This is a genomic window from Hymenobacter sp. B1770 (assembly GCF_049896385.1).
GTDB lineage: Bacteria > Bacteroidota > Bacteroidia > Cytophagales > Hymenobacteraceae > Hymenobacter.
Window position 1 is genome coordinate 284,851 of sequence record NZ_JAFCUF010000006.1, and the last position, 57,671, is coordinate 342,521.

Genomic DNA, 57,671 nt, shown 5'->3' on the forward strand with positions numbered 1-57,671 from the left:
CGGCCCGGGCAACCCGGCAAGCTCACGGCCGAGTTCTGGATAACGCCCTTCGACTACGCCGGGACAGAGGGCCCCGCCCGCGCCGTAGAATCGGTGCTGACAGATGGCAAGAAAATTGGCCTCACCTGGGCCGTGATTGACTACGACGACGAACGCGACGAAAGCAAAAAAGGCTTCTGGAACTTGTCGAAAAACCACAAGATGTACGGCAATTCCAGTCTGGGCACCATCTTCACGCTCCTGCCCCTGGCCGAGCAGTACCGGCCGAAACTAGCGGCCCAATGGTCGTTCGTGGTAACAGACATGGCTCGGCGCCAAGTCGCGTTCACCGACGAAAGTCGTGGCCCCATCAAGCGCTGGCACTGGGATTTTGGCGACGGAACCACCTCCACCGAGCAAAGCCCAGTGCACCGCTACAAAGAAGCCGGCAAATACATCGTTGTGCTGGACGTGGAAGGCCCGGCCGGTAAGGCCCGCATGGCCAAGGTGTGGGACGTGGCGGTGAAGTGAGAGGTGGTCCCTAAAACAACATCCTAATCCGGCTTCACCATTGGCAACAAAGCTTCCATTTTCGGAATTATGCTTTTCAAGCCTGTTAATACATCTTGGTCAGTTTCGCATATTAACCAATCGTACTTTTTCGAAACGAGGTAATAATTAAGCGAATAGTGTTCGCGCAGCACCGATTGTATAGCGTGAATCTGACCTTGAAAAAGCCAGAATTTACTTGGGTCTCGGTCGATGTCGCAAGCGACAAACCAAACCAATTCCTGTGCATCAATTAACTGGTGCAAGCATTCATAGGCTTGACCGTGCTCGAAAAAGATGCTGTAACGCGGACTTTTAAGGCTTTCCCGCCACCAGTTGAAGTGGGTATTGGACGATGTTTTAATGACAAAGGCTGCCTGAATTTTGTGAAGCACTGCTGGCCATGCGTGAATGCCGACTGCGTCGAATGCTTCGGGAGGAAGTTGCAGTTGTCTGGCCAGTTTGAGGAGGTCATCTTTAAGTCCGGGCATGACTGAGCTGTTTGCAGTGGCAAAAAGCAAGGTAGTGATTCATCAATGCAACGCTCTGTTTACCTAAGCGTCTGCACTGAACTGTCGTTAATTCCATAGGGGTGCTGCTTGAGCAGCTGAATAGTTTCGGCCCCGGCCAGCAGCACCGGGCCGTAGCCGTGCGCAGCGTATAGGTTGATGGGGCGGTAGTAGTAGAAAGCCGGGTCGAAGCCCATGCCGGTGCCCACGCAGGTGCCTGCTACCTGACCCTGGGCGGTGACTTTGGTGCTCACCGCGTTCCAGGCCAGCAGGGCCATGGGGCCGTAGGCTTTGGCGTCGAGCCAGCCTTGGTTTACGGCGTGTGCAATGGCGTAGGCGTAGATGGCAGTGGCCGAGGTTTCGAGGTAGGAATCGTTGCGGTCGAGGAGCTGGTGCCAGAAGCCACTGCCCGACTGCCGGGCCGCCAGCCCGCGGGCGTGCGCGCGCAGCAGCTCCAGCACGGCCGGGCGGCCGGGGTGGTCGGCGGGCAGCACGTCGAGCAGCTCTACTTTAGTGAGCAGGGCCCAGCCGTTGGCTCGGGCCCAATGAAACTCGGGGTGCTCGGCCATGTCCTGCACCCAGCCGTGCATGTAAAGGCCTTTTTGCTGGTTGAACATGCGCGGGGCAAATTGGGTAATCTGCTTCACGGCCTCGTCGTAGTAGCGGCGCTCGCCGGTGAGCTTGCCCATCTGGGCTAGGGCCGGAACGCTCATGTACAAGTCGTCGAGCCAGAGCGTGTTGGGCTGCGGGCGGTTGCGGGCCAGGGTGCCGTCGGGCAGTCGAAACTCCTTGGTCATGATGTAAGTCATGAAGTTGTCAATCATGGGCCGGAGGTCGGCGCCCGCGCCGGCGCGCTGCGCTTTTATCATGGCTGCGCAGATGGCCCCGGCATCGTCGAGGGCCTTGGGGTTCAGTACCGAGCGCATGGGGGTAGGGGCCTCGGGATTGGCGCTTTGGTAGGCGCGGAAGTAAGGCACCAACTCGCTCAGAAATTTGAGGCGGCTGTTGGTGTAGGCCGCGAATTTGGGGTCGCCGGTAGTCTCACTGGCCCGCAGCATGCCGGCGTAGGTTACGCCCCACTCATAGCTGGTGAGGCGGAAGTCGCCGGGCCGGATGATGGCGTCGGGCACAAACTTGCGGCGGTTGGTGAGCGTGGCGTTGGTTTTTTTGTCGACCAGTTCGGCGGGTGTGGCCGCGTTCAGGTAATTATATACCCGGTCGAGCACCTGCTTCACTTCTTCAGTTTTCACTTGGCCGTAGGGCACGGGGTAGTCGGGCTTGAGCAGGTGCAGCGGGGTAGTGGTGTCGTTGGTTTTGGGCGAGGTGGTTTGGGCCAGCAAGGGTGCGGCACCCAGCAGAAGCGCCGGCAGCAGTAGTATTTTGCTGAAAGAGAAGAGAAAGTGCATAGAAGACAGGAAATGAGAGACAGGAAGTTGAGGCGGCATAACTGGCCGGTTGTCTTGTCTGGCAAGCTGGGGTAGCCTCCACCATACGAAGGGAAACTTACTAGTCTGCGGAGGCTAGTGATGCAGTGTGGGGAAGGTAGCAAGTCCTGCCAGGGCCACCTTCATGTACTTTCGGGTGCCGGCTGCGTTTGTGGTTGGATTGGGTAGGCCGACTGTTGGAATTAGCACCATGAACCCAGGCGCCGGCAAGGCTAGCTAAAGCCAAATGGAAGAATTATACCTAGGTATTTTGCTCCAAATCAGATGAATTCGAGGGAAGTGCATAGCGGCCAGCCAGCACTGTACGCTTTGGGGAACGATGCTCGAAAACGGGAAGGTGCTTCAGGCAGGAGGCTTGTTTTAATCTCGGCATTGCCTGGCTTACAGCTTAATAAGCGGCCGCCAATAGGCCAGAGCCAGCGGATGGCAAAATGTGCTCTCAATGAAGCTCAGGTGGTTTTTACAGGCGCTGGGGCACCAGAAATGGCCGGGCTGCTGGTGGGGTTTGGGTGTACGTACGAGGATTCTTTCGCTCGATTATCGGGACAAGCGCAAGCTCTGGGATGGGAGCCAGAATCGCCAAAGGCCTATTTGTCAGCCGGACCAATCCGCTTGACTTTACTAGCTTTTTCGTGGCCGGCAACGCCCGGACAGCGCGGGCTCCCTACGCGCGGTATAACCTTCTGGCACATAAAAAGTATAGAAGTATAGCCCATAAGTCAGCCAGTGCGCCTCTTCGGACGCTGCTGTCGGGCTTTTTCATCACCCAAACACCTTTTATATGAGACGTTCTCTTACTTCCCTGCTGGTTTTGCTGGGGCTCACACTAGCAGCGGTCCCGGAGGGACATGCCCAAAGTGCCGACCGCAAAACCGCCATCAGCCTTTCTGGTAGTGCCTACCAGTACAAAGGCAACTTCGGTTCAAATTTCTGGGACTGGAGCAGCAACAACTACGGCCCTGGGATTGGCGTGAATCGCTACCTGACTTCCGGCCTCGACCTGGGCCTGCACCTGGGCTACGTAGAGCTAAAAGGCAATCAGAACGCGGCCAACTTCTTTAACACCAATGTGGTGCACGGCAACCTGGCGCTAAAACTGAAGCTGAACAACGGTTGGGCCATCAAAGAAGACGCCGTGATTCAGCCCTATCTGCTGCTGGCGCCGGGCCTGACTTATCTTAGCCGCGAAGGGCAGATTCGGGGTCGGAATACTGACGAAAACACCACCCACTTTGACGCCTTTGGTGCCGCTGGTATCAACTTCCGCCTCAGCGACGGCATCGGTTTGTTCGTGCAAACCGGGCAGCACATTCCCCTCAACGCCAACATCGACGGCGAGCCAAACCGCGACGTCAACAGCTTCGACGACCGGTTTCTGCAGCACACCGTGGGGGTAAATATTGCCTTCGGCAAGCCCAAGGACACCGACGGTGACGGCGTGCCCGACCGCAAAGACAAGTGCCCGAACACGCCCACCGGTGTAGCTGTGGACCCCAACGGCTGCCCGCTTGACCGCGACGCCGACGGCGTGCCCGACTACCAGGACAAGTGCCCCGATGAGAAGGGCCTTGCTAACCTGGAAGGCTGCCCCGACCGTGACAGCGACGGCGTGCGCGATGGTGACGATAAGTGCCCCGACACCCCCGGCAAAGTAGAACTCGCGGGCTGCCCCGACGCCGACAACGACGGCGTAGCCGACCCCGACGACAAGTGCCCCGACACCCCCGCCGGCACGCAGGTAGATGCCACGGGCTGCCCATTGGTGCTCGACCAGGATAACGACGGCATTATCGATAGCTTGGACCGGTGCCCCGACACGCCGGCTGGTGCCCGCGTCGATGCCAACGGCTGCCCAAGGGTGGTTAACCCCAAGATTAAGGCTCTGGAAAAACCTGTTCGGTTTAGAACTAACAGCACCATCATCGAGCGCAGCTCGTACCCGGCCCTCAACAAAATGGTGCGGGTATTGAAGGATAGCACCGATTACAGCCTGCGTGTTACCGGCCACGCCGACAGCCGTGGTACCGACGAGTACAACCAGGGATTGTCGGAGCGCCGGGCAGAAGCGGTGAGGCAATACTTCACCAGCCGAGGTGTCGACGCCAACCGCATTATTACGGAAGGCAAGGGCGAATCGGAGCCGGCAGCTCCCAACACCTCGCCGGCCAACATGTCGCGCAACCGCCGGGTCGAGTTCAAGTTCGACTTCGTGCCTGCGCCCGCGCCCCAGCTCTAATCCGGAGCCGGTAGGTTAGCACAGAAAAAGGAGCCGATTGATTGGGTAAAGGAGTAACTCTCCTAGCTCAATCAATCGGCTCCTTTTTTTGTGGGCTGGCGAGGGAAGCTTTGGGTGGCTTGCTCGTGTCGGCACCTCAGCTGGTCTTAATTTCGGACCCGGCCGGGGGCGGCAACAGCGGCGCCTGCAAGGGGCGCCCTTTGCCAAAGAAAAGGGCGTAGAACCCCGTGATGCGCCGCTTTTCAACCAGGAAAAACAGCAGCGTGCAAAACACCGTGGTGCCCATGATAACGGCAAACGTCATGGTTTGGATGGCGGCGCCGTTGGGGATGCCCCGCTGCACGGGCAGGGTGGCCAGCACGGCTGCGCCCAGGCCTTTGGGTATCATAATGCTCATGATGGCCATGTCGAGCTGCGGCGTCTTGCGGCCGGCCGTGGCCAGCACCACCGGAATACGCACCAGAAACAGCACGGCCGCCATGCCCAAGCCCAAGGCGATGAGGTAGCCGTTGTCGAGCACGATGGACATGCCCACGTACACAAAGAAAAAGGTGCGCAGCAGAAAGACGATTTCCGCGAAAAAGTCTTTCTCCATGGCCGTGAGCTCGACGTGGCGGGCGGGAAAGTACTGGCGCAATCGGCGGGGCCGGAGCAGGGTAACGTTGGCGAGTGTGATGCTGAAAAATAGCACCGCAATGGGCCCGCTGAAGTTCAACATCTCGACTAGGCCGTAAACGATGAATACGAAAGCGGGCGTCGAAAACCGGGTTTTGAGCAGCATCGGCACATGGTTCAGCAGTATCGACCAGAGATAGCCGCCACCCACACCGGCCAGCAGCGCCACCACCAGCGACGAGATAATCTGGCTCAGGAGCGTGACGATGTTGAACGAAGCGCCGGTGTACACGCTAATCAGGGCAATGGGGATGGCCAGGGTAAAAATGTCGCTCAGCGCCGACTCCATGACCAGTGTGGTGGAGGTCTGCTCCAAGATGTGCACCTTGCGCACCAGCGTGGTAACTACCGCCGAGGACGTGCCGCCCAGAATGGTGCCCAAAATCAGGGCACTCAGCAGGTCGAGCCCGCCAAATAGCTGGGCCAGCATGGACACCACCAGCGTGGTAACCACAAAGTTGAGCGTGGTGAGCCCTATGGTTCCCCGCAAGGCCGAACGCAGCTGCTCAAACCGCACCTCCAGACCGCTCTCAAACAAGATGAACACCAGCACCAGGTTGGAGAACACGCGGCCGGCCCGCCCAAAGGTCGCGGGGTCGATGAGGTGGAAAATAGGTCCCAGCAGCATGCCCACCAGCAGCAGGCCCACCACATCGGGAATTTTGGTGCGGTCGAAGAGCTGAGCCAGGTAGTGACCCAGGAAAATCAGAAAGCCAATGAGGATAATTAATATGGGAGTAGTCATAGCAACTTGCGCCGAGAAAAGGAAGGAAGGAAGGCGCGAGCTCGCCAAATTAAGTCGGCCAACGGCAGCAACGCCCAGGCGCGAACCGTGGCGCGCAGTTGTTGGCGTTCGGCCTTAATGGAGCAGCAAGGCCTTTTCGGCGGCACAGGCTGGTCGTGCAAGCAGAGAACGGTGTAAGGGGTGGGGTGCATCTTTGCGGCAGCTCGTAGCGCTCAATTGCCGCCGCTTGCTACGGTATAATCATTTGTAAAGTAGGGTTGAATGCTGGATAAACGACCCAAAGACTCCAGCGTCTTTCCGCAAATTCAGCCCCCATAAAGCCTCTTATACCAGTTGTGTTTCGAATTCCGCGAACCGATAATGCTGCCACCACCATTCTGATTCGGTTGATGGTGGGGTTGGTCTTTTTCACCGAATTCCTACAAAAATTCATTTTGCCAGAGCTGCAGGGCGCTGGGCGCTTTGCTATAATTGGACTGCCCACTCCCAATTTTCTTGGCACTTGGGTGGGCAGTTTCGAAGCGGTGTGCGGGCTGCTTGTGCTGATGGGCCTGCTTACCCGCGTGGCTAGCATTCCTCTGCTTATTATCAAGCTCGTGGCCATTTTCACAACCAAGGCCGAGATTCTGGCCAACAAAGGCGTGTGGGACCTGCTGCACGAGAGCCGTACCGACTGGGCGATGCTGCTGGGTAGCCTGTTTTTGATTATCAAAGGCGGCGGGCGCTGGTCCGTCGACCGCCAACTGACGCCGCCTCAGTATGCCCGCCTCTGATGCCAACCGCCTCCGGGAAGTGGCCGGGGTGTTTTTCCGCCTCGGGTTGCTGGCCTTTGGCGGCCCGGCGGCTCACATCGCCATGATGGAGGACGAAGTAGTCCGCAAGCGCCAGTGGATGACCCCGGAGCATTTCCTGGACTTGGTGGGCGCCACCAACCTCATTCCGGGCCCCAATTCCACCGAGATGACCATGCACTGCGGCCACGAGCGGGCCGACATGCCCGGGCTGGTGGTGGCCGGGATGGCCTTCATTATTCTGGCTGTTACCATCACGGCGGGGTTTGCCTGGCTGTATCAGCGTCAAGGGCAGCTGCCGCAGGTGGCACCTTTCGTGTACGGCATTGCGCCGGCGGTTATTTCTATTATTCTGGGGGCGGCCTACACGTTGGGGCGCAAGGCCGTGAAGCCGCCGCTGCTGGCCGTGCTGGGTGTGGCTACGCTGGCCGCGGCGCTGCTGGGCCTGAACGCTATAGTGGTCCTGCTGGGAGCAGGGATGGTAGGAACACTGGTGCACGTGCTGCGCCAGCCGCCGGCTGCCGGCGATGCTGCCCGCGCGGTTCCGCTGCTGGCGCTACCGGCCGGGCAGCTAGCGAGTCGCCTCTCGGCCAGCGGCGGGCTTTTCTTCACCTTCCTGAAAATCGGCGCCACGCTCTATGGCAGCGGCTACGTGTTGTTTGCCTTCCTGGAGGGCGAGCTGGTGGCGCCCGGTTGGCTTAGCCGGCAGCAGCTACTCGATGCCATTGCGGTGGGGCAGTTCACACCCGGGCCGGTGCTGTCGTCGACCACCTTCGTGGGCTGGCAACTCGATGGGCTGCGCGGGGCGGCCTTGGCCACGGTGGGTATTTTCCTGCCCTCGTTCGTGTTTGTGCTCGCTCTGAACCCGTTGCTGCCGCGCCTGCGCCGGTCCTAGCTGTTCTCGGCTTTTCTGGACAGCGTGAACGTAGCTTCCGTGGCGCTTATCGCCGCGGTGCTAGTAGCCATGAGCCGAGAGGCGCTAATGGACTGGCGCACGCTACTGATTGCCGGGTTCAGCATTGCCGTCACATTTGGCTACAAAAAGCTGAACAGCGCTTTTATCGTGCTGGGCGGGGCGCTGTTGGGCTATTTGCTGACGTTGGTATAATGAAGCAATATCTGTGCTGGCAAATCCTGGTGTTAAGCTTATGAGAAGGCTATCGCTAAGGAGATTATTGCAATAGCATTTTCCATACCTGGCAATTGATTAAGTACTACAATAAAAGAGTCAATTACATTATCATGTTGAACAATGTCAAGCCTATAACTACATTCTGCAAATGTGGTTAAATATAATAATTAAGACAAAAATATGTTCTTTATAATTTTAAAGTTAAAATTATTATTGAAAAAGTTAGATTTTATCTTTTTATGTTATTACCTTAGGTTACTAAACAAAGCCAACGACCTTAATTAGTAAAGGTTCGAAGGCGGGTGACCTCGCGTACTACTTGCACAGGCCAGTAGGTGTATTGTGTTGTGGATAGGCCTGTTATGGCATCGGAAAAGCCGATTATCGATTATTGCTGTAGGCTAATTACCCTTAGCGCTTAAACGCTCAATAGGTTTCTGTAAATAGCCTCCCCACTCTACCATCATGGGTTTTCCATCGCCATTGGCAGTGGACGGGACGCTTTTTGCCCCGCGAATTCTAGTCTATATGTACCATAACCCCGCAAAGGAACTTGGTCTGCTGCTACTCTAGTAGCCACTTCTGACTCGAAGCAAATTCCAAAACTTTTCCGTCAAACGTCATGAATATAACCTTTAAGACACCCAATTTTACCTATGCAGAACTGTGTACACTGACCTCAAATTATTTTGCAAAGCGTGGCACTGCCAGTTGGCTTCACTGCTTGATTCTGCTATTGGCGGGATTGCTGTTATCTGGCAGTGCGTTAGCACAAACCCCAGCACCACTAAACTGCCCATCCGTAAATCGTTGCACTGCCAATGACTTAACAGTTCTTGACGCCTATGTTGAGGGAGCTGACGAGTGCACTTGTACTGATGGCCTAAGGAATGTATACCTGAGAATACGAAATAACAACAACTCGTTACGAACATCTGTCGCCCTTTTCGGAAACCTATCGGGCAGTGTAATAAATGGGACTGGGAGCGTACCAACAATATTGTGTGGGGGCCCAATACTACCAAAGGATCAGCAGCCTGCAGATGGTAGTGGTCAGGTTATTCTAGCAGGTCAGGTTAATGTAGTATGCGGCCAGGCACTGACGCTTACTGACGTTTTTATTGCATTTACAGATGCTTCAGGTACTACCACCGGTGATACCAAAAACAGCTGCAATACTATTATAGCTGACAATTGCAAAAGCATTGCTCCTAAATGCGGTACTGTAGGAACACTTACTATTAGAACTCCGCTATCAGCTGTCGTTTCCAGTGCCACCAGTGTCTGTCCCGGAGGAACGGGCTGTATCACGTTGACAGTGAGTGGTGGCACGAGCCCTTACTTCTATACCGTGGACGGTATAGCGGCCACACGCACCACAACTAGCACAGCAAATGCTCCAACTTTCTGTGGCCTTACGGAAGGTCCTCATACCATCGTAGTTACTGACTCGAAAGCTGGAACAGCTTGCACAAAAACGGTAACCGGCACTGTAGGTACCACCGCCGCACCTGCTGCACCGACCTTAAGCCCCACTCAGCCCACCTGTACAACCGCTACGGGCAGCATTACGGTGACAGCCCCTGTGAGCACTACGAATACTACTCCTCCCACATATACTTACAGCCTGGACGACGGCACTTTTGGCACTGCCACCACATTTAGTGGCCTTGCTGCCGGGTCGCGGCACTGTGTCCGAGTAAAGAACGCAGCCGGGTGTATTTCGAGCGAAACCTGCCTCACACTTAATGCCCAGCCGCCTACTCCGGCCGGACCCAATGTCCTGATTACGGAGTCTACGCTTTGCGGGACAGCAACTAGGCCCACTTTGACGATATGCAGTCCGGAAATTGGAACCAGTTATGCCATCTATGAAGCAAATGGGACAACTGCGCTTTATACCACTGCTGCCTATACCTCAGGCGGAGCGGCCTTGACATTCCCGATGAACGAAGGCAAGGGCTTCAGGGTCATTGCTACCAATTCAGCCGGTTGCGTATCTGACGCCACCACTTGCTCAAATAATCCTTCCCGTATAGTATCCTCAGCCAACTGCACTACAACTACTACTAGTGGCGTGGTTATGGGCGAATCGGCAGATAATGCCATGGTCTCCAAAGATATAAGTACCGAGGCTTACCCGAACCCGACCGGCCGGGATGCGACTATTAACTTCTCGGTGCCCAAGAGCGGGCGCGTAGTGGTGGAAGTGTATAACTCCATTGGCTCGCGGGTCGCTACCCTCTATGACGGCAAAGTTTCTGCTGGCGAACAGCGCTCAGTGGTTCTGAAAGGCAGTACGTTGCCCTCGGGAACCTATACCTACCGTGTGATTTCCAACGGTAAAACGAAAACGAGTCGCATCAGCCTAGTGAAATAGGCACCGACGACCCGATGCTAAAAAGACCCGTCCAAGTCGGACGGGTTTTTTTGTTGCGCTGAAGGCTCATTTGTCCGATTAGGGCTCATCCGCTTAATATGAACATCAACGTGTTGCTCGCACAGGTAAACCGATGGGCAATTGGCCAGTCGACCCATGAAGTGGCAGTAGCTGCCCACCGGCCAAGCTATTGCTGGCTATCCAGCGCAAATCGCTCGAAAGCGGCCGTGACCGAAGAAGGGCCTTGGGCAATGACACCCACGCGCACGCCGCGGTCCCAGGGCGGCAGAAACTTGCCGTCAATGGCGCCGTCATTGGCCAGCGGGTTGGTCCAGGTGGTGCCGTCGGCGCTCCACGAGAAGCGGTAGCTGTTGCCGCCGCTCACCTGCATGCGCAGCTGCACGGCTTTGCCGGCGGTGGCGGGCAGGGCGGTTTCGGCCAGCACGCGCTGCTTGCCGGCGCGCCGCTCCCAGAGGCGGAGCTTGCCGCCGCCCGTGGTTAGGGCCAGGGCGTTGTTGGGGTCGCCGTGGGCCGCGAGGCCAGCGGCCGTGCCTGCGGGCAAGCTGGAGGGCGTCAGCAGCGTGGTGCTGGCCGTGTAAGCCGCCGTGAGGGTGTGGCGCCCGAGCGCTGCGCCGCCCTTTGCAGGGTGGGCGGTGAGGCGGAGCTGGCCGTTGCTGAGGGCAAATTTGGGCTTGTCCTCGATGGGCCACTGCCAGTCGAGACCCAGCTTGTCGCCGGTAAACTCATCGGCAATGGGGCGGGTAGCGGCGGGGTTAGGCGTGGCGGGCACGCTGGCGTTGGCCGTAAACTCGGGCCAGTTATCGTCTTTCCACACAAACTCACTTAGCACACCTTGGCGGCCCACGTTCTCGAAGCTGCTAGTGGCGTAGGCGTGGTGCAGCAGAAACCAGCGGCCGTCGAAGCCCTGCGTGACGGTGCCGTGGCCGGGGCAGCGCCAAGTTTGGCTGGCCGTGATGATGGGGTTGCGCGGGTGTTTCTCCCAGGGGCCGAGCAGGCTTTTGGCGCGGGCTACTCCGGTGCCGTAGGTGCAGGACGGCCCGCAGCAGCCGTTGGCCGCATAAAAGGAGTAGAAGTAGTCGCCGTGGCGCACCATGCTCACGCCTTCTACCAGGTTTCCCTCCCAGGGCTCGGTGTTGCGGAACAGCTCGGTTTTGGTGCCGGTCAGGGCCGTGCGGCCTTCATTCAGTGGCTGGGCCCAGATGGGCGTGGGCTGGTTGATGCTGTTGCCGTCTTCTTTCCAGATGAGATACAGCTTCCCGTTTTCGTCGCGCATGGGGAAGCCGTCAATCGAGCCGGCGGCCTGGGCTACCAGCGGGCCGTGGTCGGTGTAGGGGCCTTCGGGGCGGTCGGCGCTGGCCACGCCCACGGCTAGGTTGCCCCCTTTTTTGTGGGCGGAGTAGAACACGTAGGTCTTGTTGCCCTCGTGGGTGATTTCCGGGGCCCAGAAGTAGTAGTCAGCCCAGGCCGGGAGCTTGTCCGGAAACACGTGGCCGACCAGCTGCCACTCAGTCAAATTATCGGATTTCAGCAGGGGAAACGCCGGGCCCCAGTTCGACGATGTGGCCGAGGCCCAGTAGGTGTCACCCACCTTCACCACAGAAGGGTCGGGGAAGTCGCCGGGCAGCACCGGGTTGGCAAAGGGAGCAGGGGCAGGGGCTGCCGTTGCCGCGGCAATCGGGGCCGTTGTAGAACCATCCTTGCTCCCAGTTTCACTTACCTGGGCATCCGTTGGGGTTCGTTGGCAGGCTACGGCCAGTAGTCCACCAACTATCAGAAAAGGCTTAAGCTTTGAAGCGGTGATATTCATACTTTCAAGTGAAAAGCAAGGTGCTACGCGTAGCAGATGAAAAATTAAGAGCCGAGCGCCCGTGGAAGGGCACTACTCTCCCCCGGGGCGGGGCAGGGCTGCCCCAATCGATACCGGCGTGCCAAAATCGGGCGTGCCATCGGCGCGGTAAGTGAACGGCTGCATGCGGGGGTTGCGGGCATCGCCGCAGCCCTGGTTGGGGCGGCTATTGGCGTGGTAAATCAGCCAGTCCTGCTGCCCATCCTTGGATTTGAAGAAGGCGTTGTGGCCTGGCCCGTAGGTGCCGGCCGTGGCATTGGTCACAAACACCGGCGTGGGGGTTTTGGTCCAGGCTGCGGCGTTCATGGGGTCGGCGGTGGCGGAAGCCGTGAGCATGCCCAGCGCGTAGTCATCGGAAGTACAGTGGCTGGCCGAATACACGAGGAAGGTTTTGCCGGCGTTCTTCAAAATCTGCGGGCCCTCATTCACGGGCAGCACGCCCTGCTGCTCCCATCTGAATTGGGGCCGCGACAGCTCTACCCGTGCGCCGGTGAGGGTCCAGGGGTTGCTCATGCGCGAGATGTAGAGGCGCTGCTCTTCGGTATTGGCAGCGGCGTGGCCCGACCACACCAGGTAGCGCTGGCCGTTCTGCTCCAGCACGGTTGGATCAATGGCCCAAAAATCCTCGTTGGGGTTGAAAACACGGCCCTTCTCTATCCAAGTGCCAGTGGTGGGGTCGGCGGCGCTGTTTTCCAGCACCCACATGCGCTGGCCGCCGCAGCAGTTGCCGGGGCCCGCCGTGAAATAGATGTACCACTTGCCATCCAGAAAATGGAGTTCCGGCGCCCAAATATCGCGCGAGTTAGCCCCGTTGCTGGGCGGCGTCCAAACCACCGTGGCTGGGGCACTGCTGAGCTCCGACATCTTGGCCGTTTTCCGCAGGGTCACGTTGTTGCCGGTGGTGGCCATGTAATAATAGAAGCCGTCTTTCTGGTACACCCACGGGTCGGGGCCCGACGAGAGCAGCGGATTGGTGTAGGTGGTGCTTACCACGGGGGGCGTCACCACCGTCGGCGTAAACGGAGCCGGTTCTTTTTTAGCGCACCCCAGCAGCCCAATCAGCAGCCAGCCAGTAAGTATAGAGCGAAGTTTGAACATGGGCGGAAGGTAAGGTAATGGCCAGGTAATTCAGGATATGCAAGGTTACGTATAACGATGCAACAGGGGGATTAAAGAACTAAACAAGGCCGAAGGCATTTATGGTTGGCACCATTCAAATCTCAAGAATTAAGAAGCTATAACTCATGTACGGGTACAAAAGGGGCCGGAACGAACTGCTGCTTTCCCACCATAAACGGCCGCTCCACCCGCAAGGAAATGAAGCGGCCGTTGGTATGGGGCGTGGGCCAGAAACTGCCTCCAGTCGTCGTTTTGCATGATACACAACAGGTCCACATCCGTGCGCGGCAGTGGCAACAGGCGCGATTTGTCTAGCACAAAGCTGTTGAAGTGTTCGTCCCTGGCCTTCAGTTGGTCGACGCCCGCCTAGAAACGGGTGGCTCTTGAGTTGTTTACTCGCCTGAGGGCCTGGCCAACGGCTGGCCGGGGGGTACTGGCTTGCCAAAAATTGGGATTCCATCGGCCGTCCAGGTGAAGGGCTGGGCCCGGGGCGAGCGGAACCGGCCGCAGCCCTGGCCCGGCTCGTCGTTGGCGTGGTACAATATCCAGTCTTCGGTTCCATCTGGCGACTTGAAGAATGAATTGTGGCCCGGTGCAAATACTTTGGCTGCCGGGTCCTGCTGAAACACCGGCACCGGCGACTTGGTCCAGGAGCCCGGTTGCAGCAGGTCGCTGTCGGCCGGAGCCGTGAGCATGCCCAGGGCGTAGAAGTCGGTCCAGCATCCACTGGCCGAGTAGATGAGCACGAGCTTGTTGCCACGGCGTAGTACCTGCGGGCCCTCGTTCACGTCGACGTGGGGCGGGTCGTTGGGCGAATTCAGGTCGCCGTGCCGCTCCCACGGAAACACGGGAGTCGATACCTTCAGGCTCGGGCCGTCCACGGTCCAGGGGTTTTTCATGCGCGTCAGGTAAATGCACTGGCGGCCGTTCACGTCGCCTTCCCAGCCCGACCACACCAGGTAAAACTGGCCATTGTTTTCGAACACCGAGCCGTCGATGGCCCACTTGTTGGCGACATCGCGGAGCTGGCCTTTGTCAGTCCAGGTGCCCTGCATGGGGTCGGGCGAAGCGTTTTCCAGCACCCACAGGCGGTGGGTTTGATTGATGCCGGCATCGGCGGCGTAGTAGAGGTACCACTTGCCGTTGAGAAAGTGCAGCTCTGGTGCCCATATGTCGCGCGAATTGGGGCCGGTAGCGGGCGGCGTCCACACCACTTTGCTCGGCGCAGTGCTGAGTTGGCTCAGCGACTTAGTTTTCCAGAGGGTGATGTTGCGGCCCGTGGTGTGCGTGTAGTAATAATAGCCCTTGTGGTAAATGCTCCACGGGTCGGCCCCGGAGGTGAGGAGTGGGTTGGTGAACGTTGGTTTTACGGCGGCGGGCGTCTGCGCCTGAGCGGGGCAGGCGAGGAGCAGGGCCGTGCAGAGGAAAAGGAGCAGGGGTTTCATAGGAATGAAGGTTTTAAATTTCTAGAACAGGACTTCACTTCCCGGCATGGATGTCATTGCGAGCGTAGCGAAGCAATCCGTCCTTTAAGTACCAGATACTCTAAAATGTGACAAGCCCTACCGGGTACGACCCCGGTGCTGCGGAATGTCGGGGCTTATCACATTAGTAGGTTAGTCGCTGAGAACAGGACGGATTGCTTCGCTGCGCTCGCAATGACAAATTGCGTGGCCGGGGGATGAGGCTCTGCTAGTCGAGCCCTGCCTGGTTTACTTCCCGTTCAGCTTCTTTATCAGCTCCGTCTCGTCCTGTCGGTACGGCGTGCCGTCTTTGCGAAATACCTCATGGAACCACTCCACGGGCTCGCTGCCGTCGGCAATGGGCACGTCCCACTGGTACTTGGTGTTGGTTTTGCCATCGACCAGGCCCCAGTTGATGGCGCCTACGTTTTGCTTTCTAAGCAGGGGCATGATGTTGGCGAAGCGGCTGTTGCGGGGGCGGGCCATGTACTCGGTGCAGATAAGAGGGCGGCCATGGGTTTCGAGCAACTCGATGATGCGCTGGTGCGCGGGTGCCTCGTCGTAGTTGTGGTAGGTCACGATGTCGGAGTTGAGCGCCTGGTACTTGTTCAGCGCCTCAAAGTCCCAGTTCCAGAGGCCGATGCTCAGGGGCTGGGTAGGGTTTACTTCGCGGGCCCAGGCAAACACGTTGCGCACCAGCGGCAGCGAGGTGTTGAACTTGTCGGAGTTGCCGGGCTCATTGAACAGGTCCCAGAACAGGATGCGCTGGTCGCGGCCGAAGCTGCGCAGCACGTCCTGCACATAGGGCTTGAGGGCGATGAACTTGCTGGAGTCGCGCGAGATGATGTCGCCGGGGTCCTGCATCCAGCCCGAATTGTGAATGCCGGTTTTGGGGGCGGGCTGGGGGCCGGGCTGGGGGTTTTTGTTCCAGCAGTCGTCGAAGAAAACCAAAATGGTTTTGATATGGTGCTTGTCGGCGATACCCAAGTAGGTGTCGAGGCGTTGTTTGAACCCTTTGGGGTCCTGCTGATAGGCGAGGCTGTGCAGAAACACCCGCATGGTGTTGAAGCCAATGGCTTCGGCCCAGCCCAGCTCGCGGTCGATGGTGGTGGGGTCGAAGGTATCGGCCTGCCACATTTCCAGCTGGTTGATGGCGGTGCTGGGAGCGAAGTTGGCCCCGCTCATCCAGGGGTGCATTTTGTACCAGGCGTTGGCTTTCTCCACGGACCAGCGCTGGCCTTGCACCGCGCTGGCCGCGCCTTTGGTTTTAATCTTGGTTTTCTGCGCATACGAGCCATTGGTGGCCAGTAGCATTAGCAGAAACAGAAGCAGTTTTTTCATGGAGCGGGTGGGATTGGAAAGTGCGGAAGTGGTGACCGGAGCTACCCGTGCCTGTGGTTGGCAAAACGCAATGCCTAGCCGAAAAGCTTGCGGCTACTACGCTTTAGGCTGGGAAGATAGTTGGATTGTTTATGACGAAGATTATCTGCTTTGGCCAAGTGGTCCCGCTGGGGAGGGGCCCCTACCTTGCAGCTGCATCTGGGGCGAGCAGCCCTATCTTACTTCCTTCAAGCGCCCATTCCCACCCACTAACGCGTTTCTGTTATGCCTTCCCGCCGCGATTTTATGCTCCAGGCCACCGCTGGTCTGAGCGCTCTGGCTCTGGCCAGCCAGGCGGCCGCCCGTGCCGCGGCCCGCACTTACACCAACCCCGTGTACGCCGGCCAGTTTCCCGACCCGTTTGTGCTGCGCCACCAGGGTCGCTACTATGCCTTTGGTACCACGGGCACGGGCCGCACCCGTGACGGCCGCATTTTCACGCTGCTCACCTCCAGCAACCTCGTGGACTGGAAGAACGCCGGGGGCGCCCTCGCGCCGCCCGCCGGTGCCGAGGGTGCTGACTTTTGGGCGCCCGAAGTGGTGTTCCACAAGGGAACCTTCTACATGTACTACTCCATGGGCGGCGGGGCCATTGGGGCCACCGTGGGGCACCGCCTGCACGTGGCCACCAGCAAAAAGCCGGAGGGGCCGTACCAGCAGGTGGCTCTGCTCGACGTGCCGGCCAGCAAGTTCACCATCGACGCCCACCCGTACCAAGACACCGACGGGCAGTGGTACATTTTCTACGCCCGCGACTTCATCGACACCGACAACGGCTACCGCCCCGGCACCGGCCTGGTGGTCGACCGCCTGCTCGACATGACCCGCCTGGCCGGCGAGAGCCGCACCGTGATGCGCGCCCGCCACGACTGGACCGTGTTTGAGAAAAACCGCACCATGCCGCTCTACGACAACAAAACTTTCCCGGAGTGGCACACCCTGGAGGGGCCGTTCATTCGGCGGCACGGCGGCAAGTACTACTGTTTCTACAGCGGTGCCAACTTCCTCACGCCCCGCTACGGCGTCGACTACTGCGTGGCTTCGTCCATTATGGGCCCGTATTCCGACGCCGGGGCCGAAAAAGGCCCGCGCGTGCTGGGCGCCGTGGCCGGCCATGTGCGTGGCCCCGGGCATCATTCCCATGTGCTCAGCCCCGACGGCAAAACCGAATACCTGGTGTACCATGCCTGGAACACGGCCATGACCGAGCGGCAGCTGTGTATCGATAAGCTGGCCTGGACTGCCCAGGGACCCCGCTGCGTGGGGCCCACCTACACGCCCCAGCCGCTACCCAGCTAGTAGGAGTAGGGTAAAATTTGTTTGGGCCTGAGACACTGAGGCCAAGGGCCGACAACGGTGGAGCGATATTTGTCGTTGCAAGCGCTATAAGTTGTGCTTACTTTGCTCATGCTTCGTCCCCTTTCCTTGCTGCTGGCCGTGGTGCTGGCCCTCACGGCCCGTCCGGCGGCGGCCTATGCTGTGCTCACCCACAAGGCGAACATCGATTCGACCTGGGAAAAGAGCTTGGTGCCAGCGCTGGAACGGCGCTACCCCGGCGCCAGCCCCGAGGAGCTGGAAGATGCCAAAGCCTACGCCTATGGTGGGGCCATCATCCAGGACATGGGCTACTATCCTTTCGGCAATGTGCTCTTTACCAACCTGACACACTACGTCCGCTCGGGCGACTTCGTGCGCAACCTCATCAGTCAGTCACGCGACCGCCTCGACTATGCCTTTGCCCTGGGCGCCCTGGCTCACTACGCCGCCGATGTCAGCGGGCACGCTGAGGGCACCAACCGCGCCATGGCCAGCGTGTACCCCGAGTTGGCTGCCAAGTTCGGACCTGTTATTACCTACGAGCAGGCGCCCAAGCAACATTCCCAGCTGGAGTTTGCTTTCGATGTGGTGCAGCTGGCCAGCGGCAAGTACCGCAGCCAGGACTACCACAAAAGCATCGGATTTAAAGTAAGCAAGTCGTCACTGGAACGTGCTTTTCGCCAAACTTACGGCCTGGAGCTGGGGCAGGTGATAGCCAACGTGGACCTAAGCATTGCCACCTTCCGCTTCGCAGTAAGCGAGCTGATTCCGACTGCGGCCCGTGCCGCTTGGCACCATAAGCGCAAGGACATCATGAAGATGAGCCCTGGTGCGCGACGCCGCGACTACCTCCGCCGCGAGAGTCCGCGCGAGTTTCGCAAGAAGTACGGCAACGACTACAAGCGGCCCGGCTTTGGCGCCCGCATCATCTCCTACTTCATCCGGGTGCTGCCCAAAATCGGCCCCCTCAAGCCCTTTGCCTTCAAGCTGCCCACGCCCGAAGCCCAGGCCCTGTTCAGATCCAGCTTCCGGACGGTGATGGATAAATATCGCGCCGACGTGGCCCGGCAGCCCGCTGACACAGCCGCCTCGCCGCTCTCCCTCGACAACACGGACTTCGACACCGGCCACCCCACCCGCGCTGGCGAGTACGCCCTAGCCGATGAAACTTATGGGGAGTGGCTGCGCCTGCTGGCCAAAAAGAAGTTTGAAAATGTTAACCCCAAAGCCCAGCAAAATATCCTAAATTTTTACAATACGCCGCCCAAAACTCCGGCTTCCGAAAAGGAGAAGGAAGGCGACAAACAGCGCGAAACCATGGAAGCGTTGGCGCAGCTTAAGGCGCTGCAGTAGCGCCGCCGAAAGGCAGCCCAACCGCAAAATACGGTGGCTACTCTACGGCCAGCAGCTGTGTCGTGCGTTGGGAGCCTGCCTGCATATGCACCACGCGGTAGAGGCCGGGGGCCAGCCCCTGCAAGCTCAACTCGCATCGGGCGCCGCCGGGGCCCGGAGCAAGGGCATAGTCCCGAACCACCCGGCCCAGAGCGTCGACGAGCGTGACCCGGCCTGGGGAAGCACCCTTGAAGGCTGGCACCACCACAGTGGCCGAGGCGTGGGCCGGGTTGGGGAATACCGTAGGGGCCGCCAGGAGGTTGGAAGAAGTAGTTGATAAGACGGTCTGGTCCGTAATACTAGCGAGGAAGGGCACGTAGCTGTTGTTAGGGTAAGTGAAGGCGGTGTTGCCAAAATGCGCAGGCGTTTCCACCCAGCCGCCCAAGTAGACAATACTGCCCGACAAGGCCATGGTGGAAGCTTCATCACGCCCGAATCCGCCCGCGCTCTGGGCCCAGTTGAAGCTGACGCTGGAGCCGGCATCCGTCATTTTTGCCACAAACGCGTCGCCGGAACTGTTGTTGCCGGCAAAGTTGCCCAGGGTATGGGGGCCGAACTGGCTGGTTTGACTAGAGATATTTCCTGCTAAATACAGGCTGGGTCCATCGGCAGCCAGTCCTACCACGGCTTCACTGTTGACGCCACCGGCTCGCTCGGCCCACGTGAAGCTGCCGGAAGCGCCAGCGTCGGTTAGCTTGGCAATAAAGATGTCTGAATTAGATATGGTGGGCGACGCATTGGTCAGCGTGGTAGCGCCAAAGTTGGCCGTAAGCCCATCAAAAACGCCGGCTATGTAGACGCTGGAGCCGCTTAGCGCCAGGGAACGAACGTAAAGCCCAGGCCCGAACCCTCCACTGGCTTGTTGCACCCACGTGAAACTGCCACTGGTCCCGGCATCAGTTAGCTTGGCCACAAACACATCTTCGGCGTAGTTCAGGCACGAAATCGTCAGGGAACCGAACGTGGCGGGTTTGCTGCTCAAGCGTCCGGTAAGGTACACATTGCTGCCCTGCACGGCCAGGGCCCGGCCGCCGTCACTGTGGGTGCCGCCAGCCTGCACCGCCCAGGTAAAATCAGCGCTTAGCCCCGCATCGGTCAGCTTGGCCACAAACACGTTTTCTCCTCCAAACGTGGCGCGGTTGGTCAGGACGGTGCTGCCAAAGACAGTGCTTGGCCCCTTAAAGAATCCCGTCAGGTATACGCTGCTTCCGCTCACGGCTATCGACCTGGCTATGTCCTCGCCAGCACTGCCCGCCTGCCGGGTCCAAGAAAAACTAGCTGTGCTGCCGGCATCGGTGAGCTTGGCGATGAAAATATCCGAAGTGAAACTGGTGGGAGCTGAGTGGGAAAGCAGCGTATTGCCAAAGCGGGCGCTATCTCCCTGGAAATAACCAGTCAGGTATACATTGGGGCCATTTACGGCTAGGGCCGTGATGGCTGCGTGGCCGCCGTGGGCACCTTGTTCGACCCAAATAAAGCTGCCGGTGGCCGGGCTCCACTTGGCGAGATAAAGAGCCGGCACACTTCCACTGGTGAGGGTGAAGGCCCCCAAATTAACGGTGCCATTAAACGACCCCGCCACATACACGTCGCCATTGGCCGCAGCGGCAGTGGCATATACCGAAGAGCTGTTAATGCCAGAGCTTCGCTCGCTTACGGCTATTGCCGTCTGCCAGGAGGGAGCCTGCGCCCTTGCCCCGATGCTGACCAATAGCGAGAGCGAAACCCAAACAAGTATGAAGGCCCGCGTGCCCCCAGAAAAGGTACCAAGCCAGTTGAATAAAGGTAGAAGCATGGAAGGTAGAAAATAGGTAAAAGCCACTATAGTCGAGAGTTAAAGGTAGAGCTGGACAGCTGAATTTATTTCGCTACTCTGCTTAAACCAGCCGGCACTCGCCGCATCTATGGTAATGAATGCTGGTCCTCCATTTTTTACTTCTTCAATTCATATTATGAAAACAAAAGCCTCTTATTTACTGACGCTTGCCTTGCTGGTGCTGCTGGCAACCTCTGCCGCTGCCAGCGGCCCCGGCCCGCGCCACCGCCGGCCTGTTAACCCCGAAATCACAGCTTACCACCGGGCCAACATCCAGCCTGTGCTCCGGCAGCAGCGCCAGAAGTTGGAAGCCCAGCTTGCACCCGCCGACCGTACTCATCTGGCCACCTACCGCACCCAGCTAAAGGCCCTGCGTGACCAACAACTGGCCCTGCGCCCGAGCACGCCGCCCGCCGACGGAACCCGTCCCCAGCTCACGGACGCCCAGCGCGAACAGCGCCAGCAGCTCCATTCTCAAGCCAAAGCCATTAGGCAGAGCGTGGCTCAGCTGGCGCAGAAATACGAAACCTCCATTCAGCAGCTGGCCAAGGAAGTGGAGTCCCAAAATGAGAAGTGGGCTACTGACCTGCAAGCTCTCGCCACCAAAAATGCCACCCCCCAGCAGCAGGAGCGCATGGCCACCCACCACAGCCGCATGCGGCACCATGGCGGTGCGCACCGGTTCTTCACACCCACCCGGTTTTTGCTCATGAACCCCAACGCGCCAGCCGCCACTGAGCGGAGTTTGGGCAGCACCAGCTTTTACCCTAACCCTGTTGCCGCCACCAGCCAACTAGCATACGATGTGAAAAAAGCCGGTCCCGTCACTGTCGAGTTGCTCGACGGCAAAGGCAACAAGCTGCGCAGCTTGTTGCCCACCACCGAACAGGAAAAAGGCGCCTACATTCAGCAGCTCGATTTGCGCGACTTGCCGGCCGGCACCTACTTCTATAATATCACCACCAAATCCGGGAGCGAAACCAAGCGGTTCATGAAAGAGTAATCGCCTGTGCTCAGGTCTTGGAGAACCTCACCCGGTGGGGGTGATGTTGCTTGGCGCGAGCAGCAAAGCCTTAACCACCCTGAACCAGTCCTCCACTTAAGCGTCGCAGCGTCGTTTCGGCCTGCTTGGCCTGGAAGCGGATGTCCAGCAGCCGCACCTCAGCATCGAGCTGGGTGCGCTGGGCTTCGCGCAGGGCTAGGGTAGTGAGCAGGCCAAGCCGGTAGCGCTCCAGAGCGATGGCCACGTTCTCGCGGGCCAGCAGAATGTTGGTTTCTTCGAGTTCCAACAGCTGCAGGCGGTTCTGGTATTGCGCGTAGGCCTGCTCGGCGGTAGCCTCCAGGTTCAGTTCGGTCTGGCTGAGCTGCAGCTGACTTTGCTCCTCGCCGATGCGGGCGTTTTGCTCGATGCGGCGGCGGTTGAAACCGTCGAAAATAGGGACTGATGCCACCAGGCCATAGTTGTAGCCAAAGGTGCGGCCGGTGTTGGTCACGAGCTGCGTGCCGAAGAAGGCCGCGCCGTTTATGTTGCGGTTCAGGCCGTAGCCCGACGTGAGGCCGATTTGCGGGAAGCGGGCGGCGCGCGCCAGCTTGCGGTCGTAGGTGGCGACTTCGGTGTTGGTGCGGGCTTGCTGCAGGCGCGGGTTGTTTTGCCGGATGGCCTGCGTGATGACTTCCCGGTCCAGGTTAGTGGTAACCACAATGGAATCGGCAGGGCTGAAATCGAGCCGCGGCGAGCGGCCCAGCAGGTTGTTGAGGTTAATCTTGGACGTGGTTAAGGCCTCTTGCTGCTGAATGAGAATAGAACGGTCGGCGTTGTAGTCGACGCGGGCGGTCAGCACTTCCACCTTGGCGCTCACGCCCACGTCCACACGGGCCTGGGTAAGGTCGATGCGGGCTTGCCCAATCTTCAGTGCCTCTTCGATGGAGGTGATTTTGCCCTTCTCGCGCACCACGGCGTAATACGCATCGGTGATGTTGGCCACGGTTTCTTCCACAATGGCGCGGGTAAGCTGCCGCTGGCTTTGGTCGAGGGCCTTGAGCCGGTCGTAGGCAATAAACATCCCGAAGCCGTCAAAAATCGTCCAGGTGCCAGTCACGTTACCGTTGAGCTGGTTCGACTGGGCATTCCTGGCCGTGCTGGGCTCGGGCCGGCTCGACGACTCTTGCCGCACGTTGTTGGTGTTGAAAACTCGGGTGAAGTTGCCGTTCACCGTGGGCAGCTGCCCGGCGTTTCCGCGAGTCACGTTGTTTTCACTCACCAACTCATCCGTGCGCGACAGCCGGATGTTAAAGTTGTTTTCCAACCCCAGCCGAATGGCCTGCGCCAACGTCAGCGGCGCAGCCGCTGCCACGCTGGCGGGCCTGGTAAGCTGTGGCTGGCGAGGCGTAGAAAGTTTTTGTTGTTGAGCGTAACCAGCCAACGGAAGCAGGAAAGCAAGAAAAAGAAGCTGCGAGGGTTTCATGTGGAAAATTCAGAACATCTAACTCCCTTCCTTTTTTAAGGAAGGGATGCCAAGCTGCTAGGCTCAGCTGGGGTGGTGGAGTCGTTGAACGATGGCAAAACGACATCCGCGTAACTCACGCGGCTATTGTTCGGGTGTCGTTCAACGAGCGCAACCAACCCCCGTCCGAGCCCATCACGCGAACATCTCCTCCTTGAAAATAGGAGGGGAGTTTAGCCCTAGGCTGTCACGGCGTCGGCTGCCTTGGGCTTATGCTTTTTGGCTGTGGCGAAATATGAGTACATCACCGGCACCACGTACAGGGTGAGAGCTGTGGCAAACAACAGCCCGCCCACCACACCAATACCCATGGCCCGGCGGCTAAGCGCGCCTGCTCCGGTAGCAATGGCGATGGGCAGAATGCCCAGAATGGCGCAAAGCGAAGTCATCAAAATGGGGCGGAAGCGGGCCGTGGCACCTTCCACCAGCCCGGTCATATAGTCGACCCCGCCTTTTTCTACACGCTGGTTAGCGAATTCCACAATGAGGATACCGTTCTTCGTGACTAGGCCAATGAGCATAATGATGCCGATTTGCGAGAACAGATTCAGCGTTTGGTTGAAATACCAGAGGCTAAGCAACGCTCCGGAAAGTGCCAGCGGCACCGTCACCATGATGACTATCGGGTCGCGGAAGCTTTCGAACTGCGCGGCCAGCACCAGGTAAATCAGCACCAGGGCCAGGCCGAAGGCAAAAACCAGCGACGAGGAGCTTTCCTCGAAGTCGCGCGAAGTGCCCGAAAGCTCGGTGGTGAACGTATCGTCGAGGTTTTGTTCGGCAATGGCACGCATGGCAGCAATGCCGTCGCCCAAGGTTTTGCCCGGCGCGAGCGAGGCCGAGAAGGTGGCCGAGTTGTAGCGGTTGAAGCGGTAGAGCTGGGGCGGCGTGCTGCTTTCCTCGAGGCGAATCACGTTGTCGAGCTGCACCAGCTCGCCAGCAGCATTTTTCACCGACAGCAGGCGCACGTCCAGGGGCTGGTTGCGGTCTTCGCGGGCCACTTGGCCAATAATCTGGTACTGTTTACTGCCCCGAATGAAGTAGCCGTAGCGCTGCCCGCTGAGGCCAGCCTGCAGCGTTTGCGAGATGCTTTGTACCGAAATGCCCAGGCTCTGGGCCTTCTCTCGGTCAATGTTGACGCGCAGCTCGGGCTTGTTGAACTTCAGGTTCACGTCCACGAACTGGAAGGTGGGGTCCTGGCGGGCCAGCTCCAGAAACTTGGGCACTACTTCGCGCAGCTTGTTAAAGTCCTGGGTTTGCACCACAAACTGCACCGGCAGGCCGCCGCCGCCGCCGCCAATGCTCTGGTCCTGCGACACCGACGTGCGGGCCGCTGGTAGGTTCTTCACGCCCGCGCTCAGGGCCGTGGCCACCTGGTCCTGCGTTATCTTCCGCTGGTCGGCCTCCTTCAGCAGCACTCGCGCAAAGCCCGAGTTGGAGCCGCCGCCAAAGCCCGGCGAGGTTACCGTGAACACACTGTTCAGGTTTTCAAGGCCTACGGAGTCAATTGCCATCTTGGTGAGCTGGCCGATGAAATTGTCCATGTACTCAAACGAGGCTCCTTCCGGGCCAGTGGCGTTCACGGTCACCCGGCTGCGGTCTTCCACCGGTGCCAGTTCTGAGGGAATGACCTTCATAAACACCCAAATGCCACCTCCCGTCACCACTATCATAACCCAGGCCAGCCAGCGATTGCGCAAAAACGTAAGCAGGCTGCTTCGGTAAGAAGCTATCATTTTCTCAAAAAAGGGCTCGGTTTTGCGGTAAAGCCAATTGTGCTTCTCTTGGCGCTTCAGCAGCTTGGCGCACATCATGGGTGTGAGCGTGAGCGACACAAACGCCGAAATCAGCACCGAGCCCGCCACCACAATGCCAAACTCGCGGAACAGGCGCCCCGTGATGCCGGTGAGGAACACCACCGGCAGAAACACCGCCGCCAGCACCACCGTGGTGCTCACCACGGCCATCAGAATTTCATCGGTGCCCTTGGTAGCGGCTTCTTTGGGGTCCTCGCCGTCCTCAATGCGCGAGTAAATGTTTTCCAGCACCACGATGGCATCGTCCACTACCAGGCCAATGGCCAGCACGATGGCCAGCAGCGTGAGCACATTGATAGAGAATTTCAGCAGGTACATCACGAAGAATATACCAATGAGCGATACCGGGATGGCCACCACCGGAATAAGCGTGGAGCGCCAGTCGCGCAAAAACAAAAAGATGATGACCACCACCAGCACAAAGGCCTCGATGATGGTGTGCTGCACTTCGTTGATGGAGTTGCGGATAAACACGGAACTGTCGATGCCCGTCTGCAGCTTCAGGTCGGGGGGAAGGTCCTTGCCAAAGACGCGCAGGCGCCGGTTAAACTCGTTGGCAATGTCAATCTGGTTGGAGCCCGGCTGCGGCACCACGGCCAGGGCCACGCCGGGCATGCCATTTACCCGAAGAATGGTCTGGTCGTTTTCCGGATACAGCTCGGCGTAGCCAATGTCGGATAGGCGCACGAGCGAGGCCGCGTCCTTGCGAATAATCAGGTTGTTGAAGTCTTCAACCGAGGACAGGCGACCCATGGTGCGCAACGTCAGCTGCGTGGCTTCGCCCTGCACCGAGCCGCTGGGCAACTCCACGTTTTCGCGGGTGAGGGCCTGCTGCACATCCACGGGCGAAACCCGCAGCGCTGAGAGTTTCACCGGGTCCAGCCACAAGCGCATTGAGTATTTCCGCTCGCCGTACACGCGGATTTCCGACACGCCGGGAATGGTTTGCAGGCGTTCCTTAAGAATGTTGTTGGCATAGTCCGTGAGCTCCAGCAGCGTGCGCTTGGTAGAGATGACGTAGGTGACGACAATAGGCTGCGAGTCGGCGTTGGCCTTGCTCACCACTGGCGGGTCAATGTCGCGCGGCAAGCGGCCTTGCGCGCCCGATACCTTGTCGCGCACATCGTTGGCCGCGGTTTCCAGGTTGGCGTCGAGGTCAAACTCCACCGTAATCTGGGTGCGGCCGTCGCGCGAGTTCGACGTCATGTTTTTGATGCCGGCAATGCCGTTCAGGGCTTCTTCCAGCGGCTCGGTCACCTGACCCTGCATCACGTCGGCCGAAGCGCCTACATAACTGGCTGATACCGTGATAATAGGCGGGTCCACGCTCGGGTACTCGCGCACACTGAGGTAGCGAAACCCGATGACGCCGAAAATGACGATGACCAAGCTCATCACAATGGCGAGCACCGGCCGGTTGATACTAGTGGAGGAAAGACTCATAGCACTTGGCTGATAGAACTAAAAACTCCCCTCCTTACCAAGGAGGGGATGTTCGAGCCAACGGCTCGGACGGGGGTGGTTGCTGTCGTTGAACGACTCCCGAACGATTCACATGAGAGTCGTTCAACGCCCACAACCACCCCAGCTAAGCTTGGCGGCTTAACGTCCCCTCCTTGGTAAGGAGGGGAGTTTGACGGTTTTACTTAATAACTCTAACTGCGTCGCCGGGCTTCACTTGCAGGATACCAGTCCTAATCACGGAGTCGCCCACAGCCAGGCCGTCGGTTATTTGAATGACTTTATCAGAGCGGATACCAATTTTCACTTTCTGCGGCACCATTTTGCCGTCCTTCACCGTGTACACGTTGTAGCCGCTGGCTTCTGGTATCACGGCTTCGGTGGGCACTTGGAGGGCGGTATTGATTTCGCCCAGTTTCAGGTTCACGCGCACAAAGGCGCCGGGGCGTAGCTCGTTGCTGGTATTGGCGTAGCGGGCGCGCACCGGCTGGGTGCGGCTCACGGGGTCAATCTGCGGGTCGATGGCGTAGACTTTGGCGTCGAAGGTCTTGTTGGTGGTTTCGTCGACCACGCTTACCACGTCGCCTACGCGCACGTTGGCGGCAAAGCGGCCCGGCACAGCAAAGTCAATCTTAACGGGGCGCACCTTCGAGAGCGTTGTGATTTCGGCGCCCGGGCTCACGAAAGTGCCTACGGTGGCGGTGGTTAGGCCCAGTACGCCGGAAAACGGCGCCCGCACGTAGGCCTTGGCCAGGGAGGCACGCAAGGCCTGCAGATCGGCCTGGGCGGTAAGCAGCTGGTTGTTGGCCTGCTCATATTCCTGGGCGCTGATGTACTCTTTGTCGAGCAAGGTGCGTTGGCGTCGCTCCTGGTCGCGGAAAAGCTTGATGTTGTATTCCTGTTTTTTAATGGCGGCCTGCGCTTCGAGGGAGTTGATGGTGAACAACAGCTGGCCCTTGCTCACCGACTGGCCTTCCTTAATGTTAAGACTGGTGATTTTGCCCGAAAGCTCGCTTTTGATGACCACCGATTCCTCGGCCAGCACCGAGCCGGTGGCGGCCACCTGGTCGGTGAGGGAGGTGGCTTGCACCACGTACACTTGGACGGGCTGGACGTCCCCGCCCTTGCCTCCCAGGCCGCCTTTGCCGCCTGGCCTGCCGCCTTTGGCACCAGCCCCTTTTTTATCGCCCCCGGCTGTGCTGGGGAAATACTTCATTTTTACAAACACCAGCCCGGCAATGACCACGGCCGCAAGCAGCCAGCCCAGCCAGCCGCGCCCCCTGGAAGGCGTCGTCTCGGGCATGGGCTCAGGGGTAGGAGGAGTAGCGGTGGGCCCGGGCGTAGTGGTGGTGTCCCAGGTAGGAGCAGGAGCCACGGTGGTATTTTCGAATGACATAAGTTGCAAGAACGCGCAAGCAATAGTGGTTGTTTGCGACTTTTATGGCGGCACGACCGGCGTCGGTTAAAAGAGGACTCGACTCGAACTGCTATAGTGCAAATTTCGACGTAAAGGTTGCGTCATCGGCTCTAAAATAGACGTAGCACAACTCCAGCCAGACCGAGAGTACCTTCGCCCCGATGAAGCCAACCGCCCAAAATTTGCCCGAGCCGCGCAATTTTTTTCAGGACGTGCACGAGGTCGCCCGCCTCATTCCGCCGGGCCGCGTGAGTACCTACGGCGCTATTGCCCACTACCTGGGCTCGCGACGCGGCGCGCGCACCGTGGGCTACGCCATGATGGCCGCCCACACCGCCGAGCAGTACGTGCCCGCTCACCGGGTAGTCAACCGTCTGGGGCAGCTCACTGGGCGCCTGCACTACGCCACGCCCTTCGCCATGCAGGAAGCCCTGGAAGCCGAAGGCATCCGCGTGGAAGAAGACCAGGTGGTGGATTTCGCCAAGCTGTTCTGGGACCCCAGCACCGAGCTGGTTTAGTTAGCCGGTTTCATTATAGAGTTTTAGTGCGAGCCCGGATTACGCGCAAGTCAAACACGCCTTTCTTTTCGTTGGCTTTTTCCAGCGCCGGCTTGGTAGCATCGGCAAAATTACGGGCCACTTCCACGTATGAAGAGCCGCCAAAAGCGGGAATGAATGACATGCAGCGCCCGGCTGCTGTTTGCAGGCAGAAGCTGGCTTCGCGAAGCTTATCGGTATAAGGGATGGCGACAAATTGATACTCGCCCAGCTCTGCCACCGCGGTGCCATTGAGCAACACGCGCACGGAGCCGGGCACGCTACTGGCGCGGCGGTAGACGTAGATGGTAGCCGTATCGGCCAGAGGCGTGGTGCCGGCATCGGCAAAGGGCGACACGCCGCCCGTCACCATGTTCAGAGTATAGTCGCCGGGCCGGCCGGAAGTGGCCGCCGCCGCAATTGCTCCGCCCAGCGGCCCGGCCAAATAGCCTGCCGTACCCACTGCGCCGGGGTCGGCGAGGTTGAAGCCCACGAAGCGAAATTCGTTGCCGGACCGCACCAGCGGCTGGTAGTGGCGGTTGTGTAAAATGTAGACCTGCTGGCCATCGGAAAAGCCCCAGGCTTTTCGCAGCGCATCCTTGCCATTGCTGCTCACAGCGGCCAGGGTGGGTACTACCTCCTGCGTGCCTTCCCAGCCCTTGGCCGTGCGGGGCGTGGTTTCCATCGTGAGGGCCGGCTCCGTAACGGGCTGGTTGTTGCGGAAAGCCAGAAAGGTGGGGTAGTACCCTTTGGGTCGAACCGAGTCGCTAAGAATAGCATAAGTAAGCGTCGGGGCTGGAGCGTGGCCCAGCTGTTCTAGCTCCGCTAGGGTCAGGGCGGACTGGGCCGGCAGTTTTTCCCATGCAATGGTTTGGCACTGCGCTAGGCAGCGCTGCAGGGCCTGGGCCAAGTTGCCGGGGTGCTGGGCTGTGGTTTCCATGCCCTTGCTTTCCACCTGCTCGGCGGCGCTCAGCACATAGTGGTAGCCATCGGGCAGGCGTGCGTACACGTCTAAAGCCAGCTCCACACGGGCCTTTTCCGAGAAAGCGCTAATTTCTTCCGTCAGCTTGAGCTCACGCAGCACCAGCGCCACGGGGTGGTCGGTGGAGCGTGCCGGCAGCTGGGCTTGCACCCAGCTGGTCAGGGCCTGGGCCACGCTGGGACGCAGGTCGGCTCTTTGCGGGATGTTGTTCAGGCCACGGTGCACCGTGCCAATGCCTGCACGACGCGGGCGGGCGTCAAACACTTGCTCCACTGTCACGGCTCGGCCCGGGACAGTTATAGGCGTTTTGTTTAATTCCAGGTAATATACTTGGGCTCGGGCAACGGTGGGAAGACCCAGCCAGCAGGCCAGTAGAAGAAGCAAGAAGAGCAGTGGAGCGTAGCATTTTTTCATAGAGCAAATTTCATATGTAGTTGGGTAAAGATTGCACAAGCCTCGTCACTAAGCAAGCAATATACTTGATGGCTCCAGAGTGTACTGGGGCCTTTTTTTGGTATGAAACAACTCTTTACTGTACTTTTTACGGTTCTGCTCACCTAGCCTGCCGTGGCTCAGAACACGTTTTCCATCCGCGGGCGAGTGCTCGACAAAGTGACCGGCGAAACCCTGCCCGGGGCGACGGTGCAGGTAACCGGCGGCGGGCAGAATACCGGCACCGATGCCGACGGTTCGTATAAAGTGGCCAACCTGTCGGCCGGCACCTACACGCTGCAGGCCAGCTTCGTGGGCTACAAGCCGTCGACCCAAACGGTAAAAATTGCCACTCAAAATGTGGTTGCTTCCTTTCCGCTGGCTTCCGACAACGCCAGCTTGGGCGAAGTGCAGGTGGTGGCCTCGCAGGCCCAGGAGCGCCAAACCCCCGGGGCCTTCTCGGCTGTGAGCGAGGTGAAGCTGCGTGAAACCCTCTCGAACCGCGACCTGCCGATGATTTTCAACGAGACGCCCGGCGTGTACGCCAACCAGGGCGGCGGCGGCACCGGCAACTCCCGCATCAACGTGCGCGGCTTCGACCAGCGCAACGGGCCCGTGTACCTCAACGGCGTGCACGTGGGCGATGCGGCCCAAAACCAGTTTCAGATTGACTTGCGCTATGAGCCGTTCAGCGGCGCTTACATCCGCTTGTCCTACCTGCTGTTCACCTAGTATTACGCGGCTTTCAACCCCGAAACCATCCGCGACGAGGCCAGCAGCACCGACTCCTACCGCCTACCCACGTCCCGCAACATCGACCTGCACATGGGCTACGATTTCAAGCCCGTTCTCAACAACCGAGTGCGCTTTGGGGTAAAGGGCTTGGTGCTGAACGTGCTGAATGAGTTCTACTTTACCGATGTTTCAACCCGCGCTTCTTCCAATACCGGCAGCCTGGACAACCTGCAGGCTTTCTTCAATCGCGGCCGCACCTTCACCGTAGGCCTCTCCGCTACAGCCTGTCATAAGCGAGCAAGTGGGTCAGCAGAATTTAGCTGGCTCATCAGGTACCAAAAAACCGAAGTCTGCGAGGGCTTCGGTTTTTTCATTTCGTCGTAGGCAACGCTCGGCTGCTGCCACCAGCTGAAAGTTGCGGCCGCGTGCTTGTTTGCTGCTAAGGCTTACCGGCGGCGGCGGCGGCGGCCAGCACGGCGCTGCGCATTTCTTCGGGCGAGGTGTTTTTTACGAGGTAGCTGTGGGCACCCTCGGCCAGCACGGTGCTCACCAGGGACGGGTCGTCGTGCATGGAAATGATGACCACGCGCACCCCGGGAAACTGGGTGCGCAGCAGGCGGGTGGTTTGCAGGCCGTCGAGGATGGGCATTTGCATGTCCATCAGCACCACGTTGGGGCGGCTGCCTTGGTCGAGCAGTTCGAGAAGTTCTTGGCCGTTGCTGGCCTCGCACACTACCTCTATGCCCGCGTAGCCACTAAGCAGGGCTCGGAGTCCCTTACGGAAGAGAATGTGGTCGTCGACGATGGCCAGGCGTACTGGCACGGCCCCGGCCGCGGGAGTGTTGTTGGAAATCATGTGTTTAAGGTAAAGGAGGGAGTGAGCGTGCCAGCTGGCAACAGCGTCACGGGCAAAATGGCCTCGACGCGGGTGCCCACGCCGGGCTCGGAATGGTAGTGTAGCTGGCCGCCAAGCACGGCCACGCGGCTTCGTAAGTTAATCAAGCCCATGCCCACTTGCTGGCCGTGGGGGCCCGGCGGGGGCAGTTCTTCCAAGGCTGCCAGGTCGAACCCCTGGCCATCGTCGGAATACGTGAGAGTGAGCAGGCCGGGCACGGCGTTCACTCGCAGCACAATGTGCGGGGCTTCGGCGTGCAGCAAACCGTTGGTCAGCAGCTCCTGGGCAATGCGGTACACCATGAGCTCGTGGGGCGGAATGAGCCGGCCCAGGAGGCCTTCCTGCTCCAGGCGCACGTCTGGGCCGTTGTCGACGGGCACGGCCTGCACCAGCGCCCGCAGCGCTTGGGTCAGGCCCAACTGCTGCAGAGTGGCGGGCTGCAAGTTGCGGGAAATGCGCCGCACCTCTGCCACGGCTTGGTCAATCAGGGCACTGGCTTCGGGAGCGGGCGGGCTGCCGGGAGCAAACAGGTGCAGCTTGGCCAACGCCAAGATGGTGCCCACGCCGTCGTGCAGTTCGGCCGCAATGCGTTGCCGCTCGTCTTCCTGCGCTACCAGCGCCGCGGCCAGCGCCTGCTGCTGGGCGGCTTCCTGCATCTGGGTCATCTCCTGCTGCTGCCGAAGCTGCATCCGTTGGTAGCGTACCACAAACCACACCAGCCCAAGCACGAGCAGGAGCAAGGTAGTAGTGAGTAGTAGCAGGGGTAGAAAGTCCGTCACAAAAAGGCTTCTGACAAGCAGGAAGCGCAAAAAAGAAGAAAAAACAGCGCCTCCTATTGGCACAGTTACGCCTGGGGCGTGTAGCGTAAACGCTACAGTTAGGAGGATTTTAAGAAGAGCAAAGTCGCACGCTGCAAAAGGCACTTGGTGTTGTGGGCTACAAGAAAAGCAAATGCAGCGGCATTTTTGAAAAAGTGCTTATTTATACATAGCTACGGCACTAGGAAATTAGTCAATCATTACAAGCAGAAGCGTAATTAACCAAGGCTTGCCGCGGCGACTCTTTACTAAATTGTGAGGGATAACAAGACTGTAAAAATGCCCACATGCATGTATAAGTAAGAAGCCCTTTAAATTCCAGTAAAAAATGTACAAAAATCAGTTTTTACTGGATTTATACATCAAATATACACAACTGTTGTCGAATAAAAAGGTGTTTTGAACCTATCTACCAAGGCCGTCCGGCCCCTCCAGCCAGGTTGTCGTGTTCATCCTCGTCATCTTCGCTCTCTTCTTCATCGTCTTCGCTTTCTTCCTCGTCATCTTCTGCCAATTCATCGGCTTCGTCTTCGTCGTCCAGCGTATCAAACACTCGGTCGAGAGAAGCTTCGGCGTGCCGCAGCTTGTGGCGGCACAGGCGAATCAGCTCGGCGGAGCGCTCGACGCGAGCGGTGAGGTCGTCCACGTCCACGGCATCGGTTTCGAGGGCGCGGAGAATGGTTTCCAACTCCTCAATGGCTTCGCGGTAAGTCATGTGTGTACTGTAGTGAATTAAAGATGTATTAATAGGGGAATGAGCGGCACCCAAGTACTCCACTGCCGGTTACTGACCCGTGATTAGCCGCTGGCGCAAGCTGGTTACGGCAACCTGCTCGCTAATGACTGCTAACCGGAGTTCTTGGCGGTGCAGCTGCCGCTCCAGGGCCAACTGCAGCTGAAAGCGTCGCCGCAGCAGCACCTCGCGCCGCCGGCGGTGATGGCGTATGAACCGGCCCAGCAGCGCCCGCCCGCGCTGGCGCAGGCCGCGCTGCTCCCGAGCTAGGGCACGCCTAGCCGCCCGCGGCAGCTGGTGCCGAAAACGAACGAGCCCCAGCCCCAGCTGCCGCAGCTGCTCGCGCGGACCCTGGGCTGCCTGGCGGGCGCGGGCGTGCAGGGCCTCGCGGGCATTGTCGAGCTGGCGGTGCGCGGCGTAACGGCTTTGCCCGCTCAGCTGGTCGAGGCGGGCGTGGCGCTGGCTGAGCTGGCGGCGGGCCAGCGCCACCACTTGCTCGCCGTAGCCCAGGAAGGCTGCCTCCAGCCGGGCCAGACGCTCGACCAGGAAAACGGCCACGGCCGTGGGGGTTTTGAGGGCGCGGTGGGCGGTGAGGTCTACAATGGCTTCGTCGCGCTCGTGGCCGATACCGGTGAGCACGGGCAGGGGAAAGGCGCCTATGGCCGCCGCTAAGCCGTATTCGTCGAAAGCCAGCAAGTCGGTGCGGCTGCCGCCGCCCCGAATGATGACCACGGCGTCGAACTGGCCACGCCGAACCCGCACGCCATCGAGCGCCGCCCGAATGCTGGCCGGGGCCTCGTCGCCCTGCATCATGGCCGGAAACAGGGTCAGGGCAAAGTCATAGGATGCCTCGTCTAGCTGCTGCACAAAATCCTGGAAGCCGGCCGCCGTGGGGGAGGAAATAACCGCCAGTCGCTGCGGGGCCAGGGGCAGCGAGAGCCGCTTCTGACGCTCCAGCAGGCCTTTTTCTTCCAGCAGGCGCAGGGTTTTTAATCGCAACAAGGCCAGCTCGCCCACCGTGTAGCTGGGGTCGATGGCCGTTACGTCGAGGCTCAGCCCGTACTGTTCATGAAACCGCACCTGCACCCGGAGCAACAGCTTCAGGCCGGGGCGCAGGGGCTGGCCGGTGTGGCGCTCGAAGGCCGGCGCCAGCTGCTGGTAGCGCTGGCTCCAGAGCGTGGCGCGGGCCTGAGCCTTCACAGGCGTGCCGCGGCTGTCGATGGTTTGTTCGGTGAGGGTGAGGTAGCAGTGCGCGCCGGCGAAGCGGGGCACGGTCAGCTCGGCCACTTCGGCAATTACCCAGTATGAGTCGGCCAACTGTTGCTGCAGGGCCTGCCGCACGCGGCCAAGCAGGTCGGCGAGCCCAAGTGGGGGAGGAGGCAGAATGGGCGGAAGCTCCGGGCGGCGGTTGTAAAGCGGCATCGGTGCAAGTTACGGGCGAGGGGGCGTAGCAGGGCAGGAAAGAACAGAAAACTCCCCTCCTTAGATGAGGAGGGGACGCTGGCGTGAAGCGACGGCTGGGGTGGTTGAAGTCGTTGAACGATGGCTGAACGACTCGCGGTAGAACCGTTTGGGTGTCGTGCAACGACTTCAACCACCCCCGTCCGGGCCGTTGGCTCGAACATCCCCTCCTCGTCTGAGGAGGGGAGTTTTCTATTCTTTCGGCCTGTCCTGCAACCCTGCCGAGCCCTACGTGTCTGTAACTTCACGGCATAATTTCCCAACCCAACACTCTTTTCATGTATTTAACTTCTATTGCGCGGCGGCTGAGCTTGGCTGTGCTTGGTCTGGGTAGCATGGCTACCACGGTGGCGGTGGCCCAAACCACCAAGCCGGCCGCGGCTTCCACCCAGAAAGGCGTCGGCATCAACGTGGCCAACATTGACCCGTCGGTGAAGCCCTGCGAGGACTTCTTTCATTATGCTTCGGGCAACTGGCTGAAGAACAATCCAATACCGGCCGCCGAATCGCGCTGGGGCTCGTTCAACGAGCTGGCCGACCGCAACAACGCAGCCCTGCGCGCCATCCTGAACGAGGCCGCCAAAAATGCTCCCAAGGCCCGCAAGGGTTCGAATGAGCAGAAAGTGGGCGACTTCTACGCCTCGGCCATGGACTCGGCCGCCATTGAGGCCGCAGGCCTTAAGTACCTGCAGCCGCACCTCAACCGCATTGCGGCCATTAAGGACCTCGGCGAGATGCAGCGCTTCCTGGCTGACCCCAAGGCCCACGCTGGCAGCGTGTGGTACAACTCGGGCGTGGGTCAGGATGAAAAAATCAGTACCCAGTACGCGGTGCAATTTTACCAGGGCGGCCTCTCGCTGCCCGACCGCGACTATTACCTGAAAGACGATGCCCGCTCCAAAGCCATTCGGGCGGCCTACGACACCTACCTGGTAAACGTCTTCAAGATGCTCGGCGACAACGAAGCCACAGCTAAAACCAACGCTGCCGCTGTGGCCCGCATCGAAACCCGCCTGGCCAAAGCCAGCAAGAGCCGCGTGGACCTGCGCGACCCCTACGCCAACTACAACAAGATGACGCTGGCCCAGGCCGACGCCGCCTACCCTAACCTGGCCCTGCCACTCACGCTAAAGGAAAACAACCTTAGCGCAGCCAAAGAGGTAATTGTGGGCCAGCCCGAGTTTATGAAGGAAGTGAGCGCCATGCTCAAGGAAGAGCCCATTGCTGACCAAAAGCAATACCTGCGCTTCCACCTCGTGACCAGCGTGACGCCGGCCCTGCCCAAGGCTTTTGTGGATGAGAGTTTCCGCTTTGCCCAAACTCTGACCGGTGCCAAAAAGCAGCAGCCCCGCTGGAAGCGCATGCTGGCCTCGACGGACCGCGCCCTCGGCGAAGCTTTTGGCCAACTGTACGTCGACAAAGCCTTCTCGCCCGCGGCCAAGGCCCGCGCCAAAGAGATGATTGAGAACCTGCGCGTGGCCTACGCCGACCGCATCAAGGCTACTGACTGGATGAGCGAAGCCACCAAGAAGGAAGCCCTGACCAAGCTCAATGCCTTCGTGGTGAAAATTGGCTACCCCGACAAGTGGAAGGACTACTCGAAGCTGAACATCAGCCGCGAATCGTACCTCAACAATCTGCTGGCCGCCCGCGAGTGGGCCAACCAGGATGAGATTAGCAAGTTCGGCAAGCCCATTGACCGCAACGAGTGGGGCATGACGCCGCCCACAGTAAATGCCTACTATAACCCGCCGATGAACGAAATCGTGTTTCCGGCCGGCATCCTGCAGCCGCCCTTCTACGACCCTAAGGCCGACGACGCGGTAAACTACGGCGGCATCGGCGCCGTGATTGGCCACGAAATGACCCACGGCTTCGACGACCAGGGCCGGCAGTACGACTCCAAGGGCAACCTGCGCGACTGGTGGACCAAGGAGGACGCCGACAAGTTCAATGCCAAGGCCGCGGTGGTGGGCAAGCAGTACGACGCTTTTTCCCCACTGGACTCGGTGCACGTGAACGGCAAGCTGACCATGGGTGAGAACCTGGCCGACCTCGGTGGCCTCACCATTGCCTACGCCGCCTTCAAAAAAACGCCCCAGGCCAAGGCCGGCAAAACCATCGACGGTTTTACACCCGAGCAGCGCTTTTTCCTGGGCTACGCCCAAATCTGGCGCAACAACTCCCGCCCCGAGGCCCTGCGCCAGCAAGTGCAAACCGACCCACATTCGCCCGCCGAGTTCCGTACCAACGGCCCGCTGATGAACATGCCCGAGTTCTTTGAGGCTTTTGGCTGCAAGGATGGCAACAAGATGATGCGCCCCACCGCCGACCGTTCCAAAATCTGGTAGGTTGAGAGCTAGGCCTGAAATCAACAAGGAAGAATGAAGGTTATAAGCACAATTGCTAAACCTTCATTCTTCCTTGTCTTTTCTTGAAATTTTCAAGCTGAACTGCTGGTTGTACCTTGCGGTTCGTTACGTTTCACTCATTCCTGTTTCATATGTATCAATTTTCTTTTGTTAGGCGCGCGGCTTTATCTGCAGCGCTGTTGGGACTGATAGCCGGTGCGGCTCAGGCCCAAACCAAGGTGAAAACCAAGACGAAAACCAATAACACGACCACTAAGAAAAAGGTGGAAGTACAGGGCTCCAAAGCCCAGAGCGGGGCCGGTATTTCGGTGGCCAACCTCGACCGTTCAGTGTCGCCGTGCGACGACTTCTTTCAGTATGCCTCGGGTAGCTGGTTGAAGAACAACCCCATTCCTGCTTCCGAAACGCGCTGGGGCGCTTTCAACGAGCTGGCCAACCGCAACCAAGCCGTGTCGCGGCGCATTCTGGAAAAAGCCGCCACCGACCGGAGCGCCAAGCCCGGCACCAACATGCAGAAAGTGGGCGACTTTTACGCCGCTTCCATGGACAGCATGGGCATCGAGAAAGCCGGCTTGAAGTACTTGCAGCCCCGCCTCGACCAAATCAACGCCATCCAGGACCTAGCCGGTATTCAGGCCTACCTAGCCAATCCCAAGATGACCTCGAAGGGCTGGTACGGCTTTGGCGTGGGCCAGGACAGCAAAAACAGCTCGCAGTATGCCGTGCAAATGCGGCAAGGCGGCCTCTCGCTGCCCGACCGCGATAACTACCTCAAAGACGATGCCCGCTCGAAGTCTCTGCGCAATGCGTACAAGACTTACCAAGTGAACGTGTTTAAGCTGTTGGGCGACGACCAGGCCACGGCCGAGAAAAACGCCGCCGCCGTTACCCGCATCGAAACCCGCCTGGCCAAAGCCAGCCGCGACCGGGTGGCCCTGCGCGACCGCGAAAGCAACTACAACAAGATGACCCTGGAGCAAGCCACGGCCCAGTTTCCCAACCTCAACCTGCCGATGCGCCTGAAGGAAGGCGGCCTGACCGGGGTGAAGGAAGTGATTGTCGGCCAGCCCGATTTCCTCAAAGAAGCAAGCGCCATGCTGAAGGAGGAGCCCATTGCTGACCAGAAGCAGTACCTGCGCTGGCACTTGGTGTCGTCCGTGACCTCGGCTCTGCCCAAAGCTTTTGGCGATGAAGCCTTCAAGTTCTCGCAGGTGCAAACCGGTGCCAAGCAGCAGCAGCCCCGCTGGAAGCGCGCCCTGCGCGCCACTGACGGTGCCTTGGGCGAAGCCTTCGGCCAACTGTACGTCGACGAAGCCTTTACGCCCGAAGCCAAGGCCCGTGCCAAGGTGATGGTGGAGAACCTGCGCGTGGCCTACGCCGAGCGTATTCAGGCCACTGAGTGGATGAGTGCTCCCACCAAAGCCGAAGCCCTGAAAAAGCTGAATGCCTTCGTGGTAAAGATTGGCTATCCCGATAAGTGGAAAGACTACTCCAAGCTGAACGTCAGCCGCGAAAGTGCTCTGAACAACCTGTTTGCCACGGCCGAGTGGTCGACGAAAGAAAACCTGAGCAAATTCGGCAAGCCGATTGACCGCACTGAGTGGGGCATGACGCCGCCCACGGTAAATGCCTACTACAGCCCCAGCATGAACGAAATCGTGTTCCCGGCCGGCATTCTGCAGCCCCCGTTCTTTGACCCCAAAGCGGATGACGCGGTGAACTACGGCGGTATCGGTGCCGTGATTGGCCACGAAATGACCCACGGTTTTGACGACCAGGGCCGCAAGGTGGACTCGGAAGGAAACCTGCGCGATTGGTGGGCCAAAGAAGACGGCGAAAAGTTTATGGCCAAAGCCGCGGTGGTGGGCAAGCAGTTTGATGCCTTCTCCCCACTGGACTCGGTGCACGTGAACGGCAACCTAACCATGGGCGAAAACCTGGCCGACCTCGGTGGCCTCACCATTGCCTACCAGGCCTTCATGAAGACGCCTCAGGCCAAGGCTGGCAAGAGCATCGATGGTTTCACGCCTCAGCAGCGCTTCTTCCTGGGCTACGCCCAAATCTGGCGTTCGAACCAGCGCCCAGAGGCCCTGCGTCAGCAAATTCAGACCGACCCGCACTCGCCCGGCCAGTACCGGACCAACGGCCCGTTGCAAAACATGCCCGAGTTCCATCAGGCCTTTGGCTGCAAGGATGGCGACAAGATGGTGCGCTCGGCTGCCGACCGTGCCAAAATTTGGTAAGCTATTTGCAAGGAGCTACTTGAATCAAGGGTGAGAAACTGTTCTCCCTCTTGATAGAAAAAGGCCCGTTCCCTTTGGGGGCGGGCCTTTTTATGTACAACAGCCTGCTTTGTTTAGATCTTGAAATACTCAAATGGTGGCTTTGCCTCCCAATTGCCTACCCTCGGGCTAAGGTGTTACAGCGTTAATGTAAGCCGAATGCGTGGACTCCATTTTAGGTCCGTGGGAGTGCTCTAGCTTACTCGGCCAGTATCAGCGGAAGCATTTGCAAGCGTTGCTGCACCTGCTGCAGGACAGCGGGGGGCACGGGTACCAGGGTGCCGTGCTGGGTTAGCAATTCGCCCAGGAGCGAGTGTAGGCTGTGCATGTCGGGGCGGAGGCGGTGGCACACGGCATCCCATTGTTCGGTGCCCAACTCGGGGGTGGCCAGGCACATGTGGCGCACGGCGATGGCGAGGCTGGTTACATCGGCCAGGGCCGTGAGTGCCTCTTGCTCGGTGGGGCTGAAGGGGCGGGGCTGCTGCCCAATGAGGCAAAGCACTCCAATGGTCTGGCCATCGGGCATGCGTAGCGGCGCTGCGGCGTAGAAGGCAGCCCCCAGGGCCATCGCCGAGCGAATGGCTGGCGCATCGGCGCCGGTTTGAGCCGCTACGGCTAGGTTTTCATAAGCCAGCGCGTTGGGGTGCAGAATGGCGGTTGAGCACAACGCGTTTACCCGGGGGAGGGGCTGCACGGGAGGCCGCCCGTATAAGGCAGGAAAGCGCACTTCCTGCTCGTCCACGAGGGCCAAAAAGGCCAGGGGCTGGTTAAAAATCGTGGCGCTCAGGGCCAGCAGTTCATTTAAGATGTCGTCGGGGGCGACGCACGTGAAATCGTAGTGGCGCAGGGTTGCCAGGCGTTCGGCCTCGTTGGGAGGAAGCAGGGAAGCAGGCGTAAGCATGGTAAGCAAGAAGGGCGGAGATGTTAAGGAATATGCAAAAGAAGCAGCTGCTGGCAAAGAAAGGTTCTACCCACCAGACAAATTCGGTTGGTGACGCACCCCCGCTGACCGCTAGCAGAACCGTGCTCTGGTCTGCTTTCTTGTTATCTGAAGTATAACAATTAAGGAATTTACACATTTTCAAACTCTCACAATTTGTGCGTCAGAGAGTTGCGGCAGCTTGCCAAGCCATTGGCTTGCGTGCGTGTCTAGTACCCGCAACCGACTGATGCATGAGCCCGTTTACGGCTTTGTTCTGCTTACTAGCGGGTCCCCGCCCGTCAGTGCTGCGAGCCACTATTGTTCCATTCCATGCACCCTCAGTCCGCTCTGCCTTCGTCGGCCCCTACTCCGGAAGAAACCGAGCTCGTGCAGCGCCTGCTGGCCCGCGATGAACGAGCTTTGGGTATACTGCACGCGCGCTATGCGGCTTCGCTCCTGGCTGTCATTCGTCGCTTGGTGCGCGACGAGGCCCTGGCCGAAGACCTATTGCAGGAAGGACTATGCAAAGTATGGACCGGCCTGGCCAGCTACGACGCTTCGCGAGGGCGCTTGTTTACGTGGATGGCCCGGGTTTGCAGCAACCACGCCATCGATGCCCTCCGCAGCCAGCACCACCGCTTCCAGAAGCGCACCACTCCCTTGGAGACAAGCGTTGCCCAGCATGCGGCCGACCCAGGCTCCTTTAACCCGGAACACCTTGGCGTGCGCACCCTGCTCGAAGACCTAAAGCCCCAGCAGCGCGAGGTAATGGACCTGGTGTACTTCGGCGGGTGGACCTATGCCCAAGCCGCCGAGCAGCTCGGCATTCCGGTAAATACGGCCAAGACCCGGGCACGCGCCGCGCTATTGGTGTTGGCGCGCCGCGCCCGCTGACGCCGCCGACAGCTATGGTCAAGCTGTAGCCTTCCTGGAGGCGTATCGCCGGCAGGTATCGGCCGGGGAGGGTGTGAGGTGAGTTGCCGCTGGATGGCAGCTCCAATTAGAGTGTGTAGCCAGCGGGGAAAGAGGCAGTCATGCATGACGGTTCAAAGGATAACGCAGCCACTTGGCCGCCCTCGGTCTACAGCCCCCAGGTCGCCTATCACATGCTTCTACAAATTGGCCGGCCTACCCGAGTCCGCCGGCTGGGCTACCAGAATCGCTCTGCCTTAGTTAGTTGCCTTAGGTAATCCAGCCGGCGGTCTACGGTAAGAGAGGTAGCGCACCCGATAATTTCTTTCAGCAGCGTAATAAGTAAATGCTTCTGATTAACTGCTGATAATCAGCAATATATTATGTGGATAACAAGTGGTTTCCCTTACAATATTAAAATAATTGAATTTATTAACTTTATCCGTTTTTTTGAAGGATGCGTATCGTAGCAATTGAATTCTTTTCCTATATAGCTGTCTTTCTTTCTGTGCTATGAAAAATGCCTTACAAAGCCTAGAAGCCTTCCGGGGCAACGACTATCACGGCCGGCTCGTGCAGAGCGTCGAGCCCTGGGAAATTGCCGTGCTGCGGGCCGGGCAAACGGTGGCCTCGGTGCCGCTAACCCCTACCGAGAGTGGCTACCTCACCCAAGCCATTACCGGCCTCGACCAGCGGCGGCCGCTGGTATTCTTTCGCTGCGCGCTGCGCCAGGGAGATTGGGCCCGCGGCGACAGCGCTCAGGCATAGCTGCTTCCCCGGTCAGCGCTTTGTCTAGCCCAGGAAGGCGTAAAAAACGGCGGGTGGGCCCTAGCGTAAAAAACGCGCCTGCGTGACCGTGGTGGCCAGCACCCGGGTGGCCGGTTCCGACGGGCAGCAAAGGGCTTCGAGCTGGTCCACGGTAAGTTCTCCCACAATGTAGCCGTGCAGGTAAGCCCGTACCTGGGGTTCCAGGGGGGTGTGACCGAGGCGGGCGGCGGCGATGCCCCAGGCCACGTGGTGGCGGCGCTGCCGCTCGGCCTGGAGTTCCGCTTCCGATTGCTCAGGTACCTCAGAATCGGAAGAAGTAGGAAGTGTATTGGGCATGATTCCGGGAAAAAAAATAACAATACCAGTGGGATGGACCCCTGCATACGCAGAGGCTTAAGGCGGGGTTGACTGTGGATTAACCTGCCCTAGTAAAACATACTGCTTGGTCGGGCCGGGCGCTGTATAGTGCGTTTGGGCCCGCCGTTAGAAATGCAGCAATGTCCTGTCAATGAGCAGGACAACGTGGTCTTTTTGCTCCGAACACGACTCCGTTGGCGCTGAAAGACAAGTAAGCGTTCCCCTCTTTGGGGCCTAAGTTAGCATAATATCACGAATTGATGGTGTTGCAGCGTCAGTCCAGCTAGCAGGCAGTGGTGTTTGATGATGACTTACTACCTGCGCTCAGGTGGCGTGATGCTTGCTTACGTTGTTTTGTTGGGAGCGCGGCGAATCACCTTGCAGGTATGGGGCTGAGTTAATGCCTCCGCTTCGTCGGCCGCCAGGCGGCCGTATCCAAGCGTAACTGAGGCCGGAAAAACGCCCAGGCCCGCCCGGCAAAAAGGGGCAGATATGGCCGGGGCTCAGCAGCCAGCTTGGTTAAATAGACAAACTGAAAAGTTCGCCCTTGCCCTTGAGGGAGGACCCGCGAATTACCAGCTCGCCCGTGATGACGAAGGTACGGGGCTGGAAATCCTCCTTCTGGCTTACTTGCTCAAGGAACAGCCGCGCAGCCTGCTGGCCAATGCGGTAGGGGTGCAGGTTGACGGTCGTCAGGCCTGGCTCTATCATCGATGCCATGAACTCATCGCCGAAGCCGACTACGGCAATGTCGTCGGGCACGCGCAGGCCTCTTTTCTTTAGGGCCACCAGCAGGTCAAAGGCATTGGTGTAATTAATGGCGAAGATGGCATCGGGCGGCTCAAGCAAAGCTAGCCACTTGTCGAGGGCGGCCACGGCTTCTTCGGTACGAAATTCGATGTGCACCTCGTATTCTTCCCGCAGCGGCAGATTGTAGCGCTTGAGGGCGTGCTGGTAGCCCGCCAATCGATTGCGGGAAATTAGCAAGGATTCTGGCCCGGCCAGGATGGCAATGCGGCGGGCTCCTTGCTGAATCAGGTGCTCGGTGACGTTGAACGCGCCGTTCCAGTCGTCAAGAATCACCTTGGCGCTGTCAACTTCGTCGCTCACCCGGTCGAAGTGCACCACGGGCACGCCCCGGCAGGCGGCGGGCTTCACGTGGTCGAAGTTCCGGGTTTCGCGGGAGTGGCAGATGAGCAGGCCATCGACGCGGCTGGCTACCAGGGCCTGCACGTTGCTCACTTCCGTTTCGTACGATTCCTTGGACTGGCAAATCATCACCCGGTAGCCCGCCTCGGATGCCACCGACTGAATGCCGCTGACCACCGTTGCAAAAAACGGCCGCTCGATGTCCGGAATGATGACGCCCAAGGTGTGTGTCTCGCGGCTTTTAAGGCTTTGGGCCAATAGGTTGGGGTGGTAGTCCATTTGGCGGGCTACGTCCAGAATGGCCTGGCGCGTCACGGGGCTGATGTCGGTGTGCCCGTTCAGGGCCCGCGACACTGTAGAGGAGGCCACGCCCACGGCCTTGGCCACGTCGCCGATAGTGGTTTGGGAGCGGCGGCGTTCGGTGAGCTGCCCGGCAGGTTTTTCCTCGGTGAAGTGATAATCGCAGGCCTTGCACAGGAAGCGCTGGCGGCCGCGCACGAAACCGGCCTTCAAAACCGAGTTACTTAGTTTGCATTTGACGCAGGTTATCATCTTGATTTGTACTTTTTTTGGAAAAAGACTCTCGCCGATACCGTTGCCCCCCTCCGCATTGTCTAGTTGTTCAAAGGTAATGCACAAATTTTTTTTTCGGGTGCCGTAACGTAAAGATATCTATCGGCAACGATTCCGGAATCGTTGCCGATAGTTTTTATGCGAAAACAAGTTGTGAAGGCCGTTTTTGGAGTATTGACATTGCGGTAACATGGCGTACTTTCGGTACGAAGTCCAGTAAATGTGTTTCCAGGAGCTTTTCAAGCATCTTACGCAACTAGACGGCAACTGGTATAGATAAATTGTATTCTGCCGAAGAGTTTATGCTACACACCATGCGTTGGTTCGGTCCGCACGACCCCGTTTCGCTTTTCGACATTCGCCAGGCCGGGTGCACGGGCGTGGTAACGGCCCTGCACCAACTGCCTGTGGGCACGGTGTGGCCCGTGAGCGAAATACAGGCGCGCCAGCAATTCATCGAAGCCGACAATGTCACGCACACACCCCTGCAATGGGTGGTGGTGGAAAGCCTGCCGGTGCACGAAGACATTAAAAAAGGTCGGCCCTCGCGCGAGCTTTATATAGAGAACTACAAAGCCTCGCTGCGCAACTTGGCCGCCTGCGGCATCCGCACGGTCTGCTACAACTTCATGCCCGTGCTGGATTGGTCGCGTACCAACCTGCACTACGAAATGCCGGACGGCTCGCTGGCCCTGCGCTTTGTGTGGCAGGACTTTGCTCTGTTCGACCTCTGTATTCTAAAGCGCCCCGGCGCTGCAAACGATTACGAAGGCGCCGTGGCGGACGCTGCCCGCGAGCAATTTGCCGCCATGAGCGCCGCGGAAGTGGCGGCTCTGACCAACACAGTATTACTAGGCTTGCCTGGTTCGGAAGAAGCGTTTGAGCTATCCGGCTTTCAGGATTTGCTGAACGAATACGCCGCCATCGATGCCGATACACTGCGCGAGAACCTGCACTACTTCATTCGCGAAGTGGCGCCTGTGGCCGAAGAGCTTGGCATTGGCCTTTGCATTCACCCCGACGACCCGCCCTATCCGCTGCTGGGCTTGCCCCGCGTGGTGAGCACAGCTGGCGACATTGCTCAATTGATGGCGGCCTGCGACGTCCCCGCTAATGGCCTCACGTTTTGCACGGGCTCCTTGGGCGTGCGGGTCGATAACGACCTGGCTGCCATTGCCCGTCAGTTTGCCCCCCGCATTCATTTTGTGCACCTGCGTGCCACCAAGCGCGAGGACAACCCGCGCAATTTCCACGAAGCCGACCACCTTGAAGGCGACGTAGACATGTACGCCGTGGTGCGTGAGTTGGTGCTGGAAGAGCAGCGCCGCGCCGCGCTTGGCAGCAGCGCCCTGCCTATGCGCCCCGACCACGGCCACCAGATGCTCGGCGACCTGAAGAAGAAAACTTATCCTGGCTACTCAGCCATTGGCCGCCTGCGTGGGCTGGCCGAGCTGCGAGGCCTGGAATACGGCATCCGGCGCGGGCTGGCTGCCGAAGCCCCGCAATACTCCTGATACCTCCGCCTCCCAAATCCCACCCTATGTTGCTCCGGTCTTTCTTGCTATTGTTGATGTTTGTTGCCGCCGCGCCCCGCAGCATGGCCGACGATGGCTATCGGCTATGGCTGAAGTACGACCTGATTACGGACGTGGCCCAGCGCAATGCCTACCGGCAAGCTGCTCAATACATTGCTGCTGATGGTAGCTCGGCAGTACTGAAAACCGCCGCCTCAGAGTTGCAGCGCGGCTTGCAAGGATTGCTGGGCCAGCCGGTGCCGGTGGTGGCGAAGGCCGGGGCCGGGGGTACCAGGCACGGCATTCTTCTTATTGTAAGCCCGACTGCAAACGTTCCCGGTGGTTCCGCCGCTAGCAACGATGGCTACCGCATTCTCACCCAAGGCCGCAACCTGGTGGTGACGGGGAGGAGTGGGTCCGGCGTACTCTATGGCGTATTTGCTCTGCTGCGCCAGCTGCAAACGCGGCAGCCCGTGGCGAACCTGGCCACGGCCAGTAGCCCGCGCATTCAGTACCGCATGCTCAACCACTGGGACAATCCCAACGGCACTGTGGAGCGCGGCTACGCCGGCTCCTCCATCTGGAAATGGTACGAGTTGCCCGAGCACCTCGACCCGCGCTACACCGACTATGCTCGCGCCAACGCCTCCATTGGCATCAATGGCGTGGCCATCAACAATGTGAATGCTAGTGCCCGCTACCTCACGCCCGAATACCTGCAGAAAGTAAAGGCCTTGGCGGGTGTATTCCGGCCTTATGGCATCCGGGTGTACCTGTCGGTGTTCTGGGCGGCGCCCAAGGTTATTGGGGGCCTGAAAACTTCTGACCCGCTTGACCCGCAGGTGAAGCAGTGGTGGGCGGCCCGCACTGCGGAGATTTACAAGACCATCCCCGACTTCGGCGGCTTCCTGGTGAAGGCCAACTCCGAGGGAGAACCTGGCCCGCAGGACTACGGCCGCAACCATGCCGATGGCGCCAACATGCTCGCCGAAGCCCTGGGCACCCACGACGGCATTGTGATGTGGCGTGCCTTCGTTTACAAGGCCAACAGCAACGGCGACCGGTTCCGGGAAGCCTACGAGGAATTTAAGCCGCTCGATGGCAAGTTCTCGCCCAAGGTGCTGGTGCAGGTGAAGAACGGCCCGATTGACTTTCAGGCCCGTGAGCCCTTCCACCCGCTGTTTGGGGCTATGCCCCAAACGCCGCTGGTGCTGGAAGTGCAGCTGACGCAGGAGTATCTGGGCTTTGCCACGCACCTGGTGTACCTGGCGCCCATGTTCAAAGAGTGCCTCGATTCGGATACCCAAACCAAGGGCCCCGGCTCTACGGTGGCCAAGGTGGTGGATGGCACGCTCGACCAGCACCGCATCAGCGGCATTGCCGGCGTGGCCAACATCGGTTCCGACCGCAATTGGACCGGCCACCCCATGGGCCAGGCCAACTGGTATGCTTTCGGCCGCCTGGCCTGGGACCACACGCTGACTTCGGCCGCCATTGCCACCGAATGGGCCAAGATGACCCTGACCAACCAGCCCGCCGCCGTGGCCACCATCGTGGATGTGATGACCAAGTCGCGCGACATCTATGTGCGCTACACCACGCCACTGGGCCTGCACCACATCATGGGTCAGAGCATTCACTACGGCCCCGAGCCTTGGCTGGCCCAAGCCGGCCGGCCCGACTGGACGTCGGTGTACTACCACAAAGCTGACTCAATAGGTTTGGGCTTCAACCGCACCGCCACCGGCTCCAACGCCCTGGCGCTGTACTCGCCCGGCGTGCAAAAGCTGTGGGGCGACCCCAAAACCTGCCCGCCCAACTACCTGCTCTGGTTCCACCACGTGGGTTGGAAGCAGCCGCTGCCCACCGGCCGCACCCTCTGGAACGAGCTGGTGACCCGCTACTACACCGGAGCCGACTCCGTCACCTGGATGCAGCAGCGCTGGGCCAGCGTGAAGCCTGCCGTGGACCCCGCCCTTTTCAACGACGTGACGGCCCGGCTCAAAATCCAGCGGCAGGAGGCCCTTTGGTGGCGCGATGCCTGCGTGCTCTACTTCCAGACCTACGCGCGGCAACCCATTCCGGCGCCCTTCACACCGCCCACCCGCACGCTGGCCGAAGTCAAAAGCTTGGTCGACCTCTATCAGCTCAAATAATTATTACCCGCCACTATTCTCGACATGAAAAACATGCCGCACCCTACTCACCTTAATTCCGGTGGCCAGTCTGGCCACGCCGCAACGACCGTTGCTCATCCACAGACGGCTTCTGTGTTTTCGCTCGAAGGCAAGCTGGCGCTGATAACCGGCGGCGGCACCGGCATTGGCCTGGAAATAGCTCGCTGCATGACGGAGGCTGGCGCTACCGTTGTCATCACGGGCCGGCGCGAAGAAGTACTGCGCGACGCTGTGCAAGGCCTCGGCGAGTCGGCGCAGTACATGGTGAACGACATTACCGAGTTGACTGGAATTGAAGACCTCGTGGCTCGGGTTGAAGCCACCCACGGCCCGCTGGATATTCTGGTGAACAACGCCGGCATCAATCTCAAAAAGCCCGCTTTGGAAGTGACCGATGAGGAATTCAGCCGCATTCTACACACCAACCTGCACTCGGTGTTTGCCCTCACACGGGCTTGCGCAGCGCGCATGGTGGCCCGCCGCCAGGGCGTCATTCTGATGATTTCCTCCATGGCCGCCTATTACGGCATCGACCGGGTAGTGGCCTACGCCGCCTCTAAGTCGGCGGTGGAGGGCATGGTGAAGGTGTTGGCCTCGGAGTTTTCGGGCCAGGGTGTGCGCGTGAACGCCATTGCGCCCGGCTTCATCGAAACCGAAATGAGCCGCAAGGCCATGAACTCCGACCCCGACCGCCGCGACCGCGCCATGCGGCGCACGCCCATGGGCAGCTTCGGCCAGCCCTCTGACATTGGCCACGCGGCCGTTTTCCTGGCTTCGCAGGGTGCCCGCTACATCACCGGCGTGTCGCTGCCCGTCGACGGCGGCAATTCCATAGGCTTCTAGTATCCCATCCATTTCTCACTCAACTCACACACCCATCACAACAACCCCACTGATTATCATGCGAGTACATTTATTAAAAATTGCGCTGTGCCGGGTTAGGCTGTGCACGCAGCTCATGGGGGCTGGCCTTCTGCTGGGGGGGCTGATGCCCTCTACCGCTTGGGCCCAGGCCAGCCGCACCGTCACAGGCAAGGTAACGTCGGATACCGGCGAGGCGCTGCCCGGCGTCACGGTGATTGTGAAGGGCACCACCGTGGGGGCCACCACCAACGCAGAAGGCGTGTATACCCTATCGGTGCCCGCAGGGCAAAATACGTTAGTAATCAGCTCTATTGGCTACGAGCGCAAAGAGGTTGCCGTGGGTACGTCGGGCACGGCGGACGTCCGCCTCGTCACGGAATCCCAGGCGCTGAACGAGGTGCAGGTAGTGGGCTACGGCGTGCAGAAGAAAAGCCAGGTAACCGGCGCCATCTCCTCGGTAGATGAGCGGGCCCTGCGCGACGTGCCGGTGGCCAACGTGGGCCAGGCCTTGCAGGGACGCGCGGCGGGCGTGAACATCTCCAGCGCCAGCAGCTCGCCGGGGCAAAACCCGGTTATCCGCATCCGGGGCAACCGCTCCTTTGCCGGCAGCAACGACCCGCTGCTGGTGGTGGATGGCGTGCCCTTCGACGGCAACCTCAACGACCTGAACCCCGACGACCTCTCGGGCGTGGAGGTGCTGAAAGACGCTTCCTCTACCGCCATCTACGGCGCCCGGGGAGCCAACGGCGTTATCCTCATTACCACCAAGCGCGGTAAAGTAGGCGCACCCAAGGCCAGCTACAACGGCTACTACGGCGTGAAAAAGGCCTACGGCCTCTTCGACCTGCAAGACGGCCAGGAGTACTACAACTTCCGTTTCGAGGCCTACCGGGCCAACGGCGCCGCTAACCCTAACACCGTTTCGGGCTTCCTTACCGCCGACGAGCGGGCCAACCTGGAGGCCGGCAGAACCACAGATTACCAGGATATGCTCTTTCAGAAAGGGCACATCCAGAACCACGGCATGGGCCTGAGCGGCGGCAGCGAGCAAACGCAGTACTCGGCCTCGCTGGGCTACTACGATGAGACCGGCATTGTCCCCGTGCAGCGCCTGCAGCGCTATTCCCTGCGTGCCACGCTGGACCAGAAAATTGGCAACCGGGTCAAGATTGGCCTGAACACGCTTAACAGCTTCACTGACCAGGACGACCCGGGCCTGAACATCATCAACGCCATCCTGACAGGCAGCCCGCTGGCCTCGCCCCGCGACGCCAACGGCATTCCTGTGCTGTTTCCCAACGAGGACACGGCCCTGGGCAACCCGCTGACGCTGTACACAGAAAATGCGCACCTCGACAAGCGCCGCCGTGTCCGCACCTTCAACAGCCTCTACGGGCAGGTGAACATCCTGCCAGGGCTGGACTACCGCCTAAACCTCGGCCTAGACGCGCGCTCGGAAAACAGCGAAAACTTCTTTGCGTCGAACACCTCTGCCCGCGGCGGGGGACAAAACGCGGCCTCCCGCTTCCAGAACCTGGCCTTCAACCTGCTGGCCGAGAACATTCTGACCTATAACCGCACGTTCGCGGAGAAGCACGACTTCAACTTCACGGGCCTCTACAGCGCCCAGACGTTCCGCATCGACGGCTTCGGCGCCGGCTCGCAAAACCTGCCCACCAACTACCAGTTGGCTTCCAACCTGGGCGCTGGCACGCCCACGGCGCCGTCGAGCTTCCAGAACGAGTGGGGCATTCTGTCCTACATGGGCCGCCTCAACTATTCCTTCGACAACCGCTACTCGGCTACCGTAACGGTGCGCGCCGACGGCTCGTCGCGCCTGGCGCCCGGCAACAAGTACAAAGCCTTCCCATCGGCCGCCGTGGCCTGGAACATAGCCAACGAATCCTTCCTCCGCGACCAGGCCTGGATGAGCAGCCTCAAGCTGCGCGCCAGCCTGGGCCGCGTGGGCAGCACCGCCGTTAACCCCTACCAGACGCTGGGCTCGCTGCAGTCGGCCCTGGGCAACGGCTACTACAACTTCGGCGCCAACGGCGCCGTCGGAGTGGTGCCGGCCAGTATTCCAAACCCGAACCTGGGCTGGGAGTATACCACCACCACCAACGTGGGTCTGGATTTCGGTTTCTTCAACAACCGCGTGAGCGGTGCCATTGAAGTGTACCAGCAGCGCACCAGCGACCTGCTGCTGCCCGACGCCCTGCCCACAGCCAGTGGCTACGGCTCCTTCACGCGCAACATCGGCCAGACCCAGAACCGCGGCATCGAAATCGGCCTGACCACCGTGAACCTGCGTTCGGACCGAGGCTTTGAGTGGAGCACCGACTGGAACTTCACCGTGAACCGCGAGAGGGTGCTCGACCTCGGCCTGGGCAATGATGAGAACGGCAACCCCCGCAGCGACATCAGCAACCAGCGCTTCATCGGCCAGCCGCTGTATGTGATTTACGACTATAAGAAAGTCGGCATCTGGCAGCTGGGCGAAGAAGCCGCCGCCGCCAAAGCCGGCAGCCGCGTGGGCCAGATTAAACTGGACGACGTGAACGGCAACGGCCTGGTAGACGCCGCCGACCGCCAAATCATCGGCAGCCGCCAGCCCAAGTTTGAGGCCGGCATGACCCAGCGTTTCCGCTTCGGCGGCTTCGACCTGTCGGCCGTGGCCCTCACCCGTGTGGGCGCCACCATTGTTGACCCGCTGCTGTTCGGCAACTCCTACTTCACCACCTTCGAAGGCCGCCGCAACCAGGTAAACCTCGATTACTGGACGCCCACCAACCCCACCAACGCCTTTCCGCAGCCCCGCCAGGGCAATGGCGACTTCCCGCCCTTCAGCCAGACGCTGGCTTACGTGAACGGCACGTTCATCAAGGTGCGCAGCATCGACCTGGGCTATAACCTGCCCGCCGCGTTGGCCAAGAAGGCCCTGGTAGGCAGCGCCCGCATCTACCTGCAGGTGCAGAACCCGCTCATCTGGTCGCCCAACAGCTTCTACAAGAAGAACAAAGCCATTGACCCCGACGCCCTGTCGTACTCGACGCGCTTCGGCGGCAGCGGCAGCCCCAGCGGCATCGCCTTTGCCGAGGGCGACCTCAACAGCGGCGTGAACACCAACCTGGCTGGCCGGGGCGTGAACTACCCCGCCACCCGGGCTTTCATTGTGGGCTTAAACCTGGGTTTCTAACATCACCTCAACTTTCCCGCGTAGCTCTACGCCCTGATTTTATATGAAAAAGTCCTTTATTACTGTCTCGGCTCTGGCCCTGCTGCTGGCCGCGACCAGCTGCAGCAAAGACTTCCTGAGCGAGAACCCCCGCTCCGTGTTGGTACCCTCGTTTCTGGGCACCCCCGAGGGTGTGCAGGCCGGCCTGACCGGCGTGTACTCGGGCCTGCGCAACGTTTCCATCAGCAACGAAGAAGCGGCTTACATGACCGTGACCGGCACCGATGAGTTTATGCGCGGCATTGCGGCCTCGCAGGGCTACGAAGACTACAGCGGCCTGCTTATTCCCACCAATTCGGCCGCCACCAATCAGTGGTCCATCATTTACCGCTACATCAACAATGCCAACGGCGTCATTCAGTACGCATCAACGGTGCAAGGGCTGCCCCCAGCTACTGTGGCCCAGATTGTGGCCCAGGCCAAGATTTTGCGCGCCCACTACTACTTCCTGTTGGTGCAGTACTACGGCGACGTGCCCCTGCAGCTAGCGTTTGTGGACGCCCCTACCAAAGACATTTCGCGGGCCCCGAAGGCCGCCGTGTACAACGCCATCATCGCCGACCTGACCGATGCCCTGGGCACCATTGCCGATAAGGCTGCCCAGCCTGGCCGCGTGACGCGCGCCACCGCCCTGCACATGCTCTCTAAGGTGCACCTGACCCGCGCCACCTCCACGGCCAAGCAGGCCGACGACTACGCCAAGGCGGCCCAGTTCGCCACGGAGCTCATCAACAACAAGGCCCGCTACGGAGTGGACCTGGAGGCCGACGCGGCCGACGTGTTTCGTGAGGGCAACGAGAGCGGCAAAGAAGTACTGATGAACGTGCAGTTCAACGCCGACCCCACGTTTACGGGCCTGGAGCCCTTCAACGGCACCGGCACCAACCAGAGCAGCTTCTTCTTCCGCACCCGCTACGAACTGCTGCCCAACGTGGCGCGCAGCATCGTGTACGGCCGGCCATTTGCGCGCTTCATCCCCACGCCTTATTTGGTGCGCAACTATATTCTGCCCACGGAATCTGGCCGCCAGGTAGGCAGCACTGACACGCGCTGGAACAAGTGGTTTACCAACATGTGGCTGGTGAACTCGCCTGGCACCAACGGCACCGGGGGCCGCACCGCCGTGGTGGGCGACACCGCCGCGCTCTACCTCAACCGCGAACTGCTGCCCGCTGAGCGCGCGCGCATCAACAGCCGCCCCGGTGGCGCCTACGTGGTGGGCACGCCCAGCAACTTCACCACCCAGTTCTCGCCGGTGCTGAACAAGTACGACGACCCCACCCGCACGGGTGTGAATAACCCCTCGGACCGGCCCCTGATTGTGTACCGCTTTGCCGAAACCTACCTCATTGCTGCTGAGGCCAACATGTACTTGGGCAACACGGCCGCGGCCGTGGGCTTCATCAACACCATCCGCCAGCGGGCCGGCGCCCCTGGCCGCAAAAACGAGATGAACATCACGGCCGCACAGCTCAACATCGACTTCATTCTCGATGAGCGCAGCCGCGAGCTGGGCGGCGAAGGCATGCGCTGGTTCGACCTGGTGCGCACGGGCAAGCTCATCGAGCGAGTGCAGGCCCACGTGCCGGCCTTTGTGGCTTCGAAAACGTCGCCCACCGGTGGCACCGACAACTACGGCTCGAATGCCGCGCGCAACATTGTGGCCGGGAGGACGCCCGAACAATTCTACCTGCGCCCCATTCCGCAGCAGGAAATTGACCGCACGGGTGGCAAAATCACCCAGAACCCCGGCTATCTGTAGGCCGGTAGCCTTCCCGATTAGCTCATAAATAAGCCCCGATTTCGCTCCGAAATCGGGGCTTATTTATGAGAGGCTACTGTATTTTGCTTTTTGCCGCTTTATCTGAATGAAAAACAGTGTATTAGCTTTTTTTTTGTTGCTGGCTGCGCCCGGGGTACATCAGGCCGCTGCCACCGTGCGCCTGCCCCGTCTTGTGAGCGACGGCATGGTGCTGCAGCGCGACGCCGACGTGAACGTGTGGGGCTGGGCCACGCCACAGGAAGCCGTGAAGCTGACTTTTCTGGGCAAGACCTACCGCACCACCGCCGGCGCCGATGGCCGGTGGAGCATCCGCCTGCCGCGCCTGAAATCGGGAGGGCCTTTTGAGATGAACATCGCGGCCAGCAATCAGCTGGTCATTAAAAATATTCTGGTGGGCGACGTGTGGCTGTGCTCGGGCCAGTCGAACATGGAAACGCCCCTGAGCCGCCTGCGCGATAAGTACCCCGATGTAATTGCCCAAGCCGACAACCCGCGCATCCGGCAGTTTGAGGTGCCTTTGACCTACAACTTCCAGGGGCCTCAGCAAGACGTGACCGGCGGCAAATGGATTGCTGCCGACCCGCAGACGGTATTGAAGTTTTCGGGCGTGGCCTACTTCTTTGCGAAGGAAATCAACGCCCGCTACCAGGTGCCGGTGGGCATCATCAAGGACGCCGTGGGCGGCTCGCCCGCCGAGGCTTGGCTGAGCGCCGACGCCCTGAAACAATTCCCAACCTACGAGCAGCAAAGAGCTAAGTACCGAGACAGCGCGCTGGTGGCTGGCATTCGGCAGCGCGAGGGCGCTGCCGTGGCCAACTGGTACCAAAGCCTATACCGCGCCGACCAGGGTGCAGGCCGGGGCCAAACAAAATGGTCGGCGCCCGACTACGATGCCCGCGGCTGGGCCACCATGCAGGTGCCCGGCTATTGGGCCACCGATACCCCGCTGGGCCCGGTGAATGGCGTGGTATGGTATCGGAAAGAAGTGGACGTGCCCGCAAGCCTGGTGGGCGTGCCCGCCCGCCTAGAGTTGGGCACTTTGGTCGATGCCGACTCGACCTACATCAACGGCCAGCTGGTGGGCAGCACCGGCTACCAGTACCCGCCCCGCAAGTACGAGGTAAAGGCGGGAGTGCTGAAGCCTGGCAAAAACGTGGTGGTGGTCCGCCTCATCAGCAACGGCGGGCGCGGCGGCTTTACGCCCGACAAGAAGTATGAGCTTACGGCGGCGGGGCAGACCCTGGACCTGCGCGGACCCTGGCAGTATAAGCTGGGTGCTGCCATGCCTCCTACGCCGGGAACCACTAGCTTTCAGTTCCAGCCCGGCGTGCTCTTCAACGGCATGATAGCGCCGGTGCTGCCCTACGCCATCAAGGGCGTGCTCTGGTACCAGGGCGAAAGCAACACTGGCCATCCACAGGATTACCAGGCCCTCATGACCAGCCTTATTGCCGACTGGCGCAAGCATTTTGGCCAGCCCAAACTGCCCTTCCTCTACGTGCAACTGGCCAACTTTATGGCTGCAAAGCCCGAGCCCGGTGAAAGCGGCTGGGCCGCCGTGCGCGACGCCCAGCGCCGCACCCTGGCCGTGCCCCACACCGGCATGGCCGTGAATACGGACGCGGGCGAGTGGAACGACATTCACCCCCTGGACAAGCAAACCCCCGGCCACCGCCTAGCTTTGGCCGCTCAAAAAGTGGCTTACGGTGAGAAAAACGTGGTGGCTTCCGGGCCGCTGTACCAAGGCATGCAAATTAATGGCAACAAGGTCACGCTGAGCTTCACGAGCGCCGGCAGCGGCCTCCTGGCCAAGGGCGGTGGCGAACTGAAGGGGTTTGCCGTTGCCGGTTTGGACAAGAAGTTTGTGTGGGCTCAGGCCAGGATTGAAGGCAACAGGGTGGTGGTCTGGAACGACCAGGTAGCTAACCCCGCAGTGGTGCGCTACGCCTGGGCCGATAATCCCGAAGGGGCCAACCTCTACAACAAAGAAGGCCTGCCGGCTTCTCCTTTCACCACCGAGCCCGAAGTGCCGCTGGCCACCCGCCGCCTTTAATTCGCGTTCTGCAGCAACGGGGCTACGATAATTATTCTTCCTCATGAAATACCTTCTCGGCTACGACATCGGTAGCTCTTCGATAAAAGCCTCCCTGCTGGACATCAATACCGGCAAGTGCGTGGCCGCTGCTATATCTCCTAAACAGGAGATGGAAATCACCGTGGCCCAGGCCGGCTGGGCCGAGCAGCGCCCCGAGCGCTGGTGGCAAGAGGTAGTGAATGCTACCGCCGAGCTCAAAACCGCCCATGGCTTCGACACCGACTTGGTGGCGGGCATCGGCATCACCTATCAGATGCACGGGCTGGTGCTGATTGACAAGGCCGGCAAGGTGCTGCGCCCTTCCATCATCTGGTGCGACAGCCGCGCCGTGGAGTACGGCAACCAAGCCTTTGAAGAGCTGGGCGAAGAGTATTGCCTGAGCAATTTCCTGAACTCTCCGGGCAACTTCACGGCTTCCAAATTGAAGTGGGTACGCGAAAATGAGCCCGATGTTTATGCTCAGATTCACAAAATTCAGTTGCCCGGTGATTACATCGCCTTCAAGCTGAGCGGGCAGCTGCAAACCACCGTTTCGGGCTTGTCGGAGGGTGTGTTCTGGAATTTTAAGAAGCAGGCCATTGCGCAGGAATTGCTGGATTACTACGGCATCAGTGCCGACTTACTGCCGGAGGTAGTGGACACGTTCTCGGTGCAGGGGCACCTGAGCGCCGAGGCCGCCGCAGAGCTGGGCCTCACAGCCGGCACCCCCATCAGCTACCGGGCCGGCGACCAGCCCAACAACGCCTTCTCGCTGAATGTGCTGAACCCCGGCGAGGTAGCGGCCACTGGCGGCACCAGCGGCGTGGTTTACGGCATCAACGAAACCAATACGCCCGACCCGCGCTCGCGGGTGAATTCCTTCGTGCACGTAAACAGCACGCCTGCGCAGCCCCGCAACGGCGTGCTCATGTGCCTGAACGGCACCGGCATTCTTAACAGCTGGCTGCGTAAAATCGTGGGCAAGCTGCCCTATGACCAAATGAACCAGCTGGCCGCCCAGGCGCCGGTAGGAGCGGAGGGCCTCGTGTTTCTGCCCTTCGGAAACGGCGTGGAGCGCATCCTTGAAAACCGGGCGGCCGACGCCGAGCTGCGGGGCCTCAATTTCAACATTCACAGCCAGGCCCACGTGCTGCGCGCCGCCCAGGAGGGCATCGTGTTCGCCCTGAATTACGGCATGGACATTATGCGGGCCAGCGGTGTGCAGGTGCGCAAGGTGCGCGCCGGCAACGCCAACATGTTCCTGAGTCCGGTGTTTCGCGAAGCTTTCGTGAACAGCGGTAACGTGGAGCTGGAGCTCTACAACACCGATGCCGCCCAGGGCGCGGCGCGCGGCGCGGGCATCGGCGCGGGTGTGTACGCCAGCCCGGCCGAAGCCTTTGGCGGCCTTGAACGCATTCTCACCGTGGAGCCCACCGACCAGCTCCGTGAACAATACCAAGCCGCTTACGGCCGCTGGCAAAACGCTTTATCTCATCTTATCCCCAACTCAATCACCACCCCTTCCTATGTCTAGCAACACGCTTTCCAAAACTGAATTCTTTACGGGCATCGATACCATTCGCTTCGAGGGCCGCGAGTCGGACAACCCGCTTTCCTTTAAATGGTACGACGAAAACCGCGTGGTTGGCGGCAAGACCATGAAGGAGCATTTGCGCTTCGCCGTCTCGTATTGGCACACCTTCACCGGCACCGGCGGCGACCCGTTCGGCCCCGGCACCAAGCAGTTTGCCTGGGACTCGCACCACGAAATCATTGGCCGCGCCAAGGACAAAATGGACGCCGCGTTTGAGTTTTTCACCAAGCTCGGCACGCCTTACTATTGCTTCCACGACATTGACATGGTGGAGGAAGGCGACTCGCTTTCAGAGTACGAGCGCAACCTGCAAACCATCGTCGAATACGCCAAGGAGCACCAGGTCGCCAGCGGCGTGAAGCTGCTCTGGGGCACGGCCAACGTGTTTTCGCACCCGCGCTACATGAACGGCGCCAGCACCAACCCCGATTTCCAGGTGGTGGCCCATGCCGCCACGCAGGTGAAAAACGCCATCGACGCGACCATCGCGCTGGGCGGCGAGGGCTACACCT

At 59.8% G+C, this 57,671-nt stretch carries 41 protein-coding genes and 1 pseudogene (2 of these 42 only partly in view); 23 read left to right on the forward strand and 19 right to left on the reverse strand.

Annotated features, from left to right (window positions below; all coding sequences use genetic code 11):
* Nucleotides 1-510: the final stretch of a PKD domain-containing protein gene (locus ACP7AJ_RS14195; RefSeq protein ID WP_426060866.1), read on the forward strand. Its footprint begins 546 nt before the window's first position; 510 of the gene's 1,056 nt are visible here — the last part of the coding sequence; its start codon lies beyond the left edge, outside the window; the stop codon is at nucleotides 508-510.
* 23 nt (nucleotides 511-533) lie between these two features.
* Here the strand turns inward: ACP7AJ_RS14195 and ACP7AJ_RS14200 are convergent, their stop codons facing one another.
* Both ACP7AJ_RS14200 and ACP7AJ_RS14205 read right to left on the reverse strand, forming a co-directional pair.
* On the reverse strand, nucleotides 534-1,019 hold the full coding sequence (locus ACP7AJ_RS14200; RefSeq protein WP_426060867.1) for a DUF6756 family protein: 486 nt from the start codon (nucleotides 1,017-1,019) through the stop codon (nucleotides 534-536).
* A gap of 59 nt (nucleotides 1,020-1,078) precedes the next feature.
* A complete protein-coding gene (locus ACP7AJ_RS14205) occupies nucleotides 1,079-2,443 on the reverse strand; it encodes a glycoside hydrolase family 88/105 protein (protein ID WP_426060868.1) in 1,365 nt (454 codons plus the stop codon).
* A gap of 820 nt (nucleotides 2,444-3,263) precedes the next feature.
* Here ACP7AJ_RS14205 and ACP7AJ_RS14210 point away from each other — a divergent pair.
* Nucleotides 3,264-4,718, forward strand: a complete 1,455-nt coding sequence (locus ACP7AJ_RS14210) for an OmpA family protein (RefSeq protein WP_426060869.1) — start codon at nucleotides 3,264-3,266, stop codon at nucleotides 4,716-4,718.
* Between the two features lie 136 nt (nucleotides 4,719-4,854).
* On the opposite strand, the gene ACP7AJ_RS14215 is transcribed toward ACP7AJ_RS14210, so the two are convergent.
* The gene (locus tag ACP7AJ_RS14215) at nucleotides 4,855-6,138 is read right to left on the reverse strand and encodes a cation:proton antiporter (protein ID WP_426060870.1); all 1,284 of its coding nucleotides are present in this window, start codon (nucleotides 6,136-6,138) and stop codon (nucleotides 4,855-4,857) included.
* Between the two features lie 335 nt (nucleotides 6,139-6,473).
* Here ACP7AJ_RS14215 and ACP7AJ_RS14220 point away from each other — a divergent pair, with 335 nt between their 5' ends.
* From ACP7AJ_RS14220 to ACP7AJ_RS14230, 3 genes and pseudogenes are all read left to right on the forward strand, one after another.
* Nucleotides 6,474-6,911, forward strand: coding sequence for a DoxX family protein (locus tag ACP7AJ_RS14220; RefSeq protein ID WP_426060871.1), 438 nt, complete (start codon nucleotides 6,474-6,476; stop codon nucleotides 6,909-6,911).
* A pseudogene (gene chrA / locus ACP7AJ_RS14225) lies at nucleotides 6,898-8,037 on the forward strand (chromate efflux transporter). The gene ACP7AJ_RS14220 and the pseudogene chrA overlap by 14 nt, the downstream one beginning before the upstream one ends.
* A 2,131-nt stretch (nucleotides 8,038-10,168) precedes the next feature.
* The gene (locus ACP7AJ_RS14230) at nucleotides 10,169-10,441 is read left to right on the forward strand and encodes a T9SS type A sorting domain-containing protein (protein ID WP_426060872.1); all 273 of its coding nucleotides are present in this window, start codon (nucleotides 10,169-10,171) and stop codon (nucleotides 10,439-10,441) included.
* 187 nt (nucleotides 10,442-10,628) lie between these two features.
* Here ACP7AJ_RS14230 and ACP7AJ_RS14235 read toward each other — a convergent pair whose 3' ends face one another.
* The 4 genes from ACP7AJ_RS14235 to ACP7AJ_RS14250 form a co-directional block, all read right to left on the reverse strand.
* Nucleotides 10,629-12,269, reverse strand: a complete 1,641-nt coding sequence (locus ACP7AJ_RS14235) for a family 43 glycosylhydrolase (RefSeq protein ID WP_426060873.1) — start codon at nucleotides 12,267-12,269, stop codon at nucleotides 10,629-10,631.
* 72 nt (nucleotides 12,270-12,341) lie between these two features.
* On the reverse strand, nucleotides 12,342-13,406 hold the full coding sequence (locus ACP7AJ_RS14240; protein WP_426060874.1) for a glycoside hydrolase family 43 protein: 1,065 nt from the start codon (nucleotides 13,404-13,406) through the stop codon (nucleotides 12,342-12,344).
* Nucleotides 13,407-13,819: 413 nt separating this feature from the next.
* Nucleotides 13,820-14,872 (reverse strand): glycoside hydrolase family 43 protein, encoded by a 1,053-nt coding sequence (locus ACP7AJ_RS14245; RefSeq protein ID WP_426060875.1) that lies wholly within the window; start codon nucleotides 14,870-14,872, stop codon nucleotides 13,820-13,822.
* Nucleotides 14,873-15,139: 267 nt separating this feature from the next.
* A complete protein-coding gene (locus tag ACP7AJ_RS14250; RefSeq protein WP_426060876.1) occupies nucleotides 15,140-16,231 on the reverse strand; it encodes a 1,4-beta-xylanase in 1,092 nt (363 codons plus the stop codon).
* A gap of 264 nt (nucleotides 16,232-16,495) precedes the next feature.
* Here ACP7AJ_RS14250 and ACP7AJ_RS14255 point away from each other — a divergent pair, with 264 nt between their 5' ends.
* Both ACP7AJ_RS14255 and ACP7AJ_RS14260 read left to right on the forward strand, forming a co-directional pair.
* Nucleotides 16,496-17,569, forward strand: coding sequence for a glycoside hydrolase family 43 protein (locus ACP7AJ_RS14255; RefSeq protein WP_426060877.1), 1,074 nt, complete (start codon nucleotides 16,496-16,498; stop codon nucleotides 17,567-17,569).
* A 108-nt stretch (nucleotides 17,570-17,677) separates the two neighbouring features.
* Nucleotides 17,678-18,940, forward strand: coding sequence for a zinc dependent phospholipase C family protein (locus ACP7AJ_RS14260; protein WP_426060878.1), 1,263 nt, complete (start codon nucleotides 17,678-17,680; stop codon nucleotides 18,938-18,940).
* 37 nt (nucleotides 18,941-18,977) lie between these two features.
* On the opposite strand, the gene ACP7AJ_RS14265 is transcribed toward ACP7AJ_RS14260, so the two are convergent.
* Nucleotides 18,978-20,774, reverse strand: coding sequence for a T9SS type A sorting domain-containing protein (locus tag ACP7AJ_RS14265; protein WP_426060879.1), 1,797 nt, complete (start codon nucleotides 20,772-20,774; stop codon nucleotides 18,978-18,980).
* Nucleotides 20,775-20,931: 157 nt separating this feature from the next.
* Here ACP7AJ_RS14265 and ACP7AJ_RS14270 point away from each other — a divergent pair, with 157 nt between their 5' ends.
* Entirely contained in the window at nucleotides 20,932-21,798 is an 867-nt protein-coding gene (locus ACP7AJ_RS14270) for a T9SS type A sorting domain-containing protein (RefSeq protein ID WP_426060880.1), read from the forward strand.
* 70 nt (nucleotides 21,799-21,868) lie between these two features.
* On the opposite strand, the gene ACP7AJ_RS14275 is transcribed toward ACP7AJ_RS14270, so the two are convergent.
* From ACP7AJ_RS14275 to ACP7AJ_RS14285, 3 genes are all read right to left on the reverse strand, one after another.
* Entirely contained in the window at nucleotides 21,869-23,218 is a 1,350-nt protein-coding gene (locus ACP7AJ_RS14275) for a TolC family protein (RefSeq protein ID WP_426060881.1), read from the reverse strand.
* A gap of 260 nt (nucleotides 23,219-23,478) precedes the next feature.
* Nucleotides 23,479-26,556, reverse strand: a complete 3,078-nt coding sequence (locus ACP7AJ_RS14280; RefSeq protein WP_426060882.1) for an efflux RND transporter permease subunit — start codon at nucleotides 26,554-26,556, stop codon at nucleotides 23,479-23,481.
* Between the two features lie 199 nt (nucleotides 26,557-26,755).
* Nucleotides 26,756-27,970: an efflux RND transporter periplasmic adaptor subunit gene (locus ACP7AJ_RS14285; protein ID WP_426060883.1), complete on the reverse strand. Its 1,215-nt coding sequence runs from the start codon at nucleotides 27,968-27,970 to the stop codon at nucleotides 26,756-26,758.
* 182 nt (nucleotides 27,971-28,152) lie between these two features.
* Here ACP7AJ_RS14285 and ACP7AJ_RS14290 point away from each other — a divergent pair, with 182 nt between their 5' ends.
* A complete protein-coding gene (locus ACP7AJ_RS14290) occupies nucleotides 28,153-28,509 on the forward strand; it encodes an MGMT family protein (RefSeq protein WP_426060884.1) in 357 nt (118 codons plus the stop codon).
* 13 nt (nucleotides 28,510-28,522) lie between these two features.
* Here the strand turns inward: ACP7AJ_RS14290 and ACP7AJ_RS14295 are convergent, their stop codons facing one another.
* Nucleotides 28,523-29,923, reverse strand: coding sequence for a hypothetical protein (locus ACP7AJ_RS14295; RefSeq protein ID WP_426060885.1), 1,401 nt, complete (start codon nucleotides 29,921-29,923; stop codon nucleotides 28,523-28,525).
* 153 nt (nucleotides 29,924-30,076) lie between these two features.
* Here ACP7AJ_RS14295 and ACP7AJ_RS14300 point away from each other — a divergent pair, with 153 nt between their 5' ends.
* Together ACP7AJ_RS14300 and ACP7AJ_RS14305 are read left to right on the forward strand one after the other, a co-directional pair.
* Entirely contained in the window at nucleotides 30,077-30,673 is a 597-nt protein-coding gene (locus ACP7AJ_RS14300) for a carboxypeptidase-like regulatory domain-containing protein (protein ID WP_426060886.1), read from the forward strand.
* A gap of 93 nt (nucleotides 30,674-30,766) precedes the next feature.
* Nucleotides 30,767-31,060: a hypothetical protein gene (locus ACP7AJ_RS14305; protein ID WP_426060887.1), complete on the forward strand. Its 294-nt coding sequence runs from the start codon at nucleotides 30,767-30,769 to the stop codon at nucleotides 31,058-31,060.
* A gap of 55 nt (nucleotides 31,061-31,115) precedes the next feature.
* On the opposite strand, the gene ACP7AJ_RS14310 is transcribed toward ACP7AJ_RS14305, so the two are convergent.
* The 4 genes from ACP7AJ_RS14310 to xseA all read right to left on the reverse strand — a co-directional run bounded on the left by ACP7AJ_RS14310 (nucleotide 31,116) and on the right by xseA (nucleotide 34,544).
* Entirely contained in the window at nucleotides 31,116-31,532 is a 417-nt protein-coding gene (locus ACP7AJ_RS14310; RefSeq protein WP_426060888.1) for a response regulator, read from the reverse strand.
* Complete coding sequence (locus tag ACP7AJ_RS14315; protein WP_426060889.1) at nucleotides 31,529-32,350, reverse strand: sensor histidine kinase; 822 nt, start codon at nucleotides 32,348-32,350, stop codon at nucleotides 31,529-31,531. Before ACP7AJ_RS14315 ends, ACP7AJ_RS14310 begins: the two co-directional genes overlap by 4 nt.
* A 448-nt stretch (nucleotides 32,351-32,798) precedes the next feature.
* The gene (gene xseB, locus ACP7AJ_RS14320; RefSeq protein ID WP_426060890.1) at nucleotides 32,799-33,104 is read right to left on the reverse strand and encodes an exodeoxyribonuclease VII small subunit; all 306 of its coding nucleotides are present in this window, start codon (nucleotides 33,102-33,104) and stop codon (nucleotides 32,799-32,801) included.
* A gap of 69 nt (nucleotides 33,105-33,173) precedes the next feature.
* Nucleotides 33,174-34,544 (reverse strand): exodeoxyribonuclease VII large subunit, encoded by a 1,371-nt coding sequence (gene xseA, locus ACP7AJ_RS14325; protein WP_426060891.1) that lies wholly within the window; start codon nucleotides 34,542-34,544, stop codon nucleotides 33,174-33,176.
* A gap of 317 nt (nucleotides 34,545-34,861) precedes the next feature.
* On the opposite strand from xseA, the gene ACP7AJ_RS14330 reads away from it, so the two are divergent.
* Together ACP7AJ_RS14330 and ACP7AJ_RS14335 are read left to right on the forward strand one after the other, a co-directional pair.
* Nucleotides 34,862-36,934, forward strand: a complete 2,073-nt coding sequence (locus tag ACP7AJ_RS14330; protein ID WP_426060892.1) for a M13 family metallopeptidase — start codon at nucleotides 34,862-34,864, stop codon at nucleotides 36,932-36,934.
* A 152-nt stretch (nucleotides 36,935-37,086) separates the two neighbouring features.
* On the forward strand, nucleotides 37,087-39,198 hold the full coding sequence (locus ACP7AJ_RS14335) for a M13 family metallopeptidase (protein WP_426060893.1): 2,112 nt from the start codon (nucleotides 37,087-37,089) through the stop codon (nucleotides 39,196-39,198).
* A 238-nt stretch (nucleotides 39,199-39,436) separates the two neighbouring features.
* Here the strand turns inward: ACP7AJ_RS14335 and ACP7AJ_RS14340 are convergent, their stop codons facing one another.
* Nucleotides 39,437-40,138, reverse strand: a complete 702-nt coding sequence (locus tag ACP7AJ_RS14340; protein ID WP_426060894.1) for a GAF domain-containing protein — start codon at nucleotides 40,136-40,138, stop codon at nucleotides 39,437-39,439.
* A gap of 351 nt (nucleotides 40,139-40,489) precedes the next feature.
* Between ACP7AJ_RS14340 and ACP7AJ_RS14345 the strand changes: the two genes are divergently transcribed.
* Nucleotides 40,490-41,053, forward strand: a complete 564-nt coding sequence (locus tag ACP7AJ_RS14345) for an RNA polymerase sigma factor (protein ID WP_426060895.1) — start codon at nucleotides 40,490-40,492, stop codon at nucleotides 41,051-41,053.
* Between the two features lie 531 nt (nucleotides 41,054-41,584).
* A complete protein-coding gene (locus tag ACP7AJ_RS14350) occupies nucleotides 41,585-41,839 on the forward strand; it encodes a hypothetical protein (RefSeq protein WP_426060896.1) in 255 nt (84 codons plus the stop codon).
* Nucleotides 41,840-41,899: 60 nt separating this feature from the next.
* On the opposite strand, the gene ACP7AJ_RS14355 is transcribed toward ACP7AJ_RS14350, so the two are convergent.
* Both ACP7AJ_RS14355 and ACP7AJ_RS14360 read right to left on the reverse strand, forming a co-directional pair.
* On the reverse strand, nucleotides 41,900-42,175 hold the full coding sequence (locus tag ACP7AJ_RS14355) for a hypothetical protein (RefSeq protein WP_426060897.1): 276 nt from the start codon (nucleotides 42,173-42,175) through the stop codon (nucleotides 41,900-41,902).
* Between the two features lie 540 nt (nucleotides 42,176-42,715).
* Nucleotides 42,716-43,897, reverse strand: coding sequence for a LacI family DNA-binding transcriptional regulator (locus ACP7AJ_RS14360; RefSeq protein WP_426060898.1), 1,182 nt, complete (start codon nucleotides 43,895-43,897; stop codon nucleotides 42,716-42,718).
* Between the two features lie 335 nt (nucleotides 43,898-44,232).
* Here ACP7AJ_RS14360 and uxuA point away from each other — a divergent pair, with 335 nt between their 5' ends.
* The 8 genes from uxuA to xylA all read left to right on the forward strand — a co-directional run.
* Nucleotides 44,233-45,432 (forward strand): mannonate dehydratase, encoded by a 1,200-nt coding sequence (uxuA, locus tag ACP7AJ_RS14365; protein ID WP_426060899.1) that lies wholly within the window; start codon nucleotides 44,233-44,235, stop codon nucleotides 45,430-45,432.
* Between the two features lie 26 nt (nucleotides 45,433-45,458).
* On the forward strand, nucleotides 45,459-47,588 hold the full coding sequence (locus ACP7AJ_RS14370; protein ID WP_426060900.1) for an alpha-glucuronidase family glycosyl hydrolase: 2,130 nt from the start codon (nucleotides 45,459-45,461) through the stop codon (nucleotides 47,586-47,588).
* Nucleotides 47,589-47,621: 33 nt separating this feature from the next.
* Nucleotides 47,622-48,452, forward strand: a complete 831-nt coding sequence (locus tag ACP7AJ_RS14375; protein ID WP_426060901.1) for an SDR family NAD(P)-dependent oxidoreductase — start codon at nucleotides 47,622-47,624, stop codon at nucleotides 48,450-48,452.
* A 145-nt stretch (nucleotides 48,453-48,597) separates the two neighbouring features.
* The gene (locus ACP7AJ_RS14380) at nucleotides 48,598-51,669 is read left to right on the forward strand and encodes a SusC/RagA family TonB-linked outer membrane protein (protein ID WP_426060902.1); all 3,072 of its coding nucleotides are present in this window, start codon (nucleotides 48,598-48,600) and stop codon (nucleotides 51,667-51,669) included.
* A gap of 43 nt (nucleotides 51,670-51,712) precedes the next feature.
* Nucleotides 51,713-53,470, forward strand: coding sequence for a RagB/SusD family nutrient uptake outer membrane protein (locus tag ACP7AJ_RS14385; protein ID WP_426060903.1), 1,758 nt, complete (start codon nucleotides 51,713-51,715; stop codon nucleotides 53,468-53,470).
* Between the two features lie 106 nt (nucleotides 53,471-53,576).
* On the forward strand, nucleotides 53,577-55,544 hold the full coding sequence (locus ACP7AJ_RS14390; RefSeq protein WP_426060904.1) for a sialate O-acetylesterase: 1,968 nt from the start codon (nucleotides 53,577-53,579) through the stop codon (nucleotides 55,542-55,544).
* A 43-nt stretch (nucleotides 55,545-55,587) separates the two neighbouring features.
* Entirely contained in the window at nucleotides 55,588-57,099 is a 1,512-nt protein-coding gene (locus ACP7AJ_RS14395; RefSeq protein WP_426060905.1) for a xylulokinase, read from the forward strand.
* A protein-coding gene (gene xylA, locus ACP7AJ_RS14400; RefSeq protein WP_426060906.1) for a xylose isomerase crosses the window boundary here: on the forward strand, nucleotides 57,092-57,671 show its 5' portion. The gene runs 752 nt beyond the window's last position; only the first 580 of its 1,332 coding nucleotides appear in the window; the start codon lies at nucleotides 57,092-57,094; the stop codon falls past the right edge of the window. The genes ACP7AJ_RS14395 and xylA overlap by 8 nt, the downstream gene beginning before the upstream one ends.

Excerpts from the sequence above, each read along its gene's own strand:
- ACP7AJ_RS14200 (WP_426060867.1), bottom strand. The coding sequence starts at position 1,019 with ATGCCCGGACTTAAAGATGACCTCCTCAAACTGGCCAGACAACTGCAA.
- ACP7AJ_RS14205 (WP_426060868.1), bottom strand. The coding sequence starts at position 2,443 with ATGCACTTTCTCTTCTCTTTCAGCAAAATACTACTGCTGCCGGCGCTT.
- ACP7AJ_RS14210 (WP_426060869.1), top strand. The coding sequence starts at position 3,264 with ATGAGACGTTCTCTTACTTCCCTGCTGGTTTTGCTGGGGCTCACACTA.
- ACP7AJ_RS14215 (WP_426060870.1), bottom strand. The coding sequence starts at position 6,138 with ATGACTACTCCCATATTAATTATCCTCATTGGCTTTCTGATTTTCCTG.
- ACP7AJ_RS14230 (WP_426060872.1), top strand. The coding sequence starts at position 10,169 with ATGGTCTCCAAAGATATAAGTACCGAGGCTTACCCGAACCCGACCGGC.
- ACP7AJ_RS14235 (WP_426060873.1), bottom strand. The coding sequence starts at position 12,269 with ATGAATATCACCGCTTCAAAGCTTAAGCCTTTTCTGATAGTTGGTGGA.
- ACP7AJ_RS14240 (WP_426060874.1), bottom strand. The coding sequence starts at position 13,406 with ATGTTCAAACTTCGCTCTATACTTACTGGCTGGCTGCTGATTGGGCTG.
- ACP7AJ_RS14245 (WP_426060875.1), bottom strand. The coding sequence starts at position 14,872 with ATGAAACCCCTGCTCCTTTTCCTCTGCACGGCCCTGCTCCTCGCCTGC.
- ACP7AJ_RS14250 (WP_426060876.1), bottom strand. The coding sequence starts at position 16,231 with ATGAAAAAACTGCTTCTGTTTCTGCTAATGCTACTGGCCACCAATGGC.
- ACP7AJ_RS14255 (WP_426060877.1), top strand. The coding sequence starts at position 16,496 with ATGCCTTCCCGCCGCGATTTTATGCTCCAGGCCACCGCTGGTCTGAGC.
- ACP7AJ_RS14260 (WP_426060878.1), top strand. The coding sequence starts at position 17,678 with ATGCTTCGTCCCCTTTCCTTGCTGCTGGCCGTGGTGCTGGCCCTCACG.
- ACP7AJ_RS14265 (WP_426060879.1), bottom strand. The coding sequence starts at position 20,774 with ATGCTTCTACCTTTATTCAACTGGCTTGGTACCTTTTCTGGGGGCACG.
- ACP7AJ_RS14270 (WP_426060880.1), top strand. The coding sequence starts at position 20,932 with ATGAAAACAAAAGCCTCTTATTTACTGACGCTTGCCTTGCTGGTGCTG.
- ACP7AJ_RS14280 (WP_426060882.1), bottom strand. The coding sequence starts at position 26,556 with ATGAGTCTTTCCTCCACTAGTATCAACCGGCCGGTGCTCGCCATTGTG.
- ACP7AJ_RS14285 (WP_426060883.1), bottom strand. The coding sequence starts at position 27,970 with ATGTCATTCGAAAATACCACCGTGGCTCCTGCTCCTACCTGGGACACC.
- ACP7AJ_RS14290 (WP_426060884.1), top strand. The coding sequence starts at position 28,153 with ATGAAGCCAACCGCCCAAAATTTGCCCGAGCCGCGCAATTTTTTTCAG.
- ACP7AJ_RS14295 (WP_426060885.1), bottom strand. The coding sequence starts at position 29,923 with ATGAAAAAATGCTACGCTCCACTGCTCTTCTTGCTTCTTCTACTGGCC.
- ACP7AJ_RS14305 (WP_426060887.1), top strand. The coding sequence starts at position 30,767 with ATGGGCTACGATTTCAAGCCCGTTCTCAACAACCGAGTGCGCTTTGGG.
- ACP7AJ_RS14310 (WP_426060888.1), bottom strand. The coding sequence starts at position 31,532 with ATGATTTCCAACAACACTCCCGCGGCCGGGGCCGTGCCAGTACGCCTG.
- xseB (WP_426060890.1), bottom strand. The coding sequence starts at position 33,104 with ATGACTTACCGCGAAGCCATTGAGGAGTTGGAAACCATTCTCCGCGCC.
- xseA (WP_426060891.1), bottom strand. The coding sequence starts at position 34,544 with ATGCCGCTTTACAACCGCCGCCCGGAGCTTCCGCCCATTCTGCCTCCT.
- ACP7AJ_RS14330 (WP_426060892.1), top strand. The coding sequence starts at position 34,862 with ATGTATTTAACTTCTATTGCGCGGCGGCTGAGCTTGGCTGTGCTTGGT.
- ACP7AJ_RS14335 (WP_426060893.1), top strand. The coding sequence starts at position 37,087 with ATGTATCAATTTTCTTTTGTTAGGCGCGCGGCTTTATCTGCAGCGCTG.
- ACP7AJ_RS14340 (WP_426060894.1), bottom strand. The coding sequence starts at position 40,138 with ATGCTTACGCCTGCTTCCCTGCTTCCTCCCAACGAGGCCGAACGCCTG.
- ACP7AJ_RS14345 (WP_426060895.1), top strand. The coding sequence starts at position 40,490 with ATGCACCCTCAGTCCGCTCTGCCTTCGTCGGCCCCTACTCCGGAAGAA.
- ACP7AJ_RS14350 (WP_426060896.1), top strand. The coding sequence starts at position 41,585 with ATGAAAAATGCCTTACAAAGCCTAGAAGCCTTCCGGGGCAACGACTAT.
- ACP7AJ_RS14355 (WP_426060897.1), bottom strand. The coding sequence starts at position 42,175 with ATGCCCAATACACTTCCTACTTCTTCCGATTCTGAGGTACCTGAGCAA.
- ACP7AJ_RS14360 (WP_426060898.1), bottom strand. The coding sequence starts at position 43,897 with ATGATAACCTGCGTCAAATGCAAACTAAGTAACTCGGTTTTGAAGGCC.
- uxuA (WP_426060899.1), top strand. The coding sequence starts at position 44,233 with ATGCGTTGGTTCGGTCCGCACGACCCCGTTTCGCTTTTCGACATTCGC.
- ACP7AJ_RS14370 (WP_426060900.1), top strand. The coding sequence starts at position 45,459 with ATGTTGCTCCGGTCTTTCTTGCTATTGTTGATGTTTGTTGCCGCCGCG.
- ACP7AJ_RS14375 (WP_426060901.1), top strand. The coding sequence starts at position 47,622 with ATGCCGCACCCTACTCACCTTAATTCCGGTGGCCAGTCTGGCCACGCC.
- ACP7AJ_RS14380 (WP_426060902.1), top strand. The coding sequence starts at position 48,598 with ATGCCCTCTACCGCTTGGGCCCAGGCCAGCCGCACCGTCACAGGCAAG.
- ACP7AJ_RS14385 (WP_426060903.1), top strand. The coding sequence starts at position 51,713 with ATGAAAAAGTCCTTTATTACTGTCTCGGCTCTGGCCCTGCTGCTGGCC.
- ACP7AJ_RS14390 (WP_426060904.1), top strand. The coding sequence starts at position 53,577 with ATGAAAAACAGTGTATTAGCTTTTTTTTTGTTGCTGGCTGCGCCCGGG.
- ACP7AJ_RS14395 (WP_426060905.1), top strand. The coding sequence starts at position 55,588 with ATGAAATACCTTCTCGGCTACGACATCGGTAGCTCTTCGATAAAAGCC.